Origin of the sequence: Streptomyces sp. NPDC004732 (assembly GCF_040609235.1) — a bacterium.
Taxonomy (GTDB): Bacteria; Actinomycetota; Actinomycetes; order Streptomycetales; family Streptomycetaceae; genus Streptomyces.
This window is the reverse complement of record NZ_JBEXJR010000008.1, coordinates 54862-109663: the sequence shown is the minus strand read 5'-3', so window position 1 is coordinate 109663 and position 54802 is coordinate 54862. Positions and strand designations below refer to the sequence as shown.

Annotated in this window: 59 protein-coding genes and 1 tRNA gene (1 of these 60 cut by a window edge); 32 read left to right on the top strand and 28 right to left on the bottom strand. The window is 71.3% G+C overall.

Translation table 11 applies throughout. The features are described from left to right. Positions 1–22: 22 nt before the first annotated feature. Positions 23–124 (bottom strand) — tRNA-Glu (locus ABZV77_RS24295). A 71-nt stretch (positions 125–195) separates the two neighbouring features. Between ABZV77_RS24295 and ABZV77_RS24290 the strand changes: the two genes are divergently transcribed. Then, the gene (locus ABZV77_RS24290; RefSeq protein WP_356260526.1) at positions 196–1389 is read left to right on the top strand and encodes an alpha/beta fold hydrolase; all 1194 of its coding nucleotides are present in this window, start codon (positions 196–198) and stop codon (positions 1387–1389) included. Here the strand turns inward: ABZV77_RS24290 and ABZV77_RS24285 are convergent. Together ABZV77_RS24285 and ABZV77_RS24280 are read right to left on the bottom strand one after the other, a co-directional pair. Then, positions 1376–1867, bottom strand: coding sequence for a helix-turn-helix domain-containing protein (locus ABZV77_RS24285; RefSeq protein WP_356260524.1), 492 nt, complete (start codon positions 1865–1867; stop codon positions 1376–1378). The genes ABZV77_RS24290 and ABZV77_RS24285 overlap by 14 nt on opposite strands. After that, a complete protein-coding gene (locus ABZV77_RS24280; RefSeq protein ID WP_356260521.1) occupies positions 1864–2460 on the bottom strand; it encodes a type 1 glutamine amidotransferase family protein in 597 nt (198 codons plus the stop codon). The genes ABZV77_RS24285 and ABZV77_RS24280 overlap by 4 nt, the downstream gene beginning before the upstream one ends. Before the next feature lie 147 nt (positions 2461–2607). Between ABZV77_RS24280 and ABZV77_RS24275 the strand changes: the two genes are divergently transcribed. Further along, on the top strand, positions 2608–3255 hold the full coding sequence (locus ABZV77_RS24275) for a DUF4956 domain-containing protein (protein ID WP_356260518.1): 648 nt from the start codon (positions 2608–2610) through the stop codon (positions 3253–3255). Then, on the top strand, positions 3252–4064 hold the full coding sequence (locus ABZV77_RS24270; RefSeq protein ID WP_356260515.1) for a VTC domain-containing protein: 813 nt from the start codon (positions 3252–3254) through the stop codon (positions 4062–4064). Before ABZV77_RS24275 ends, ABZV77_RS24270 begins: the two co-directional genes overlap by 4 nt. On the opposite strand, the gene ABZV77_RS24265 is transcribed toward ABZV77_RS24270, so the two are convergent. Together ABZV77_RS24265 and ABZV77_RS24260 are read right to left on the bottom strand one after the other, a co-directional pair. Next, complete coding sequence (locus ABZV77_RS24265; protein ID WP_356260512.1) at positions 3997–5364, bottom strand: HAMP domain-containing sensor histidine kinase; 1368 nt, start codon at positions 5362–5364, stop codon at positions 3997–3999. The genes ABZV77_RS24270 and ABZV77_RS24265 overlap by 68 nt on opposite strands. After that, a complete protein-coding gene (locus ABZV77_RS24260) occupies positions 5364–6089 on the bottom strand; it encodes a response regulator transcription factor (protein ID WP_356260509.1) in 726 nt (241 codons plus the stop codon). The genes ABZV77_RS24265 and ABZV77_RS24260 overlap by 1 nt, the downstream gene beginning before the upstream one ends. Positions 6090–6172: 83 nt before the next feature. Here ABZV77_RS24260 and ABZV77_RS24255 point away from each other — a divergent pair, with 83 nt between their 5' ends. The 6 genes from ABZV77_RS24255 (at position 6173) to ABZV77_RS24230 (ending at position 13254) form a co-directional block, all read left to right on the top strand. Beyond that, complete coding sequence (locus ABZV77_RS24255) at positions 6173–6682, top strand: hypothetical protein (RefSeq protein WP_356260506.1); 510 nt, start codon at positions 6173–6175, stop codon at positions 6680–6682. 481 nt (positions 6683–7163) lie between these two features. Next, the gene (locus ABZV77_RS24250) at positions 7164–8519 is read left to right on the top strand and encodes an aspartate aminotransferase family protein (protein WP_356260504.1); all 1356 of its coding nucleotides are present in this window, start codon (positions 7164–7166) and stop codon (positions 8517–8519) included. A 91-nt stretch (positions 8520–8610) separates the two neighbouring features. After that, on the top strand, positions 8611–9306 hold the full coding sequence (locus ABZV77_RS24245; protein ID WP_356260502.1) for a GntR family transcriptional regulator: 696 nt from the start codon (positions 8611–8613) through the stop codon (positions 9304–9306). Further along, complete coding sequence (locus ABZV77_RS24240; RefSeq protein WP_356260500.1) at positions 9303–11711, top strand: dolichyl-phosphate beta-glucosyltransferase; 2409 nt, start codon at positions 9303–9305, stop codon at positions 11709–11711. Before ABZV77_RS24245 ends, ABZV77_RS24240 begins: the two co-directional genes overlap by 4 nt. A gap of 141 nt (positions 11712–11852) precedes the next feature. Further along, complete coding sequence (locus tag ABZV77_RS24235; protein ID WP_356260499.1) at positions 11853–12503, top strand: hypothetical protein; 651 nt, start codon at positions 11853–11855, stop codon at positions 12501–12503. A 136-nt stretch (positions 12504–12639) separates the two neighbouring features. Further along, positions 12640–13254 (top strand): dihydrofolate reductase family protein, encoded by a 615-nt coding sequence (locus tag ABZV77_RS24230; protein WP_356261590.1) that lies wholly within the window; start codon positions 12640–12642, stop codon positions 13252–13254. A 23-nt stretch (positions 13255–13277) separates the two neighbouring features. Here ABZV77_RS24230 and ABZV77_RS24225 read toward each other — a convergent pair whose 3' ends face one another. Continuing rightward, entirely contained in the window at positions 13278–14102 is an 825-nt protein-coding gene (locus tag ABZV77_RS24225; protein ID WP_356260497.1) for an SLATT domain-containing protein, read from the bottom strand. Between the two features lie 252 nt (positions 14103–14354). Here ABZV77_RS24225 and ABZV77_RS24220 point away from each other — a divergent pair, with 252 nt between their 5' ends. From ABZV77_RS24220 to aac(6'), 6 genes are all read left to right on the top strand, one after another. Further along, on the top strand, positions 14355–14699 hold the full coding sequence (locus ABZV77_RS24220; protein ID WP_356260495.1) for a YbaB/EbfC family nucleoid-associated protein: 345 nt from the start codon (positions 14355–14357) through the stop codon (positions 14697–14699). A gap of 78 nt (positions 14700–14777) precedes the next feature. Then, the gene (gene recR / locus ABZV77_RS24215; RefSeq protein WP_268772516.1) at positions 14778–15377 is read left to right on the top strand and encodes a recombination mediator RecR; all 600 of its coding nucleotides are present in this window, start codon (positions 14778–14780) and stop codon (positions 15375–15377) included. Continuing rightward, positions 15370–16029, top strand: coding sequence for a DUF5063 domain-containing protein (locus ABZV77_RS24210; RefSeq protein ID WP_356260492.1), 660 nt, complete (start codon positions 15370–15372; stop codon positions 16027–16029). Before recR ends, ABZV77_RS24210 begins: the two co-directional genes overlap by 8 nt. A gap of 330 nt (positions 16030–16359) precedes the next feature. Beyond that, the gene (locus tag ABZV77_RS24205; protein ID WP_356260489.1) at positions 16360–16674 is read left to right on the top strand and encodes a trypco2 family protein; all 315 of its coding nucleotides are present in this window, start codon (positions 16360–16362) and stop codon (positions 16672–16674) included. A gap of 15 nt (positions 16675–16689) precedes the next feature. After that, a complete protein-coding gene (fxsT, locus tag ABZV77_RS24200; RefSeq protein WP_356260486.1) occupies positions 16690–19650 on the top strand; it encodes an FxSxx-COOH system tetratricopeptide repeat protein in 2961 nt (986 codons plus the stop codon). Between the two features lie 110 nt (positions 19651–19760). Continuing rightward, the gene (aac(6'), locus tag ABZV77_RS24195) at positions 19761–20234 is read left to right on the top strand and encodes an aminoglycoside 6'-N-acetyltransferase (protein ID WP_356260483.1); all 474 of its coding nucleotides are present in this window, start codon (positions 19761–19763) and stop codon (positions 20232–20234) included. Here aac(6') and ABZV77_RS24190 read toward each other — a convergent pair. Beyond that, positions 20203–20625: a hypothetical protein gene (locus ABZV77_RS24190; RefSeq protein WP_356260480.1), complete on the bottom strand. Its 423-nt coding sequence runs from the start codon at positions 20623–20625 to the stop codon at positions 20203–20205. The genes aac(6') and ABZV77_RS24190 overlap by 32 nt on opposite strands. 54 nt (positions 20626–20679) lie before the next feature. Between ABZV77_RS24190 and ABZV77_RS24185 the strand changes: the two genes are divergently transcribed. The 8 genes from ABZV77_RS24185 (at position 20680) to ABZV77_RS24150 (ending at position 28454) form a co-directional block, all read left to right on the top strand. After that, positions 20680–21498, top strand: coding sequence for a helix-turn-helix transcriptional regulator (locus ABZV77_RS24185; RefSeq protein WP_356260477.1), 819 nt, complete (start codon positions 20680–20682; stop codon positions 21496–21498). Next, positions 21495–21815: a DUF397 domain-containing protein gene (locus ABZV77_RS24180; RefSeq protein ID WP_356260475.1), complete on the top strand. Its 321-nt coding sequence runs from the start codon at positions 21495–21497 to the stop codon at positions 21813–21815. The genes ABZV77_RS24185 and ABZV77_RS24180 overlap by 4 nt, the downstream gene beginning before the upstream one ends. Positions 21816–22089: 274 nt before the next feature. Further along, the gene (locus ABZV77_RS24175; RefSeq protein ID WP_356260473.1) at positions 22090–23016 is read left to right on the top strand and encodes a hypothetical protein; all 927 of its coding nucleotides are present in this window, start codon (positions 22090–22092) and stop codon (positions 23014–23016) included. A 50-nt stretch (positions 23017–23066) separates the two neighbouring features. Next, positions 23067–23645, top strand: a complete 579-nt coding sequence (locus tag ABZV77_RS24170) for a Uma2 family endonuclease (RefSeq protein WP_356260470.1) — start codon at positions 23067–23069, stop codon at positions 23643–23645. A gap of 236 nt (positions 23646–23881) precedes the next feature. Beyond that, the gene (locus ABZV77_RS24165) at positions 23882–25153 is read left to right on the top strand and encodes an aspartate kinase (RefSeq protein ID WP_356260468.1); all 1272 of its coding nucleotides are present in this window, start codon (positions 23882–23884) and stop codon (positions 25151–25153) included. After that, positions 25150–26205, top strand: a complete 1056-nt coding sequence (locus tag ABZV77_RS24160) for an aspartate-semialdehyde dehydrogenase (RefSeq protein WP_356260466.1) — start codon at positions 25150–25152, stop codon at positions 26203–26205. Before ABZV77_RS24165 ends, ABZV77_RS24160 begins: the two co-directional genes overlap by 4 nt. A 363-nt stretch (positions 26206–26568) precedes the next feature. Continuing rightward, entirely contained in the window at positions 26569–27231 is a 663-nt protein-coding gene (locus tag ABZV77_RS24155) for a SigE family RNA polymerase sigma factor (protein ID WP_356260463.1), read from the top strand. After that, complete coding sequence (locus ABZV77_RS24150; protein ID WP_356260461.1) at positions 27228–28454, top strand: hypothetical protein; 1227 nt, start codon at positions 27228–27230, stop codon at positions 28452–28454. The genes ABZV77_RS24155 and ABZV77_RS24150 overlap by 4 nt, the downstream gene beginning before the upstream one ends. 26 nt (positions 28455–28480) lie before the next feature. Here the strand turns inward: ABZV77_RS24150 and ABZV77_RS24145 are convergent, their stop codons facing one another. Next, positions 28481–29293 (bottom strand): SURF1 family protein, encoded by an 813-nt coding sequence (locus ABZV77_RS24145; protein ID WP_356260458.1) that lies wholly within the window; start codon positions 29291–29293, stop codon positions 28481–28483. A 78-nt stretch (positions 29294–29371) separates the two neighbouring features. Then, positions 29372–31162, bottom strand: a complete 1791-nt coding sequence (locus ABZV77_RS24140) for a prolyl oligopeptidase family serine peptidase (protein ID WP_356261587.1) — start codon at positions 31160–31162, stop codon at positions 29372–29374. Positions 31163–31293: 131 nt separating this feature from the next. Between ABZV77_RS24140 and ABZV77_RS24135 the strand changes: the two genes are divergently transcribed. Next, the gene (locus ABZV77_RS24135; RefSeq protein ID WP_356260455.1) at positions 31294–32127 is read left to right on the top strand and encodes a class I SAM-dependent methyltransferase; all 834 of its coding nucleotides are present in this window, start codon (positions 31294–31296) and stop codon (positions 32125–32127) included. A 32-nt stretch (positions 32128–32159) separates the two neighbouring features. Here the strand turns inward: ABZV77_RS24135 and ABZV77_RS24130 are convergent, their stop codons facing one another. Next, complete coding sequence (locus tag ABZV77_RS24130; protein ID WP_356260452.1) at positions 32160–32768, bottom strand: hypothetical protein; 609 nt, start codon at positions 32766–32768, stop codon at positions 32160–32162. Positions 32769–33050: 282 nt separating this feature from the next. Here ABZV77_RS24130 and ABZV77_RS24125 point away from each other — a divergent pair, with 282 nt between their 5' ends. Continuing rightward, positions 33051–33866, top strand: coding sequence for an RNA polymerase sigma factor SigF (locus tag ABZV77_RS24125; RefSeq protein ID WP_356260449.1), 816 nt, complete (start codon positions 33051–33053; stop codon positions 33864–33866). Positions 33867–33894: 28 nt separating this feature from the next. Here the strand turns inward: ABZV77_RS24125 and ABZV77_RS24120 are convergent, their stop codons facing one another. From ABZV77_RS24120 to ABZV77_RS24100, 5 genes are all read right to left on the bottom strand, one after another. Beyond that, the gene (locus ABZV77_RS24120) at positions 33895–34821 is read right to left on the bottom strand and encodes a hypothetical protein (protein ID WP_356260446.1); all 927 of its coding nucleotides are present in this window, start codon (positions 34819–34821) and stop codon (positions 33895–33897) included. Positions 34822–35037: 216 nt separating this feature from the next. Then, positions 35038–35655, bottom strand: a complete 618-nt coding sequence (locus ABZV77_RS24115; RefSeq protein ID WP_356260443.1) for a hypothetical protein — start codon at positions 35653–35655, stop codon at positions 35038–35040. Beyond that, a complete protein-coding gene (locus ABZV77_RS24110; RefSeq protein ID WP_356260440.1) occupies positions 35652–36599 on the bottom strand; it encodes a DUF6286 domain-containing protein in 948 nt (315 codons plus the stop codon). Before ABZV77_RS24110 ends, ABZV77_RS24115 begins: the two co-directional genes overlap by 4 nt. Next, entirely contained in the window at positions 36596–36781 is a 186-nt protein-coding gene (locus tag ABZV77_RS24105; RefSeq protein WP_356260437.1) for a hypothetical protein, read from the bottom strand. Before ABZV77_RS24105 ends, ABZV77_RS24110 begins: the two co-directional genes overlap by 4 nt. Before the next feature lie 3 nt (positions 36782–36784). Continuing rightward, the gene (locus ABZV77_RS24100; RefSeq protein ID WP_356260434.1) at positions 36785–37309 is read right to left on the bottom strand and encodes an Asp23/Gls24 family envelope stress response protein; all 525 of its coding nucleotides are present in this window, start codon (positions 37307–37309) and stop codon (positions 36785–36787) included. A 181-nt stretch (positions 37310–37490) separates the two neighbouring features. Here ABZV77_RS24100 and ABZV77_RS24095 point away from each other — a divergent pair, with 181 nt between their 5' ends. The 3 genes from ABZV77_RS24095 to ABZV77_RS24085 are packed head-to-tail and all read left to right on the top strand — an operon-like array spanning position 37491 to position 39108. Further along, positions 37491–38078 carry a sigma-70 family RNA polymerase sigma factor gene (locus ABZV77_RS24095; RefSeq protein ID WP_356260431.1) on the top strand — a complete coding sequence of 196 codons (588 nt, stop codon included), beginning with the start codon at positions 37491–37493 and terminating at the stop codon, positions 38076–38078. Beyond that, positions 38069–38773, top strand: coding sequence for a hypothetical protein (locus ABZV77_RS24090; protein WP_356260428.1), 705 nt, complete (start codon positions 38069–38071; stop codon positions 38771–38773). The genes ABZV77_RS24095 and ABZV77_RS24090 overlap by 10 nt, the downstream gene beginning before the upstream one ends. Further along, complete coding sequence (locus ABZV77_RS24085) at positions 38770–39108, top strand: Asp23/Gls24 family envelope stress response protein (RefSeq protein WP_356260425.1); 339 nt, start codon at positions 38770–38772, stop codon at positions 39106–39108. Before ABZV77_RS24090 ends, ABZV77_RS24085 begins: the two co-directional genes overlap by 4 nt. Before the next feature lie 29 nt (positions 39109–39137). On the opposite strand, the gene ABZV77_RS24080 is transcribed toward ABZV77_RS24085, so the two are convergent. From ABZV77_RS24080 to ABZV77_RS24060, 5 genes are all read right to left on the bottom strand, one after another. Further along, a complete protein-coding gene (locus tag ABZV77_RS24080) occupies positions 39138–39632 on the bottom strand; it encodes a hypothetical protein (RefSeq protein WP_356260422.1) in 495 nt (164 codons plus the stop codon). A 126-nt stretch (positions 39633–39758) separates the two neighbouring features. Further along, the gene (locus ABZV77_RS24075; RefSeq protein ID WP_356260419.1) at positions 39759–40157 is read right to left on the bottom strand and encodes an ATP-binding protein; all 399 of its coding nucleotides are present in this window, start codon (positions 40155–40157) and stop codon (positions 39759–39761) included. Between the two features lie 176 nt (positions 40158–40333). Further along, positions 40334–40741, bottom strand: coding sequence for a rodlin (locus ABZV77_RS24070; protein ID WP_356260416.1), 408 nt, complete (start codon positions 40739–40741; stop codon positions 40334–40336). 138 nt (positions 40742–40879) lie between these two features. Then, positions 40880–41974 (bottom strand): LCP family protein, encoded by a 1095-nt coding sequence (locus ABZV77_RS24065; protein ID WP_356260413.1) that lies wholly within the window; start codon positions 41972–41974, stop codon positions 40880–40882. 464 nt (positions 41975–42438) lie between these two features. Next, positions 42439–42849, bottom strand: a complete 411-nt coding sequence (locus ABZV77_RS24060) for a rodlin (protein ID WP_356260411.1) — start codon at positions 42847–42849, stop codon at positions 42439–42441. Positions 42850–43085: 236 nt separating this feature from the next. On the opposite strand from ABZV77_RS24060, the gene ABZV77_RS24055 reads away from it, so the two are divergent. The 3 genes from ABZV77_RS24055 to ABZV77_RS24045 all read left to right on the top strand — a co-directional run bounded on the left by ABZV77_RS24055 (position 43086) and on the right by ABZV77_RS24045 (position 44855). Further along, complete coding sequence (locus ABZV77_RS24055; RefSeq protein ID WP_356260408.1) at positions 43086–43496, top strand: rodlin; 411 nt, start codon at positions 43086–43088, stop codon at positions 43494–43496. Positions 43497–43692: 196 nt separating this feature from the next. Continuing rightward, complete coding sequence (locus ABZV77_RS24050; RefSeq protein WP_356260405.1) at positions 43693–43926, top strand: chaplin; 234 nt, start codon at positions 43693–43695, stop codon at positions 43924–43926. Between the two features lie 98 nt (positions 43927–44024). Next, positions 44025–44855: a chaplin family protein gene (locus tag ABZV77_RS24045; protein WP_356260402.1), complete on the top strand. Its 831-nt coding sequence runs from the start codon at positions 44025–44027 to the stop codon at positions 44853–44855. Positions 44856–45243: 388 nt separating this feature from the next. Here the strand turns inward: ABZV77_RS24045 and ABZV77_RS24040 are convergent, their stop codons facing one another. Then, positions 45244–46509 carry an FAD-dependent oxidoreductase gene (locus tag ABZV77_RS24040; RefSeq protein WP_356260399.1) on the bottom strand — a complete coding sequence of 422 codons (1266 nt, stop codon included), beginning with the start codon at positions 46507–46509 and terminating at the stop codon, positions 45244–45246. Continuing rightward, a complete protein-coding gene (locus ABZV77_RS24035) occupies positions 46502–47803 on the bottom strand; it encodes an ATP-grasp domain-containing protein (RefSeq protein ID WP_356261584.1) in 1302 nt (433 codons plus the stop codon). Before ABZV77_RS24035 ends, ABZV77_RS24040 begins: the two co-directional genes overlap by 8 nt. Positions 47804–47939: 136 nt before the next feature. Between ABZV77_RS24035 and ABZV77_RS24030 the strand changes: the two genes are divergently transcribed. After that, on the top strand, positions 47940–49268 hold the full coding sequence (locus ABZV77_RS24030) for a glycosyl hydrolase (protein ID WP_356260397.1): 1329 nt from the start codon (positions 47940–47942) through the stop codon (positions 49266–49268). Between the two features lie 30 nt (positions 49269–49298). Here the strand turns inward: ABZV77_RS24030 and ABZV77_RS24025 are convergent, their stop codons facing one another. The 6 genes in view from ABZV77_RS24025 to ABZV77_RS24000 are tightly spaced (each overlapping or abutting the next) and all read right to left on the bottom strand, a layout consistent with a single transcriptional unit that may run on beyond the window. Then, a complete protein-coding gene (locus tag ABZV77_RS24025) occupies positions 49299–50462 on the bottom strand; it encodes a GNAT family N-acetyltransferase (RefSeq protein ID WP_356260394.1) in 1164 nt (387 codons plus the stop codon). Continuing rightward, positions 50459–51109 carry a Wzz/FepE/Etk N-terminal domain-containing protein gene (locus tag ABZV77_RS24020; protein ID WP_356260391.1) on the bottom strand — a complete coding sequence of 217 codons (651 nt, stop codon included), beginning with the start codon at positions 51107–51109 and terminating at the stop codon, positions 50459–50461. Before ABZV77_RS24020 ends, ABZV77_RS24025 begins: the two co-directional genes overlap by 4 nt. Beyond that, positions 51106–52278 (bottom strand): glycosyltransferase, encoded by a 1173-nt coding sequence (locus ABZV77_RS24015; protein ID WP_356260388.1) that lies wholly within the window; start codon positions 52276–52278, stop codon positions 51106–51108. The genes ABZV77_RS24020 and ABZV77_RS24015 overlap by 4 nt, the downstream gene beginning before the upstream one ends. After that, positions 52275–53063 carry a polysaccharide deacetylase family protein gene (locus ABZV77_RS24010; protein ID WP_356260385.1) on the bottom strand — a complete coding sequence of 263 codons (789 nt, stop codon included), beginning with the start codon at positions 53061–53063 and terminating at the stop codon, positions 52275–52277. Before ABZV77_RS24010 ends, ABZV77_RS24015 begins: the two co-directional genes overlap by 4 nt. Further along, a complete protein-coding gene (locus ABZV77_RS24005) occupies positions 53053–54792 on the bottom strand; it encodes a lipid II flippase MurJ (RefSeq protein WP_356260382.1) in 1740 nt (579 codons plus the stop codon). The genes ABZV77_RS24010 and ABZV77_RS24005 overlap by 11 nt, the downstream gene beginning before the upstream one ends. Continuing rightward, a protein-coding gene (locus tag ABZV77_RS24000; RefSeq protein ID WP_356261581.1) for an O-antigen ligase family protein crosses the window boundary here: on the bottom strand, positions 54789–54802 show its end. Its footprint extends 1345 nt past the window's final position; 14 of the gene's 1359 nt are visible here — the last part of the coding sequence; its start codon lies off the right edge, out of view — the gene reads right to left on this strand; it ends in the stop codon at positions 54789–54791. The genes ABZV77_RS24005 and ABZV77_RS24000 overlap by 4 nt, the downstream gene beginning before the upstream one ends.

Below are 54802 nucleotides of genomic sequence, written 5' to 3'. Positions count from 1 at the left end.
CCGCTGGACGACACCGACCGGAGTCGGCGACGGGATTCGAACCCGCGTTGCTCTCTTGAGAGGAGAAGTAGCCGCAGCCTCCGCACCTGAACGAGATCCACCGTAGCCGCGGCGCGCCTGCCGGGCACGCGAATTAACGCCCTCCCGGAGCTCCCCGTTTGACTTGGACCGAGGTCCAGGTCCGAGGCTTGCCCCATGAGCGATGAGGAAGAGCGGTTCGGCATCGGGGAGGCCGCCGCGCGTACCGGTCTCGACCCCGACACGTTGCGGTACTTCGAGCGGCAGGGGATCCTGCCCGCCCCCCGGCGCGACACCGCAGGGCGCCGTCAGTACGTCGCCGCCGACGTGGACCTGATCCGCATGCTGGTCCACCTGCGCGAGACGGGGATGCCCCTGGCCGACATCGCGCAGTTCACCGGCGCCGACGCCGATGCCGAGGTCGCCGACCCGTCGCGGCTGCGCCTTGAACTGCTCGCGGCGCACCGCCGTCGCGTCGAGGACCGCCGCGACGCACTGGACCGTGCCCTCGACGTGATCACCCGCAAGATCGCGGACTACACCGATCAAGCAGCCGACTCGCCGCAGTTCCTCAAGCGGCCCGACACGACGATCGCCTACGCCGTCCAGGGGGACGGACCCCTGCTCTTCCTCGTCGGCGCGCCGGTGGGACGAGGCGGATTCGCCGCCCTCGCGGACGAGCTCGCGGGGCAGTTCACCGTCGTCACCCACGACCCCCGCGGCATCGGCGCCAGTCGCCCGACGCACGGAATGGCCGAGCCCACGCCCGAAGTCCTCGCCGAGGACCTGGCCGCCCTGGTCGACACGTTCACCGGCGCGCCCGCCCTGTTCGTCGGTACGAGCGGCGGGGCCGTGACCCTTCTCGAACTGGCCAAGCGGCATCCCGGCCTCGTCGGGACGGCCGTACTGCACGAGCCGCCCCTGATCTCGCTCCTGGACGACGACACCCTCGCGGAGCGCGCCGCGTCCGCGTTCGCCGTCGCGGCGGCCGACCCCCAGCGGGCCGTGCAGGAGTTCGTCGACCTGAGCGGCGCCGCCCACCACACACGCCCGGACCAGGTGCCGCCCGCGCATGTCGAGCTGCCGGAGCTGCCGCCCGCGGAACTCGACAAGAACCGCTACTTCCTCGGCCGCATGGCGGGCCCCAGCGTCTTCTACGAGCCCGACACCGAGGCCCTGCGCCGAGCCGGACTGACCGTGTGCGCCGGGTCGACGAGCCACCACCAGATGGCGCGTCGGGCGGCCCACGCCCTGGCCGCACTGCTGCGCCGGCCCCTGATCGACATGCCCGGCAACCACGTGGGCGCCAGCGCGGAACCGGCGGAGTTCGCCCGCGCCCTCGTACCGCTGCTGCTCCCTACGGCTCCGTGACGCCGTCCGCCACGCCGTCCGTCACGCCGTCCGTCACGTCCGTCATGTCGTCCAGGACCATGGCGAGGCGCTCCAGCACCCGTGCCGTCTCCGCGAACCCGTCCTCGCCGAGCGCCTCTGCCAGCCGCGCCGCCAGCTCCGCATGGCCCGGCTCGATCCGCGCCACGGCCGCCCTGCCCTCCTCCGTCGGCCGGAGCAGCTTGGCGCGGCGGTGGGCCGGGTTCGGCACGTACTCGGCGAGTTCCTTGCGCACCAGGAGGTCCGCCACGCGCTGCACGCTCTGCCGCGTGATGCCCATCGCGCGGGCGATGCCCGCGACCGGCAGCGGTTCGCGCAGCACCGCGCCGAGCACCTGCCACCAGGCCGCGGTGAGCCCCGCGGGTTTCGCCAGTTCCTCGGAGGCGGTGAGGAACTGGCCGTTGAGGCGGAAGACGGTCAGGGCCGTGCGGCTCAGCAGGTCCTGCTGGTCGCGGCTCACGAGTTGAGCGTCTCGTACGCGGCCGGGTCCGAGTCGTGGAAGAGGCGGAACCACGCGTCGAGCTTCTCGTCGTCGAGGACGTCGCCGAGGCGGCCGAAGATCTCGCGGGCGAATGCGACCGGCTCGGTCGGGCCCGCCGTGATCAGGTCGCCGTCGGTGACCGCGTCCGTCTCCACGTACCGCTCGCCGCCCTTGTAGCCCGTGGCCGCCAGGTACATCGACGCCGCGCTGGTGTGCGTGCGGTCGTCGAGGAGCCCCTCGCGGGCGAGGCCCGCCGTGGCGCCGCAGATGGCGCCCACCGGCACGCCCGCGGCCAGGAACGCGCGGGCCGTGCGTGCGAACGGGGCGAGGTCGTCGCCCGTGTCCCACAGGTCGCCGCCCGGCAGGATCAGCAGGGCGCTGTCCTCGGGGCGCAGTTCGGCGAGGGAGAGGTCGGGCTGGACCCGGAGGCCGCCGATGGAGACGACGGGTTCGGCGGTCGGGGCGACCGTGCGGATCTCGTAGCCGAAGCGGGCGAGCCAGGCCGTGGCGTGGCCGGTCTCCCAGTCGGCGAACGTGTCGTAGAGGGCCAGGTGCACGGGCTTGCGGGACATGAGGGCCTCCGTTGTCTGCGTGCGGTACGTGCGGTGCGTACGTAAGCATGCTGTCAAAACGACAGCATGCTGTCAATGAAGATGCCGCGACGTTCCTTAACGCCCACGAGGGGCGGCCTTAACCCCCCGCTCCCTAGCGTCCTCGGCATGGACAGCACACTGACCCTCTGCGCCCACCTGGCGCTCGACCTGGCCGCCGTCGCCCTGCTGACCTTCGGCGTCTTCTATCCGCGGCACCGCAGGCGTGAGCTCGTCCCCGCGTATCTCGCCCTGAACGTGGCGCTGTTCGCGATCGTCGCCGGGCTCGGGACGGTCGGCGGCGACGGCGGGCTCGCCCTCGGCTTCGGGCTCTTCGGGGTGCTCTCGATCGTGCGGCTGCGCTCCGACGCGCTGCAGCACCAGGAGGTCGCGTACTACTTCATCACCCTCGTGCTCGGCCTGCTCTGCGGTCTGCCCGCGCTCGGGCTGCCCGTGGCGGCGCTCCTCGCCGGTGTCCTGCTCGCCGTGATGTACGGCGCCGACCACCCCCGCCTCTTCGCGCGCGACCGGCGGACCGTCGTCACCCTGGACTCCGTCCACCGCGACGAGGAGTCCCTGCGGGCCGAGCTCGCGCGGCGGCTCGGCGAACCGCTCGGATGGACCGTCCAGGAAGTCGATTACGTACGTGACCTCATGGTCCTGGAAGTACGTTTCCGCCAGCCGGAACCTTCTGTTACATCCCGGGAGTTGACGGTACGACGACGCACGACCAGGTCCCGCACGATCGCCCCCGACCACCCGAAGGAGACCGTGTGAACCCCGCCGTACGCGCCATCGGCCGCGCCGCCACCGCCGCGCACCCCATCGCGCTGGACGAGGTCAACGCCAGGGCGGAGCTGCTCGCCCGCTTCGACAACAGCTACCTCGTGCCGGTCGAGATATTCGAGGACCTCGCCGCGCTGCTCACCGACCCCCGCCGGTCCGGCGGCCCCTTCCGGGCGCTCAGCATCGGCGGAAAGCGCTGGTTCCGCTACCACTCGACGTACTACGACACCCCCGACCTCGGCACCTTCCACGACCACCGCCAGGGCCGACGGCTCCGCTACCGCATCCGGGAGCGGATCTACCAGGACAGCGGGGAGCGGCAGTTCGAGATCAAGCTCAAGAGCGGGCGCGGCGAGACCGTCAAGCACCGCCAGCGCCTGGAGGGCGACGACCACGCCCTGGACGCGGTGCGACTCGGCTTCCTCGCCGGTGTGCTGCGGGGGTCGTACGGCATCGAGGCGCCGGACGGGCTCGTCCCCTCCCTCGTCACCGACTACCAGCGGGCCACCTTCGTCGCCGACGGGCAGCGCATCACATGTGACGCGGGGCTCGTCGTGCGGGACACGGTGACGGGGCGCAGCGCCGCCGCCGACAGCGGTCTCGTGCTGGTGGAGACCAAGACCAAGGGCCATCTGACGGAGGCCGACCGGGTGCTGCACCGGTTCGGGGTGCGGGCCGCGGACTTCACCAAGTACTGCGGGGGGTATGCCGCGGTCCGGCCCGAGCTGGGCATCAACAAGTGGGCGCGGGCGGTGCGGACGGCGTTCCCCCGGGCGGCGCGGGCGGGAACGTCAGAGTGATGCGGGAGCCGGTGCCGGTGCCGGAGCAGGTGTCCGTGGCCGGGGCCGTTTCGAAGCGGCCGCCCGCCTCCTCGGCCGTGCGGCGCGCGATGTCCAGGCCCAGGCCCGTGGAGCCCGCGCCGCTCGTGCCGCGGCCGGGGGCGGTCCCCGGGTCGGGGAAGCCGGGCCCCTCGTCGGCGACGGTCAGCTCCGCCTCGCCTCCGGGTGTCCGGCGGACCGTGAGGGAGAAGGCCGTGCCCTGGGGGGTGTGGTCCAGGACGTTGCCGATCAACGTGTCGAGGGCGGCGGTGAGTTCGTCCGCAGGTACGGGTACGTAGATCTCGTCGTCCGGCGTCGTGGTGCGGGCGTCGCGGTTCTGGTCCTCGGCCAACGGGGCCCAGAACGCGGCGCGTTCGCGCGCCACCGCCGCCAGGTCCGCGCGCGGCGCCTCGCGCAGGGGGCGCCGCGCCTTGCGGATCACGTCGTCGACGCTGCGCTCCAGGGCCGTGACGTCGGCGGCGATGCGGTGGGCCTCGTCCGTGTCGCGGAGGGTCTCCGCGTCCAGGCGCAGGGCGGCCACCGGGGTGCGCAGGCGGTGCGCCAGGTCGGCGGCGTTCTCGCGTTCGGCGGTGAGGAGTTCGTCGATGCGGGCGGCCAGGCGGTTCAGCTCGCCCGCGATCAGGCGCAGCTCGGGCGGCCCCTCCGGTTCCGCGCGGGCCGTCAGGTCCCCCGCGGCCAGGCGGTCCGCGGTCCGGGCGAGGCGGCGCGTGGCGCCGACGAGGCGGGCGCCGAGCCGGTCGGCGAGGAGCAGCCCGAGGAGGACGAGGCCCACGCCGATCCCGGCGAGCACGAGCCAGGACGCCAGCGTGCCCGCGTACAACTGCCGCTCGGTGAGCGTCACCTGGACCACCGCCGTGCCGTCCTTGGCGCCCTGCACGGGGACCAGGACCAGTCGGCCGCCGGAGCTGGTCTCGTACGTGAAGGCGCGGCCCGTACGGGCGAGCCGCACCGGGTCCGTGACGGCGGGCCCGTTCCGGGGGCGGGGGTCCGGGCCGATGACGCGGTCGTCCGCGAGGATCAGCTCCGTGCTCGCCAGGCCCTTTCCGTTGACGCTCTCCACCGTCTGCTCGGCCGTCTCCCGCTCGTCCGCGGTCGCCAGGGCCGGGCCGAGGGCGTGGGCCACCCACTGGGCACGGGCGGTGGCCTCGGCGGTGGCGCGGTCCGCGGCGTGGCTGCGGGTCAGCAGGGTGAGGGGGACGAGGAGCGCGGTGAGGACGAGGGCGGTCGTCGCCGCGGTCAGGAGGAGGAGGCTGCGGCGCATCAGGCGGGGCTCTGTTCGCCGGGTGCCGGTTCGCCGGGTGCCTGTTCGCCCGGCGCCGCGAGCTTGACGCCCACGGTGCGGACCGTGTGCAGGTAGCGGGGGCGCTGGGCCGTCTCGCCCAGCTTGCGGCGGAGCCAGGACAGGTGGACGTCGACCGTCTTGTCGGCGCCGCCCAGGGGCTGTTGCCAGACCTCGGCGAGCAGTTCGCGGCGCGAGACGACCTGGCCGGGGCGGCGCGCGAGATAGGCGAGCAGGTCGAACTCGCGGGGCGTGAGGTCGACGGCGGCCTCGTCGAGGGTGACCTCACGGGACGCGGGGTCGATGGAGAGGGCGCCCACCCGCAGCGGCTCCTCGGTCTCGGTCACGCCGAGGCGGCGCAGCACGGCCTTGATCCTGGCGTCCAGTTGGGCGGCGCCGAACGGCTTGACGATGTAGTCGTCCGCCCCGGACTCCAGGACCGTGACCATTTCCGGTTCGTCGTCCCGGGCCGTCGCCACGATGACGGGGACGTCGCTGACCGCGCGCAGCATGCGCAGCACCTGCGCCCCGTCGACGTCGGGCAGTCCCAGATCGAGGACGACCAGGTCGGGGCGGCTGGTCACCGCCGCGTCCAGACCCGCCATGCCGCTCGGCGCGGTCGCCACGGCGTGGCCCCGGTCGCGCAGGGCCCGCACCAGCGCGCCGCGGAGCTGGGGGTCGTCCTCGACGACGAGAAGATGCGCCATACAACCACCGTAGTCAGGGGCGGGGCGGAACCTTAACCGGGGCCTTAACCGGGCGTTAGGAAACGATGCGGCACAGTGGCGGCATGAGGAAGTGGCGAAGCGCGGTCGTCACGGCTGCGTGGGTGGCCGTGGGGACGGCCGCGGGGGCGCTGGGCGCCTGGCAGTTGGCGAGTTCGGACGGTGCGGGTGATGCGGCGCACAGTCGTCCGCTGGACGAGGCGGCGGTACGGAGGGCCTTGGCGGCATCGTCCACGGCCCCGCCTCCGTCTCCGTCCCCACCGACCTCACCCTCACCCCCACCCCCCACATCCCAGGAGCCGCCCTCCGACCCTTCGCCCGAGCGATCCACGGTCCGTTTCACCGGCGGCGCCGCCACGGTGGAGTGCCGTGCCGACGGCACCGTCCGCCTCATCTCCTGGAGCCCGGCCGACGGGTTCCACATCGACGACGACGTGGAGCGCGGCCCCGCGGCGGTGGTCCGCCTGGAGGCGGAGCCCGGCGACGACGACGAGCAGGACGACCTCCCCTACGAGATCCGCTGCACCCCGGACGGCCCCCGGGCAAAGGTCGTCCCCGACACGGACGACGACTGAGCCCTTCCCGTGCGGCCCGGTGGGGGTTGCTCGCGCAGTTCCCCGCGCCCCTGGGTGGACCTCCTGGACGCCCCCGTGCGGGCGCGGGCAGTCCGGAGCCCCTGGCGGATGAGGACCAGGGGTCTTGCCCAGGGGCGCGAGGAACTGCGCGAGAAACCCCCACAGCCCCGCAGCCAACCCCCCCGGCCACCCCCCAGGGGCGCGAGGAACTGCGCGAGCAACCCCCACCGGCCCGCAGCCAAATCCCCTCGACCACCTCCCCAGGGGCGCGGGGAACTGCGCGAGAAACCCCCACCGGCCCGCAGTCAAAACCCCTCGGTCACCCCCCCAGGGGCGCGGGGAACTGCGCGAGAACCCCCCACAGCCCCGCAGACGAACACCCCCCAAGGCCCCCCGGCCAGACAACGTGTCGGGTTCCTCCCCCTACGCAAGACAACACGCCCATGTCCCGTCCACTCCCTGGACATCTACCCTCGGGCCCATGACCCCTCAGCCGAATCCCCAGGTCGGCGCCGCCGTGAAGGCCGCGGACCGCGCACATGTCTTCCACTCCTGGTCCGCACAGGAGCTCATCGACCCGCCGGCCATCGCCGGTGCCGAGGGCGCCTACTTCTGGGACTACGACGGGAACCGCTTCCTCGACTTCACCAGCGGCCTCGTCTACACCAACATCGGGTACCAGCACCCGAAGGTCGTCGCCGCGATCCAGGAGCAGGCGGCGACGATGACGACGTTCGCGCCCGCCTTCGCCGTAGAGGCCCGCTCCGAGGCCGCACGCCTCATCGCCGAGCGGACCCCCGGCGACCTGGACAAGATCTTCTTCACGAACGCGGGCGCCGACGCGGTCGAGCACGCCACCCGGATGGCCCGTCTGCACACGGGCCGCCCCAAGGTGCTCGCCGCCTACCGCGGCTACCACGGCGGCACCCACCAGGCCATCAACCTCACCGGCGACCCGCGCCGCTGGGCCTCCGACACCGGCACGGCGGGCGTCGTCCGCTTCTGGGCGCCGTTCCTCTACCGCTCCCGCTTCTACGCCGAGACCGAGCAGCAGGAGTGCGAGCGCGCCCTCCAGCACCTGGAAGACACCATCGTCTTCGAGGGCCCGCAGACCGTCGCCGCGATCATCCTGGAGACGGTGCCCGGCACGGCCGGAATCATGATCCCCCCGCCCGGCTACCTCGCGGGCGTCCGCGCGCTCTGCGACAAGTACGGCATCGTCTTCATCCTCGACGAGGTCATGGCGGGCTTCGGCCGCACCGGCGAGTGGTTCGCCGCCGACCTCTTCGACGTCACACCGGACCTGCTGACCTTCGCCAAGGGCGTGAACTCCGGATACGTGCCGCTCGGCGGCGTCGCCATCTCCGGAAAGATCGCGGAGACCTTCGCCAAGCGCCCCTACCCGGGCGGCCTCACCTACTCCGGCCACCCGCTGGCCTGCGCCGCCGCCGTCGCCACGATCAACGTCATGGCGGAGGAGGGCATCGTCGAGCACGCGGCGAACCTCGGCGCCCAGGTCATCGAGCCGGGCCTGCGCGAGCTCGCCGAGCGCCACCCCTCGGTCGGCGAGGTGCGGGGCGTCGGCATGTTCTGGGCCCTTGAGCTGGTGAAGGACAGGGAGACGCGCGAGCCGCTGGTGCCCTACAACGCCACCGGCGAGGCGAACGCCCCCATGGCCGCGTTCGGCGCGGCGGCGAAGAAGCACGGCCTGTGGCCCTTCATCAACATGAACCGCACCCACGTGGTCCCCGCGTGCAACATCACGGAGACGGAGGCGAAGGAGGGCCTGGCGGCCCTGGACGCGGCTCTGTCGGTGGCCGACGAGCACACGGCGTAGCCGAGCCACTCCCTCCAGCCGGGGAACCCGACCACGTAGTCTGACGTGCTCATAAGTAAGACGACCACGTCAGACTCCGTGAGGGAAACAGATGCCCGGCACCGACGGCCCCGCCGTCATCCGCAGCACACTGCGCCAGCAGATCGCCGACGCGCTCCGCGACGAGGTCCTGGCCGGTCGGCTGGAGCCCGGGCAGGAGTTCACGGTCAAGGAGATCGCCGAGCAGTACGGCGTCTCCGCGACCCCCGTCCGCGAGGCCCTGGTGAACCTCACCGCCCAGGGCCTCCTGGACGCCGACCAGCACCGCGGCTTCCGCGTCCACGAGCACACCCTGGACGACTACCGCTCCATGCTGGAGGCCCGCGGCCTCGTCGCCGACGGGATCTTCCGCGACCTCGCGGCGCACGGCGCCCGCAGTGACGTTTCGGACGCCCTCTTCTCCGTGCGCCGCCGCGGCGAGGAGGCGGCCCGCGCGGCCTGCGCGGGCGACCTGACCGTCCTGATCGGCTACGACCTCCGCTTCTGGCGCGAGCTCAGCGCCCTCTTCGGCAACCCCTACCTCTCCGACTTCCTGCACCGCCTGCGCGTGAAGTCCTGGGTCTGCGCGGTCACCCACCTCCGCCGCTGGACCGACATCAAGGGCGGTGACCTGCGCGGTCTGCTCTGGTCCCGGCACACGGAGCTCGTCGACGCCCTGGTGCGCCGCGACCCGGAGGCGGCCCACGGAATCGTCATCGAGTACAACGCGCACTCCCTGTCCCTCATCGAGCGGCTGGCCGCTGCATGAGCGTGGACCTGTCCGTCGTCGTTCCCGCCTACAACGAGGAGGAGCGCCTGGGCCCCACGCTCGACGCGCTCCGCGACCACCTCGAAACCACGTACCGGGGCGCCTGGGAGCTGATCGTCGTCGACGACGGCTCCACCGACCGCACCGCGGAGATCGCCGCGGACGCGTCCGCCGCCGACCCCCGCGTCCAGCTCGTGCGCGGCGGCCGCAACCGCGGCAAGGGCCACGCCCTGCGGCTCGGCGTCCTCGCCTCGTACGGCCGCCGTGTCCTGGTCACCGACGCCGACCTCGCCGCGCCCATCGAGGAGCTCGACCACCTCGACAAGGCGCTCACCGACGGCCACGCGGCCGCGATCGGCTCCCGGGCCCGCCCCGGCGCGACCATCGGCGCCCACCAGCACCGCCTGCGCGAGCTGCTGGGACGTACCGGCAACTTCCTCATACGCACGGTCGCCGTCCCCGGCATCCGCGACACCCAGTGCGGATTCAAGCTCTTCGACGGGGACCGGGCCCGTGAGGCGTTCGCCGCGTCCCGGCTGCACGGCTGGGGCATCGACGTCGAGATACTGCAGTACTTCCGGCGGGCGGGCTGGCCCGTCGCCGAGGTGCCCGTGCGCTGGTCGCACCAGGAGGGCTCGAAGGTCAGGCCCCTCGACTACGTGAAGGTCCTCGCCGAGCTGACCACGCTCAAGGCCCGCTCGGTCCGCCGCGCCGACCTCCTGGTCGCGCTCCTCTTCCTGGCCCTCTCGGTCACCCTCTACTCGGGCCGCTGGGTCGCGCCCGCCCACCGCTACATCCCCGACTCCCTCCAGGACCAGAACCAGTGGGAGTGGTTCTTCGCGGTGACGGCGGACAACGTCCGCCACTTCAGCAACCCCCTGTTCACCACCCTCCAGAACGTCCCGGACGGCGTGAACCTCATGGCCAACACGGTCATGCTCGGCCTCTCCGTGCCGCTCGCCCCCGTGACCTGGCTCCTCGGCCCCGCGGTCGCCCTGAACGTCGCGATGACCGGCGGCCTCGCCGCCACGGCCGTCAGCTGGTACGTGCTGATCCGCAGACGCCTCGTCCCGCACCGGGGCGCCGCCGCCGTCGGCGCGGCCCTCGCCGCGTTCGCGCCCCCGATGGTCAGCCACGCCAACGCCCACCCGAACTTCATCGTCCTCTTCATGATCCCGCTGATCATCGAGAGGGCGCTGCGGCTCTGCGAGGGCACCCGGGTCGTCCGCGACGGAGTCGTCCTCGGCCTCTTCACGACGTACCAGATCTTCCTGGGCGAGGAGCCGCTCCTCCTCGCGGCGCTCGGCATGCTGCTCTTCGCCCTCGCCTACGCGGCCGTGCGCAGGGACGTGGCGCGGGCCGCCTGGCGCCCACTCGCCCGCGGCCTCGCCATCGCCCTCGCGGTCACGATCCCGCTGGTCGCCTTCCCCCTCTACTGGCAGTTCTTCGGGCCGCAGAGCTACAAGAGCGTGCTGCACGGCGACAACGCGGGCAACAGCCCGCTCGCCTTCTTCTCCTTCGCGGAGCGCTCGCTCGCGGGCAGCCACGAGACCGCCGACCACCTCGCGATGAACCCCACCGAGCAGAACGCCTTCTACGGCTGGCCGCTCGCCGCCCTGGCCTTCGCGATCGTCGTACGCCTCTGGGAGCGCACGGTGGTCAAGGCGCTGGCGTTCACCGTGCTCGCGGCCGCGCTGCTCTCGCTCGGACCGAAGTTCCGCATTCCGCTGACGGACGTCGTCCTGCCGGGACCGTGGGCCGCGCTCTCCGACCGGCCCCTCTTCGAGTCCGTCATCGAGTCGCGCGTGGCGATGGTGTGCGCCCCGGCGCTCGGCATGCTGCTCGCGCTGGCGCTCGCCCGCCTGCTGCTCGCTCCGCGGCGCGCACACCGGTTCGCGGGGGTGGCGGCCGTGGCCCTCGCGCTGCTGCCGGTCTTCCCGGCGCCGCTGAAGGCCGTGGACCGGGTCGACGTGCCGCCGTTCATCGCGCAGGGCACCTGGCGCACGTACCTGGGCGAGGGCGAGACGCTCGTCCCGGTGCCGGTCCCCGACCCCGCCAACGCGGAGGGCCTGCACTGGCAGGTCGACGCCGATCTGGGCTTCCGCATCCCGGGCGGCTACTTCAACGGCCCCTGGGGCCCGGACCGCATCGGCATCTACGGCCCCTCGCCCCGCAACACCTCGAACCTCCTGCGGGACGTCCGCTCATCGGGCCGCGTCCCCGAGGTCACGCCCGCCTGGCGCGAGGCGGTCCGCCAGGACCTGGAGTACTGGAAGGCGGGCCTCCTCGTGCTGGCCCCGCAGCAGAACGACGGAGAACTGCGCACGACCGTGGACGCACTCCTTGGGCGTCCCGGAAAGTGGGTAGACGGCGTATGGATATGGGACCTGCGCAAGGGCACTTAGGGGACGGGAGGCCCGACTACGCTGCCTGCACGCGAGGCTACGTTCCGTCCCCTGCCGTCGTCAGCACGCCCTTGCAGTCCCGTACATCCCGTACATCCCGTACGTACTTGCCGCCGCCCCACCCGACCCGAGGAGACCTTCTTGGCCTGCGACCTGTGGCTGGTCCCGCTCGTCGACGTGCTGTGCCACAGCGCCGACAATCCGTTCGCGGAAGAGCTCGCCGTCTACGACAAGGCACTGCACGAGGCGGGCCTCCCGCCCGTGCCGGTCTTCGCCTACATGCCGGGCCTGTCCGGCGACGTCGCCCCGGTCGCGGGCTTCGACTACGACGCGCTGCACTTCCTGCGCCGCGCCTACCTCCTCCAGATCTGCGGCCTGGAGGTCACGCCCGTGGACGAACTGGGCGGTGACTACGAACAGCTCCTGGAGATGTTCGACGCCACGGCCCAGCAGTCGCACCTGGTCTGGCACTACGACCACGCGGGCGCGTACGTCCCCGTGGACTTCCCGGCCCCGCTCTCCAACGACGAGCTCCTCGCGGGCGGCGGCCCGCTGGGCTCCTCCCACGCGCTCCTGCGCGAGCTGGAGTACGTCGCCCCGTCGATCGGCATAGACCCGGCGAACCCCCCGCTGGCCCCGGCCCCGCCGTCGGCCCCCACGTCCCTGGAGGAACCGGCGGCCCCGTCCCCGCCGGACCAGAGCCCCTTCGCACGGGAGCGCCACGTCTGGCTGGGCCTGCACGCGGCGGCGACACGGAGCCTGGCGCAGGGCTCGATGATCATCTACAGCTAGAGCCTGTCTTCAAAAGGGACTCAGCGATGAGTTCGGGCGGCCCGCCGGGTCTGAATGTCGTACGCGCGTACACACTCAGGAGGACGACGTGAACCGGAAACAGGAGCGGCAGCAGCTGCTGAAGGTCCAGAACTTCATGCTGTCGCAGGACGGCTTCGGCACCGGTGAGGGCCAGAGCCTGGAGCGGCCGTTCGGCCACGCCGACCCCCGGGAGATGTCCGCGTGGGCGGGCGCGACGGCGAGCTGGCCGAACCGCACGGACCCCGGCGGGACCCGCGGCCTCGACGACTACTTCACCCGCGACTTCTCCCACAACATCGGCGCCGAGATCATGGGCCGCAACAAGTTCGGCCCCCAGCGGGGCCCCTGGCAGGACCACGAGTGGCAGGGCTGGTGGGGCGACGAGCCCCCGTTCCACACGCCCGTCTTCGTCATGACCCACCACGAGCGCCCGTCCTTCACGCTCTCCGACACCACGTTCCACTTCGTCGCGGGCGACCCGGCCACGGTCCTGGAGCAGGCGAAGGAGGCGGCGCAGGGCAAGGACGTCAGGCTCGGCGGCGGTCCCACGATCGTCCGCCAGTTCCTGGAGGCGGGCCTGGTGGACACGCTGCACGTGGCGGTGGTGCCGCTGAAGCTCGGGTCGGGGGTGCGGCTCTGGAACTCACCCGAGGACCTGGTCGACCGCTACCACCTGGAGGTCGTGCCGAGCCCGAGCGGAGTGACGCACCACTTGTTCTGGCGCAGGTAGGCGCAGGTAGGCGCACTTCTGGTTCACCGGGGCTCGGGCGGCCGCTGCCGGGGCATGTTCGGCCGGGCCCCGGGCGGCAGCGGAAACCGCCCGGGGGAGGCCGGTGCCTCCCGGGGCGACCCGCTCGGCACCATCGCCTGCATGGCGAGCGGCACGGGCCCGGCCCGGAACTCCACCATCCAGTCCGAGGTCTCCGCCCGGACGAGCTCCGTCACGTCGTCGGTGAACTTCCGCAGCACCCCGAGGCACCGCTCGGCGGCCTCCCCCGCGGTGCCCTCCGTGGGCCCGAGGACCTCCCGCACGCTCTCCGAGGCCCAGTCGAACTGCAGCACCTGCAGCCGCCGCTGCACGGCCTGCGCGGTCGCCACGTCCCGCATCCACCCGGACGTGAGCCCGAAGAACCGGTCGCACCCCACGCACGCGACCCCGACGAGCAGCGAAACGAACCCCCACCCGGCGACACCTCCCGTGGCTCCCGCCCCCGCCCCCACTCCCACTCCCGCTCCCACTCCCGCCAGATCGAGCAGCGGCAGCGCCCCGGCGCCCACGGCGCCCAGCGCGGCGCCCACCCGCAGCAGCCGCGCCGCACGCCGCTTCCTGCCGCGGTCGGCGAGATACCACTCGGCGGTGTTCAGGGCGCCCCGCTCCACCCAGCGGTAGAGCTCGTCGAGCCGCCCGGCGGGATCGCCCCAGTCGCCGAGGGGAAAGGCACGCCCGGTCAGATCCCCGACCCGAGCCCCCGACCCCGGAGCGGCCCCCGACTCCTTACCCGGCCCCGGCCCCGCCCCGGTCCCCGCCCCCTGTCCCTCGGGGGGCACCCCCTCGGGCTGCATCTCCGGCTGGCTCACCCGGCACTCCTCTGACGAGATCACGCGTATCGACACTAAGTCCTACCGCCCAATGGGTGGCCATGAGCCCGGATTCACGGCTTTTCCGCCTGGAAGGGCCGCTTGATCAGGTATAGGAGGTCGCTTGATCTCCCTTGATCTCACTCGAAAGAGTGCTGGGGCGACGCGCCCGCCGACCACGTAGGCTCGTTCTTGGCGGCAACCCCGCCAGATGGACCTGTACAAACGGACCCGTACGAAACGGAGCTGATCGTGATCCCCGGTGGTGGCCAGCCCAACATGCAGCAGCTGCTCCAGCAGGCCCAGAAGATGCAGCAGGACCTCGCCGCGGCGCAGGAGGAACTGGCGCGCACGGAGGTGGAAGGCCAGGCGGGCGGCGGCCTCGTCAGGGCGACGGTCAACGGCTCGGGCGAGCTGCGCGGCCTGGTGATCGACCCGAAGGCGGTCGACCCCGAGGACACGGAGACGCTGGCGGACCTGGTCGTCGCGGCGGTCCAGGCGGCCAACGAGAACGCGCAGGCGTTGCAGCAGCAGAAGCTGGGCCCGCTGGCCCAGGGCCTGGGCGGCGGTGGCGGCATCCCGGGGCTTCCCTTCTAAGAAACCCCCCGGCCAACTACGGTACGTAGAAGCCGGACATCCTCGGCAGCACTGACGGAACTACAGGAAAGGCGCTCCGTGTACGAAGGCGTGGTTCAGGACCTCATCGACGAGCTGGGCAGGCTGCCCGGCGTCGGTCCCAAGAGCGCGCAGCGGATCGCCTTCCACATCCTCCAGACGGAGCCGACGGACGTACGCCGCCTCGCGCACGCCCTCCTTGAGGTGAAGGACAAGGTCCGCTTCTGCGCGACCTGCGGGAACGTCGCGCAGGAGGAGCTCTGCAACATCTGCAGGGACCCGCGCCGCGACCCTTCGGTGATCTGCGTCGTAGAGGAACCGAAGGACGTAGTAGCAATCGAGCGCACCCGCGAGTTCCGGGGCAAGTACCACGTCCTGGGCGGCGCGATCAGCCCGATCGAGGGGGTGGGCCCGGACGACCTGCGCATACGGGAACTCCTCGCGCGCCTGGCAGACGGCACGGTCACGGAACTGATCCTGGCCACGGATCCGAACCTGGAGGGCGAGGCCACGGCGACGTACCTCGCGCGCATGATCAAGCCCATGGGCCTGAAGGTCACCCGCCTGGCCAGCGGACTCCCTGTCGGGGGAGATCTGGAATACGCGGACGAGGTCACCCTGGGCCGCGCCTTCGAGGGGAGACGACTCCTAGATGTCTGACGCCACGCTGAACACCGTGACCGACAACCCGGACGACTTCGCTGTCCAGATCTCCGACCAGATCGAGAGCTTCATCGTCTCGGTAAGGGAGGTAGCGAAGGGCGACGAGCCGGACTCGGCAGTCCCCTTCCTCCTCCTGGAGGTCTCCCAGCTCCTCCTGGCGGGCGGCCGCCTGGGCGCACACGAGGACATCGTCCCCGAGGAGCGCTACGAGCCGGACCTGGGCCCGGAGCAGGACGTGGACGACCTCCGCGAACGCCTGGCATCCCTCCTGGACCCGATCGACGTCTACTCCGAGGTCTTCGACCCGTACGAGCCCCGCAAGGCCCCCGTGGCCTGCCGCATCTCGGACGACCTGGCAGACGTGGTCGCGGACCTCTGCCACGGCCTGGCCCACTACCGCGCGGGCCGCACGACAGAGGCCCTCTGGTGGTGGCAGTTCTCCTACTTCTCCAACTGGGGCTCCACAGCCTCCGGCGCCCTCCGAGCCCTCCAGTCCCTGGTGGCCCACGTCCGCCTGAACCAGCCCCTGGACGACCTGGACGGCCTGGACACGGACGAGGACCTGACGGAGGACGCGTTGGAGGAGGCGGCGGGGAAGGTCATGGCTGAGGAGATTGCGGGGCCGTTGGGGTTGAGGACGGTCAAGTAGGGCGGGGCTCTGCCCTTTCCGGGATGCGTGCCGCGTGCCGCGGTTCGCAGCCGTGACTCCGGGCTCCCGTTCGCCGTTCGCTCGTTGAACCGAGCACGGAAACCGGGGGCGCCGGGTGATGAGTCGATACAGCAGCTGGACGGACGTGAAGCGTCGGATTCGTGAGCGCCAGCTCGGCGTGTCCGACGCCGAGTGGGCGGATCGCCAGCGGGCGGCGCGTAGCGCGACCGAGGCGTATGCACTGGTCCACCAGAAGTCCCCTATAAAGCCGCCCAGTTGACGACCCGGCGCTACGCTGAGTCACACCAACTGCGCTAGGGAGCGGGGGCCATGGCGGACGAGGCATGGGTGGGGCTGGCCGAGGCGATCGGGGCGGTCCGAGGTGAGCTGCAGCGGGCGGCCCGGGAGGGCCGGGACCAAGGCCTCCAATTCCTTACGGGGCCGGTCGAGTTGGAGTTCACGGTCGATGTCCGCAAGGACGGTGAGGCTCGGGCGAAGGTCCTCGTCCTGCCTTTCGGTGCCGAGGCCAAGGCGTCCCGCTCCAAGGTCACGGTGAACCGGCTCAAGGTGACGCTCCAGCCGGTGGACCCGGCGACCGGTGAGGACGCGCGGGTCGGCGACGACGTGGATGGGCGCCCTCGGTAGGGCGGCGGTCACGTCATGGACGTACGTCGGGTCGTAGAGATCTGGAACCCGGGTGCGAGGCGGTCGGGGACCGGCTTCCTGGTTGCGGACCGGATCGTTCTCACGGCGCTGCACAACGCTTTGGGCGCTAGGCAGTTGGAGGTTCGGCGTCTCGATCCGGAGGGTCGGGATGAGGGGTGGGCCGGGGCTGAGCTGTTGTGGCCCGAGCGCGAGCAGGACCCTGAAGTTGATGTCGCGCTGATCCGGGTGACGGACGGCGCGTGGACGGTGCCGGACGAGATGGATCCGGTGCGGTGGGGGCGCATCGATGCCGCTGTGGTCGAGGAGCGGCTGGGGTGCCTGGCCGTTGGGTTTCCGCGGTCGGAGGTGCGGGACGGTGTCCGTGACACCAAGGAGATCCGGGGGCACGTCGAGGCACTGACCGGTCTGAAGTCGGGCGGTGAGCGCATCACGGTGTACGTGGATGGGGTTGCTGCCCCCAGCAAGCCGGGCGACAAGTCGCGCTGGGCGGGGACGTCCGGGGCGGCGGTGTTCGCGCGGGGGCGGCTGGTTGGTGTGGTTACTACTGACCGGGCGCGGGATTACGAGGCCGATCAGCTCACCGCCGTGTCCGTGGCGTCGCTTGCCGCGCGGCCCGGGTTCGCGATGGCGGTGAAGGCGGCGGGCGGGGACCTGGTCCTGGAGGACGTCACGGCGGCGGCTGACGCGGGACCCCCACGCACGGCCTACGACGTCGAGGTACCCCGAGGCATCCACAACCTCCCCGACCTGCCCTCGCGCATCTTCGTCGGCCGTGACGAGGAGCTGGCTGCGCTGGGCCGCGCCCTGTCCGAGGACTCTCAGACGATCACGCAGACCCTGCACGGTCTCGGAGGCGTCGGTAAGACGACGCTGGCGCTGCACTACGCCCACGACCACCAGGGTGAGTACCGGCTGGTGTGGTGGATCCGCGCGGACACGCCCGATCTGATCGACGCAGGCTTGGCGGCGCTCGCGGTGCGCCTCCGCGGAGACCAGGCCCCCGCCCTGCCCACGGCGCAGGCCGCCTCGTGGGCCATCGGCTGGCTGCAGACCCACCCGGGCTGGCTCCTGGTCTTCGACAACGCGGAGCGGCCGGAGGACGTCCGGACAGTCACGGGCCAACTGCGCTCCACAGGCCGCCAGTTGATCACGAGCCGCTGCAAGGGCGGTTGGTCGGGCGACCCCATCCCACTCCCGGTGCTGGACACCGAAGCCTCCCTGGACCTGCTCGCACGCCTGACGGACGGTGGCGACGAGGAGGAGGCCCGCGCTCTGGCCGAGGAACTCGGCCACCTGCCCCTCGCCCTGGAGCAGGCGGGTGCCTTCATCGCGCAGACCTCGATCACGATCGGGGAGTACCGCGAGATGCTCCGCGAGTACGCGAGGCACACCACGGACGCCGCACCGCCGGGCTCGGACCCCGCACGGACGATGGCCCGCATCTGGCGCATCACACTGGACGTCCTGCACGAGCGGGACCCGCGCGCGGTGGACCTCCTGCGTGTCGCGGCCTGGTACGCACCGACGGGCATCCCCCGCGACCTCTTCGCCCCGCTCGCGGAGAATCCCGTAGACCTGGCCGGGCTCCTGGCTCTGCTCGCCAACTACAACATGATCACCCTCGACCGGTCGACGGTCGGTGTTCACCGCCTGGTCCAGACCGTGGCCCGCACACCATCGGAGGACGACCCGCACCGCACCGAATCTCTCATCAAGGAGGCCCGTGATCTGGCTGGGGCTTGGATGGCAGAATCGCTCCCAGGCAGCCCTACGGAAAATTTGGCGGGTTGGCCGAGGTGGAGGGAACTCGTGCCGCATGTCGAGGTGTTGCTGCAGGTGTGGAGGCCTGCCGAGGACACAGCGATCAGTAGCTTTGTCCTCAATCAGGTTGCGTTGTACCTCGAAGAGCAAGGTGAGGTCCGCAAAGCCATCGAGTTCTTCCACCGGGCGCTGACAGCGAATATCCGGATGTGGGGCGCAGACCACTCGGACACGTTGATGTTGCGGAACAACCTGGCCTATGCGTATGAGTCAGCGGGTGATGTGGGGCGTGCAGTCCCCTTGTATGAGGAGACGTTGGCTGACTGTTTGCGGGTGTTGGGTGCGGACCATCCGGACATGTTGACGTCGCGGAACAACCTGGCGGCTGCGTATGAGTCGGCCGGTGATGTGGGGCGTGCGCTCCCCTTGTATGAGGAGACGTTGGCTGACTGTTTGCGGGTGTTGGGTGCGGACCATCCGGATACGTTGATGTCGCGGAACAACCTGGCGGCCGCGTATGAGTCGGCGGGTGATGTGGGGCGTGCGATCTCCTTGTATGAGGAGACGTTGGCTGACTTTTTGCGGGTGCTGGGTGTGGATCATCCGGATACGTTGATGTTGCGGAACAACCTGGCCTATGCGTATGGGGCGGCGGGTGATGTGGGGCGTGCGATCTCCTTGTATGAGGAGACGTTGGCTGACTGTTTGCGGGTGTTGGGTGCGGACCATCCGGATACGTTGATGTCGCGGAACAACCTGGCGGCCGCGTATGAGTCGGCGGGTGATGTGGGGCGTGCGATCTCCTTGTATGAGGAGACGTTGGCTGATCGATTGCGGGTGTTGGGTGCGGACCATCCGGATACGTTGATATCGCGGAACAACCTGGCGGCTGCGTATGAGTCGGCGGGTGATGTGGGGCGTGCGATCTCCTTGTATGAGGAGACGTTGGCTGACTTTTTGCGGGTGCTGGGTATGGATCATCCGGATACGTTGATGTTGCGGAACAACCTGGCGGCTGCGTATGAATCGGCGGGTGATGTGAGGCGTGCAATCCCCTTGTACCGGCAGGTGTTGGCTGACTGTTTGCGGGTGTTGGGTGCGGATCACCCAATGACGAAGGTGGTGCGCAGAAACCTGCGATCTACACGGATGAGGGCCCGGGGAGCCTGGAAGTTCAGGAAGCTTAGGGGCTGACCAGGTCAGGATCGCGAGCAGTTGGCTCGGGGCCACTCGGCCTCAGTGCGGAGCCAGTAGGTCTGTCCTGATTTTGAGGGTGTCTCCGGCGCAGGGGGACAATGGAGGGCATGGAGCTGAGCGGGGACAAGGTCGTGTTGCGGCCCGTGGCGGGCGGCGAGGGTGAGGTTCTGGACAGGATCGTCCGGGAGCCGGAGGTTGCGGCTTGGTGGTCGCCGCCGGATGACTACGACGGCATGCTCGCCGTCGTCTTCGAGGGCGAAGTCATCGGAGCGGTCCAGTTCGAGGAAGAGACCGACCCGGAGTTCCGTCACGCGGGCATGGACATCTTCCTGACGGCCCGGCACCACGGAAAGGGCCTCGGTACCGACGCGGTCCGCACGCTGTCGAGGTGGCTCGTGCACGAGTGCGGGCATCACCGGCTCACCATCGACCCCGCGGCCGCCAACGCCGCGGCGATCCACAGCTACCGCAAGGTCGGCTTCAAGCCCGTCGGGATCATGCGGTCGTACGCGCGCGACCACCAGACCGGCACCTGGCAGGACGCCCTGCTCATGGACCTCCTTGCGGAGGAGCTGACCTGACCGCCGTGAGCAGCCGGGCCGGGTCGACGTAGGGCGCCGTCGGCGTCGGCTCCGAGTACCACTGGAGCGGCCACGTGTTCCCGGCCAGCGCGGGGATGCCGATGTACGTCACCGTGCGGCATCCCGACCCGCCGAACCGCTGCACGCCCAACGGCCAGCTGTGGTCCCTCGCCGTGCCCGGCGCCACCAGGAAGTACATCCACCGGAACCCCGTCGCCTCGCAGATGACGGGCCCGGCGTCCCCCTCCGCCTCGGCGATCAGCCGTGCGGCGACCTGTTCTCCTCGTACGCCCTGGATGCGCAGGGCGTCGAAGTGGACTCCCGACACCCGGAGTTGGTGGCCCGCCACGGGGACCCACTCGGGCCAGTGAATTGCGTTGGTCATGGTCACACCTTGCGTAGTGCGGGGTTACGCTCGGTAGTGACTGAGGGGATACACGCCTCCGTGTATCCGACGGAGGTGGTCGCTGTGTCCGTTCAGTACAACCCGACCTGGCGGTACAGCGGGAACCAGCTGAAGCGATGGCGCATGAAGGCGAACGTCACGCGCGAGGAGCTGGGCGCCGCCGCCAATTACGCGCCGGACACCATCAAGGCCATGGAACAGGGCGTTCGGATGCCGACGGCTCGGGTGTTGGACGTGGCCGATGGGATGTGTGGGGCGGACGGGCTGCTGAGTTCGGCTAAGGACTACGTGAAGGCGGAGAAGTTTCCGCCGCGAGCTCAGGACTTCATGGAGTACGAGCAGCGGGCAGTGAGCTTGTGGTGGTACGAGGTGGTGCTGATCCCTGGGCTGTTGCAGACGGAGACGTATGCCCGCAGGCTGATCAGCTCCTTCGTGCCGCCGCTGGACGACGAGACCATCGAGGAACGCGTCGCGGGCCGACTGGAGCGCACGGAACTCCTGAACCAGAAGCCCCTGACTGCGTTCAGCTTCGCTCTGTACGAGCCGGTGCTGCATGGTCCACACGTGGACAAGGAGCAGCTGATGCACCTGTTGGAGATGGGACGCCGCAACAACGTCTCCATTCAGGTCCTGCCCTACGGGCGGGCGATGTCCTCTGCGCTCATGGGGCAGATGGTTCTGCTCGAAACCCAGGACCGCGAGCGGTTCGCCTATGCGGACGGCTCATCCGTGAGTCAGCTCACTTCCGATGTAGAGGTGGTGAGTTCGTACACGGAGCGGCTTAGCGTGATCCGCGCGGAGGCCCTCAGCGGTGAGGGTTCGGTGCGCTTCATAGAGCAGATGGTGGACGAGCTGTGAGCGACGAGCTGGAATGGTTCAAGTCGAGCTACAGCGACGGCGAGGGTGGTGCTTGCCTCGAAGCCGCCCTCGGCTGGTTCAAGTCGAGCTACAGCGGCCCCGAAGGGGACGCCTGCCTTGAGGTCGCCCTCGGCTGGTTCAAGTCCAGCCACAGCGATGACGAGGGTGCCAACTGCCTCGAAGTTGCGCTGGACTCGGGCACGACCACGGCCGTCGCCGTACATATCCGCGACTCAAAAGACGCCGCCAGCCCCGTACTCACCCTCTCCGCCCCCGCCTGGTCCGCCTTCATCGCCGCAGTTCAGCCCGGAGCTTGAGCCCCGGGACCCGAGCTCTTTCCTGGGTCTGGTTCACCGATGAAATGAACCCAACCAACCTGGCCAAAAGGGGAGTTGAGGGTTCCGTCACCCTCAAGAGTGACGTTCCGTAGTCAGCTTGCGTCGGAACGTAAAGCCGCTCTAGGTTCGCGGCAATAGAACGGCCTCGGTCGGTGCGCCAACACCGGCTCCGAGGCCTAGCTCTACGATCGATCGAAGGTCGAACGTGGCTTACGCCAACCCTAATGCCGCCCTCCCCTCCCCGTCCCACCCGATGGCCAAATCGGGCTACGGGAAACGCCTCGCGGGTGACGAAGAACCGGACACCGAGCCCGACTTCGCACACTTGATGCCCCGCGACGCCGAGGTCGCGACGTTCTTCCACCACCTTCCCGAAGGCGCCGCGGTGGGCCACAAAGCCATCGCCGCGGCCCACCCCCGCTACGGCCAGCAGGCAGTCCGTACCTCTCTCAGGCGCCTCACCGAGGCAGGCCACCTCCGCTGGGTCAAGGAACACATCACCGTCGAGGACAACTCGATGCGCTGGGTGACCAGGACGTATTGGTCGCCGGAGCCCAAGTCTCCCGAGTGGTGGGCCGAGTTCGTACGCGAACGGCACGGCCGGGACGTCACGGACGCCTACCAGTCGGGCCTGGCCAGGGCCACCGAGCCGGAGCCGCAGGAAGAGCAGGTGGCGCCCCCGGCGGACGAGCCGAGCACCGCCCACCACACCCTCGCCCAACTCCGCACCGCCGACCGCCGCATGGCCCTCTCCGAGGCGGAGTGCAGACAGCTGGAGCCCAGCGCAGCGGAATGGCTCGCCCGTGGGGCGTCCCCGCAGGACATCACGCGCGCCCTCACCCAAGGGCTGCCGCCCACCGTCACCAACCCGGGCGGCCTCGCCCGAAGCCGACTGGAGACCAAGATGCCCCCCAAACGCCAGGCCCCCGCCAAGGCCCGCGCCCGTGTCACGCGAGCCGTGATGATCTGCCCGTTCTGCGAGGAGCCCGACACCTCAGTGGAGCTGATCAACGGAATCTGCACCGATTGCTGCCCGCCGGAAGAGCGGGACGGGTACGTCCCGGACACGTTCCTCGCGAGGCCGCGCCCCGCAGGGGACGACGCCGTGGTGGACGTGACGGAGAGGGTGGCGGAGTTGCGCCGGGCCGCCGGACTGCCGACGGGGCGGGGCGGCGTATGAGCGTGCAGGACGTGCCGGTCCGGGCACCATGGAGTCAAGGAGGCGACGCCATGACCCCCAGGACCACTGACCGGCCTCAGATGTCCGTCGAGGAATTCGAGGAGCTGGCCAGCCGTGCACCCGAGACGGTGCGGTTGGAGTTCATCAACGGAAAGGTCCAGGTCAAGCCGGTGCCGGACGGTTCTCACGGCCAGATCGTCATGTGGCTGATCAAGTACTGCATGCAGCAGCGCCCTGAGCTGTCCCTCTTTCCCGAGCAGGGGCTCAAGGTCGAGGGCTACCGGAAGGGCCGGGCTCGCCCGGATGGCGTGCTGGCGCCGGACGAGAACTTCGTGGGCCAGGGGCAGTGGGCCGAGCCGACCGGTGTGCTGATGGCCGTGGAGGTCACCTCCTACGACCAGGACGCCGACCTGCGCGACCGGGTCGAGAAGCCCGACGGGTATGCCGCCTCCGGGATTCCGGTGTATCTCCTCGTCGACCGGGACGCGGGTGAGGTCCGGGTGTACGCGGATCCGGACAACGGGAGGTACCGCAGCCTCGTCCTGCGGGCGTTCGGCGACACCGTCGAGCTTCCGGACCCCGTCGGTATCGTCCTGGACACGGCCAAGCTCAAGGATTACTCGGCCTGAGGCCCCGGCCAGAACCTGTGACCCACCCCACTTTCCGGAGTGTCCCGCTCCGAACCGGGCATGTGCCAAGCCGAGCGGTCGGAACGTACGCCCCGGGAAGCGGGCCGTATGCCGGGGTGATCAAGCTGTGAGCGGGACATCTCACGATGTGATATCGCCCTGGCGAATTTCGGCCGCTCGTTAGACTGAGCCGACCGCAGTAGTGCGGTAAGAGACGGACTGAGCGAGGAGCGCACGTGAGCCTTGTCGTGCAGAAGTACGGAGGCTCCTCCGTAGCCGATGCCGAGGGCATCAAGCGGGTCGCCAAGAGAATTGTCGACGCCAAGAAGAACGGCCACCAGGTCGTTGTCGTGGTGTCGGCGATGGGTGACACGACGGATGAGTTGATCGATCTCGCCGGACAGGTATCCCCGATTCCTGCCGGACGCGAATTCGACATGCTGCTGACCGCTGGTGAGCGCATCTCCATGGCCCTGCTGGCCATGGCGATCAAAAACCTGGGCCACGAGGCCCAGTCGTTCACGGGCAGCCAGGCCGGCGTCATCACCGACTCCGTCCACAACAAAGCGCGGATCATCGATGTCACTCCGGGCCGCATCCGGACCTCCGTCGACGAGGGCAACATCGCCATCGTCGCCGGGTTCCAGGGCGTCAGCCAGGAGGGGAAGAACATCACGACCCTCGGGCGTGGTGGTTCGGACACGACCGCCGTCGCCCTCGCCGCCGCGCTCGACGCAGAGGTCTGCGAGATCTACACGGACGTCGACGGTGTCTTCACCGCCGACCCGCGCGTGGTGAAGAAGGCGCGGAAGATCGACTGGATCTCCTTCGAGGACATGCTGGAGCTCGCGAGCTCCGGCTCCAAGGTGCTCCTCCACCGCTGTGTGGAGTACGCCCGTCGTTACAACATCCCGATCCACGTGCGGTCCTCGTTCTCGGGGCTTCAGGGCACGTGGGTCAGCAACGAACCGCAAGGGGACCGCAAGGTGGAGCAGGCCATCATCTCCGGTGTCGCGCACGACACCTCCGAGGCCAAGATCACGGTCGTCGGCGTGCCCGACAAGCCGGGCGAGGCCGCCTCGATCTTCCGCGCCATCGCGGACGCCGAGGTCAACATCGACATGGTCGTGCAGAACGTGTCGGCCGCCTCGACGGGCCTGACCGACATCTCCTTCACGCTTCCCAAGGCCGAGGGCCGCAAGGCCATCGACGCCCTGGAGAAGACCCGCGCGAGCGTCGGTTTCGACTCGCTGCGCTACGACGACCAGATCGCGAAGATCTCGCTCGTCGGCGCCGGTATGAAGACGAACCCGGGCGTCACCGCGACCTTCTTCGAGGCGCTCAGCGACGCGGGCGTCAACATCGAGCTCATCTCGACCTCCGAGATCCGCATCTCGGTCGTCACGCGCGACGACGACGTGACCGAGGCCGTGCGCGCCGTGCACACCGCCTTCGGGCTCGACTCCGACACGGACGAGGCCGTGGTCTATGGAGGCACCGGCCGATGAGCCGCAAGCCGACGCTCGCGGTCGTCGGAGCGACCGGGGCCGTCGGCACCGTCATGCTCCAGATCCTGTCGCAGCACGCCGACATCTGGGGCGAGATCAGACTCGTCGCCTCCCCGCGCTCGGCCGGCAAGAAGCTGGCCGTACGCGGGGAGGAGATCGAGGTCCTGGCCCTGTCCGAGGAAGTCTTCGACGGGGTCGACGTCGCCATGTTCGACGTGCCCGACGAGGTGGCCGCGCAGTGGGCGCCCGTCGCCGCCGCCAAGGGCGTCGTCGTGGTCGACAACTCCGCCGCCTTCCGGATGGACCCGGACGTCCCGCTGGTCGTCCCCGAGGTCAACCCGCACGCCGCGCGCGTGCGGCCGCGCGGCATCGTCGCCAACCCGAACTGCACGACGCTCTCGATGATCGTGGCCGTCGGCGCGCTGCACGCCGAGTTCGGCCTGCGCGAGCTGATCGTCTCCTCGTACCAAGCGGTGAGCGGGGCTGGCCGGGACGGCGTGGACACGCTGCGGCGGCAGCTGAAGCTGGTTGCGGGCAGCGAGCTCGGCACCAGCCCCGGAGACGTACGCAGGGCCGTCGGCGACGACACCGGGCCCTTCCCCGAGCCCGTCGCCCTGAACGTCGTCCCGTGGGCCGGGTCCCTGAGGGACGACGGCTGGTCGTCCGAGGAGATGAAGGTACGGGACGAGTCGCGGAAGATCCTCGGGCTTCCGGGGCTCCGCGTCGCCGCCACGTGCGTGCGCGTGCCCGTCGTGACCACCCACTCCCTGACCGTCCACGCACGCTTCGAGGACGAGGTCACGGTGGACCGGGCGCGCGAGATCCTGGCCACCGCGCCGGGCGTCGTGCTGTTCGACAATCCGGCCGCGGGGGAGTTCCCCACCCCGGCGGACGTGGTGGGCACGGACCCGACCTGGGTCGGCCGGGTGCGGCGGTCGCTTGACGACCCCACCGCGCTGGAGCTGTTCGTCTGCGGCGACAACCTGCGCAAGGGTGCCGCGCTGAACACCGCGCAGATCGCGGAGCTGGTGGCCGGGGAGTTCACGGCCTGAGGCCCTCGCCGAGGGACGGGTCGAGGGCATCTTTGAAGGTATTGGTACATACCACCCCACAGCCGAGAGCTATGTGGGATCTGTGTAAGTTCTGTGTCCAACTTGGTCGTCGTGCGTCCTTGAACTGGATCATCTCCGCGTTCGAAGATTCCCGTCTGATCACTGCAACCGGCGACAGGCGGGGGGACGTCTTTAGCGGTCGCCCTCAGGGGCGGCCTGGGCGCCGGGAAAAATGGGCATAGGGGAAGAGCTGGTACGCATGGGGGCATTTGATGCATCGTCACGAGCGGTGCCCGCGCGACCTGCCGCAAACGCGATCCCGGATGCGTACAACCCTGATGGGGGGAAGCGTGTCCAACAAGCGTGGCAGAGGTACTCGACTTCACAGCGGTACAGGCGAGGGGCGCGGCGACACTGCGCCCCACTCGCCGTCCCCGCGCGACCGGTGGCATGCCGGTGATCGCACCCATGCCCGCAGCGCGACCAACCCGCATCCCGGCGCAGCGCGAGGGCGCTGACGACACGATGACTGCGGGCACAACAGTCGACCATCTCACCGACACCTACCGCGCCCACTACAGGTCGCTGCTCGGCCTCGCCGCGCTGCTCCTGGACGACACGGCGTCTTGTGAGGACGTCGTGCAGGAGGCGTTCATCCGGGTGCACTCGGCGCGCAAGCGGGTGCGGGACCCCGAGAAGACGCTGGCCTATCTGCGGCAGACCGTCGTGAACCTCTCGCGGTCCGCGCTGCGTCGGCGCATTCTCGGGCTGAAGCTGCTCTCGAAGCCGATGCCCGACATGGCGAGCGCGGAGGAGGGTGCGTATGACCTGCTGGAGCGCGACGAGCTGATCAAGGCGATGCGCGGCCTCCAGCGGCGCCAGCGCGAGGTCCTCGTGCTGCGCTACTTCGCCGACATGACCGAGGCCCAGGTCGCCGAGACGCTCGGCATATCGCTGGGCTCGGTGAAGGCGTACGGCTCGCGCGGCATCGCGGCCCTGCGGGTCGCCATGGAGGCGCCGGCATGAGTGAGCGCAAGCGTGACGAGCAGGGCGGATTTGAGCAGCATGGCAGGAACGAAGACGTGAACCACGGTCCCGTAGACGATCCCGAGTCAGGGCCTGAGTCCGAGCCCGAGCCCGAGCCCGAGCACACGCCCGAGTCCGGGGCGAGTGGGGCCGGGTCGCTGGACCGGCTTCGTGCCGTGGTCGGGACCGGCTCCGGCGACACGCAGGGTGACGGGAGCGGGCTCGGCTCCGAGGGCGAATTCGGCTCCGACGAGCTCGCGCTGCGGCGCCTGATGCGGCAGGCCGTGGAGGAGATCGAGCCGGGCGAGCACGCCCTCGACCACCTGCGGAAGGCGGTCCCGGCTCGTCGGGCCCGCAAGCGCCAGGCCGTCGTCGGCCTCGCCGCCGCCGCGCTCTTCATCGGCACCGCCGTCCCCGCCCTGGTGCACGTCACCAACTCCAGCGGCGACTCGGACGACCGCACCTCGATCGCGGGCAACAGCCAGGACGCGCAGGGCGGCTCCAGCCAGGGCAAGGGGCCCGACGGCGGCGAGAAGGGCTCCGGAACGAAGCCCGACAAGGCCAAGGGCAAGGACAAGAAGGACAAGAAGGACAAGAAGGACGACAAGGGGAAGGGCGGCACGGGCGGTGGCGGTACGGGATCGCCCGACCCCTCCACCTCCGAGGTCGCCAGCTCGCCCGTCTGCGACGCCACCCAGCTCGGCGCCACCGGCAGCGCGAACCCCGCGGACGCCAACGGCGCGGTGTACGGCTCCTTCCGCGTCTCCAACATCTCGGACAGCAGCTGCACGGTCGAGGCGGCGGGCGCCGTCGGCGCGGTGGCGCAGGGCGCGGCCGACCCGGCGAAGGTCGGCGTGATCGACCATACGGCCGGGGACGCGGCGAGCGGTCTGCCCGACCCCTCGCAGGAGGCCAGCCCGCTCGTGCTGCAGCCCGGCGCGGCGTACGAGGTGCGGTTCGCCTGGCTGCCGTCGGACAAGTGTCCGTCGGACGGCGGGGAGCCCTCGCCCAACCCGACGCCCTCGGAGGGCGGCACCGGGACTCCGGAGGGCGGGACGCCCGACGGGATGGACGCACAGCTGGAGCGGTCGGACGGCGGCGTGGCCGACGGCAGCGTCGTGGTCTCCCTGACCGCCGAGGCGGGTGCGCCGTCGGCGGGTGCGACGATCACCAACGCGTGCGCGGGGACGGTGTACCGGACCGGGGTGCTGCCCGCTTCCTAGCGGGCCGCTTCCTGGCTGCCCGCTTCCTAGGCGGGCGGCGCGACCGGCTCGCTGTCGGACTCCGGGTCCGGGAGCAGGCCGAGCCGTGCGTCGCGGGCGAACTCCGCCTCGCGGCGGAACAGCCGGAACCACATGAAGACGACGAAGCCCGCGAAGACGAACCACTCGCCGGTGTAGCCGAGGTTCTGGAAGGCCTTCAGGTCCAGGCCGGTGTTGTTCGGTGCGGTCGCAGGGACCGCCTTCATCCCCGAGTCGGCCTTGTCGAGGGTGATCCACGCGTCGTACAGGTCGTCGCGCACGACGTTGACCAGCGACGCCGAGCTGATCGCGCCCAGCTGGCCGTCGGGCAGGCCGCCCGCGGCGCTGACCCCGTTGGAACCCGGGCTCTCCGAAGCCTGCAGAGCGCCCTTCACCGTGACCTCGCCCTTGGGGGCGGCCGGAGCCTTGGCGTCGCTCGCGTCGCCGGGCAGCCAGCCGCGGACCACGGGCAGCGACTTTCCGCTGTCCGTCCGCAGCAGGGTCAGTACGTAGAAGCCGCGCTTCTCGTCCAGCTCCCGGTCCGGTACGAGAAGCTGCTTGCCGTAGCGACCGGTCGCCGTGGCCTGCTCGCCGGAGGTTTCCCTGTCGACGGGGAGCAGTGAGCCAAGGGGTCGGCCCTCGGCGTCGGCCGCGGACTCCGAGGCCTGCTCCTTGACGTGCTCCTTGGCGGACTCATGGTCCTGTACGCGGTCCTCGAAGCGGCCGAGCTGCCAGGAACCCATGAAAATGCAGAAGGGGATGGCCAGCACGACGAAGACGTTGATGCCCCACCAGCGTGGCGTCAGCAGAAACCGGTACACACCCCCACGGTACGGGGCCCCTACGGGGCGCCCGTCCGTGGGGTCCGCCACCCCGGCGGGGCGCCCCGCGAGAGACCTCTAGGCCCTCTCCCCCAGATACCGCTCCGCGAAGTCCAGCTCCAGGGACACCTGCTTGATGCGCTCGTCCACGACCAGCGACCCGTGGCCCGCGTCGTAGCGGTAGACCTCGTGGGGGGCGCCTCGGGCGGCGAGGCGGGTCACGTAGTTGTCGATCTGGCGGATCGGGCAGCGGGGGTCGTTGACGCCCGCGGAGATGTAGACGGGGGCCTGCACGTCGTCCACGTACGTCAGCGGGGACGAGGCGCGGAAGCGGTCGGGGACCTCCTCCGGCGTGCCGCCGAGCAGCGTGCGGTCCATCGCCTTCAGTGCTTCCATCTCGTCGTGGTACGCCGTCACGTAGTCCGCGACGGGGACGGCCGCCAGGCCGACCGCCCAGGACCGGGGCTGGGTGCCGAGGCCGAGCAGCGTGAGATACCCGCCCCAGGAGCCGCCCGCGAGGACCAGCCGGTCGGGGTCGGCCAGACCGGACGTCACCGCCCACTCCCGGACCGCCTCGATGTCCTCCAGCTCGATGAGGCCGACGCGGTGCTTGAGGGCGTCGGTCCACTCCCTGCCGTACCCCGTCGAGCCGCGGTAGTTGACCCGGACGACCGCGTAGCCGTGGTCGACCCAGGCGGCCGGTCCCGCCGCGAAGGAGTCGCTGTCGTGCCAGGTGGGGCCGCCGTGCACCTCGAAGACGGTGGGCAGGGGGCCCGACGAGGCCGCAGAGCCCGCGGGGCGCTGGACGAGTGCGTGGATGCGGCCGCCGGGCCCTTCCACCCACACGTCCTCCACCGGGACGGACTTCGGGGCCTTCATGCCGGGCGGGTCCAGGACCACGCCGCCCGCCGTGGAGCGGACCACCGGCGGCTCGGCCGCCGACGACCACATGTACTCCACGGAGCCGTCGGGACGGGCCGTCGCGCCCGACACGGAGCCCGCGGGCGTCTCGATCCGCGCCAGCTCGGCGGTGGACAGGTCGAACCGGAAGAGCTCGCCGCGGGCCTCGAACTCGTGTGCGACGAGGAGTGCGGAGCCGTCCGGATACCACTCGGCGCTCACATCGCCCGGCAGGCCGAGCACGAGGTCGTTCTCCTCGCCCGACGCGACGTCCCACACCATCGGCTCCCAGCGGCCGCGCCGCTGATGCCCGACGAGCAGCCGCGTGTCGCCGTCGACCGGGGCGAAGCCGAGGACCTCGAGGCCCAGCTCGACCGTGCCGCCCTTGGTGTCGTCGAGCTCGGCGACGGCCGAGCCGTCGGGCCGGATCACCCGGAGGGCGGAGTGCATCGCGTCGCCGTGCTCCGTGTGCTCGACGGCGATCAGCGTGCCGTCGTGCGAGAGGTCGCCGACGCCCGCCGACTCCCGGTGGCGGTACACCTCGACCGGGGCGGTGCCGTCAGGGCGTACGACATGGATCGTGGAGCCCTCGTCGTCCGTGGAGCGGCCGACGACCACCGTCCTGCCGTCCCTGCCCAGGGCGAGACCCGCGGGATAGGAGGCCTCCAGGCCCGGCACCGCGGCCTCGTCGCCGCCCCCGGTGAAGGGCTGGCGCCGCCATACGCCGAACTCGTCGCCGTCCGTGTCGTCGAACCACCAGATCCACTCGCCGTCGGGCGACAGCGCGCCGTCCGTCGTGCCGTTCGCCCGCTCGGTCACCTGGCGCTGGGCGCCGGTCGACCTGTCCCATGCGTACAACTCATAAGTCCCCGTCGCGTTCGACACGAACAAGGAGCGCTGCGGGGCGTCCTCCGCCCAGTCCGGCAGTGACACCCGCGGCGCCCTGAACCGCTTCTCCCAGTCCGGCATGGAGGACTCCGCCCCCGTGATCCCTGCACCCGTCGCGCTCGTCGCACCCGTCTCGCTCATGCCCCCATACTGCCTGCCCCCGCCGACAATCCGCTGGCGGGATTCCCCAGCCTGTGGATAACTTTTCGACCATGTACTCCCGGACGCCCGAGGACTGGCGCGAGACCAACCGGAGGCGCTGGGACGAGCGCGTTCCGCTCCACCTCGCCAGCGACTACTACGACCTCGACGCCTTCCGCGCGGGCAAGGACCCGCTGCGCGACCACGAGCTAGCGGAGGTCGGCGACGTACGCGGAAAGTCCCTGCTGCACCTGCAGTGCCACATCGGCCTCGACACCCTGTCCTGGGCGCGGCACGGCGCGTCCCGCGTGGTCGGGCTCGACTTCTCCGAGCCTGCCGTCGAAGCCGCCCGCGAGCTCGCCGCCGAGCTCGGCCTCACCCCGGAGCAGGCCACTTTCGTCGCAGCCGACGTGTACGACGCGGCCGATGCGGTGCCCGACGCCTCGTACGACATCGTCTACACCGGAGTGGGCGCGCTCGGCTGGCTGCCCGACATCCAGCGCTGGGCCGAGACCGCCGCCTCACTGGTGACGCCCGGCGGCTTCCTCTACCTCTCCGAGTTCCATCCGCTCACCGACGTCCTGGACGACGCCACGGGCTCACGCGTCGAGCACGACTACTTCGCGCGCGACGCCTGGGTCGACGACACACCCGGCGGGTACGCGGACACGACCACCCCCACCGTCCACAACCGCACGGTCGAGTGGCAGCACCCGATCGGCGACGTCGTCTCCGCGCTCGCCGCCGCGGACCTGCGCATCGAGTTCCTGCGCGAGCGCGACCAGACGCTCTTCGAGCGCTTCGGCACGCTCGAACTCCGCGACGGCGCCTACCGCTTCCCCTCCGACCGGCCCCGCATCCCGCTCATGTACTCCCTGCGGGCGAGCAGGCCGGTGGGCCGGTAGGAGGGGCGGCGGTGCCTCACGGCGGCGGTGTCTCACGGCAGCGGGGACGGTGGCCTCAGCCAGCCCTCCTGCCGGGGAGTGAACCCGCCGAGCTGCGTCCAGTCCCACGACTGCAGCACCTTCCGGCCCTGGACGTCGTCCGGGTCGATGACGGCGACGACGACTTCGGACGTGTGCCGGGTGAGGAGCAGCGTCCGCAGCCGGGCCGCGACGCCCGAGCCGCGCTCCGCGGGCACCACCATCAGCTCCCTCAGCAGGAACACCCGCCCCGAAGCGGTCCGTTCCTCGACGTCGGGGGAGAGGACGCTGCGGAGGGACTCCCACCACTCGCCGCCCCGCTCGGCGCGGTAGCCGTAGAGGCAGCCGACCAGGCCCCCGGAGTCGGCCACGACCATGTCGAAGTCGGTCTGCTGCACGTCGTGTTCGAAGCGGCGCAGGAAGTCCTGCCGCAGGCCGTACCTGGATTCGCCGGTACCCGAGCCACTGGCCACGCCGATATTGGCCACGCCACTACCGGTGGCACCCGCCACACCGGCCGTACCGACCGTGCCGCGACCCGCCTCCACATAGAGGTCGGCGACGGCCTCGCGCTGCTGCTCCGCCTGCCAACGGCTCAGCCGCCGCAGGAACATCTCTGGCATGTGCGCCTCCCGCCCCGCCCGCTGAGGGCGACTCCCCCTACACCCTGACTCCGCATGGTGACAGTACGGACCGGCGAGCGGAACGGTGCGTCAGGTCGGACAGGGGCCCTTCGAACTCGCCTCGTACTCGGGGAGCTTAAACCGGGAAGTACTGGGAAGACGGGACTGTGGATGTCCCGCCCGTTGTCCCCGAGCGAAGGTGAACCCGTGAGGCCGCCTACACAGTTGACTGCAGCATCTGCACAAGAGGAAGCGCGCCCGGCGCCTGCTCCCTGGGAAGAGATGTACAGCAGCGAACTGCCGTGGGTCGAGGACGCGGGCAGCGTCGCGCCCAAGGACGCCCGGGACCTGTCGAAGATCTTCTTCGACCGGCTCCAGGTGCTCGAAGAGGGCACGCACGAGTATCAGTACGCGCGCAACACCCTGATCGAGATGAACCTGTCCCTCGTGCACTACGCGGCAGGCCGGTTCCGCGGCGGCAGCACCGACATCGACGACATCGTGCAGGTCGGCACGATCGGCCTGATCAAGGCCATCGACCGCTTCGACCTGTCCCGCGAGGTCGCGTTCAGCACCTTCGCGCTGCCGTACATCACGGGCGAGATCAAGAGGTTCTTCCGCGACACCACCTGGGCCGTGCACGTTCCGCGCCGCCTCCAGGAGCTCCGCGTCGACCTCTCCAAGGCCAAGGAGTCGCTGGGCGCCGAGCTGGACCGCGAACCCACCGTCCGGGAGCTCGCGGACCACCTCGACCTCACCGAGGAGGAGGTCAACGACGGCCTCGTCGCCGCCAACGGCTACACGGCGGGCTCCATCGACGTCCCCGTCGGCCAGGACGACGGCTCGCAGGGCCGTGACTACGCCGACGTGCTCGGCGAGGACGACCCCGCGCTCGACCTCTTCGAGGATCTGCACGCCCTCGCCCCGCTCATCGAGCAGTTGAACGAGCGCGAGCGGCACATCATCGAGATGCGCTTCGGCCAGGAGATGACGCAGGCCCAGATCGGGGAGGTGCTCAGCATCTCGCAGATGCACGTCTCGCGGCTGCTGACGCGCACCCTCGCCAAGCTGCGCTCCGGGCTGCTCACCGAACGCTGAGGTCCGGTCCTCTCACATCTCGGCCCTCTCACATTCCGACGGGATACGCATGCACGTCCCCATAGGGAAGGTGGTAGTCCTCCGGCTGCCCCTGCTGCGCGTACGGAGGATGCTGGCTCAGCGTCTCTTGCGGGAAAAGGCCATGAGGAGACCCGTCGGCTCGGTGGCGCCGGTGGCGCCCGGGTTGTCGCGAGGGAGCCTGCGCGGGCTCCCATGAGTCACCTCCCGTCCGGACATCGGCCTGAGCCGCGGCGGCCGCTGCCTGGGCGGGTGCGCTCTCCGCATAGGAGAGCTCCTGCACCCTGAGCGCCAGTGCCGTCAGATCACAGCCCAGCTGAGTGGCGAGCACGCTGGGGTTCACCCCCTCGTGCCAGCCCTGGACCAGCAGCTGGTCCATCGGCACGGTCCACGCGACGGTGTGGGGCACCGCCGCGGGAGCCGCGACCTGCACGTGCGGGGCGGCGGAGGCGGCCGCGGGAGCGGGGGCAGGGGCAGCGACGGGTCCGGGCGCGGGCTTCGGCGCGGCCGCGGACGCGGGCGCGGACACCGCGACGGTCTCCCGAACGGGTGCGGCCGCGGGCGCGACCACGGGCGTGGGAATCGTCGCCGTCAAGGATTCCGCCGGGTCGGGGGAGGCCCGCTCCGGCACGGCCCGGGGCTCCTGCGCCGGTGTCGGTGCCTGCGCCTGTGTCTCCTGCGGCTCGCACGGCTCCACGGGCGCGGACCGTGGCGCGTACGCCTGGACCGACGCGGCCTCCGCGGCCAGGTCGAGCACGTTGGTCGCCAGGTCGAGCGCTTCCTCGCGGTTCACGGACTTGCGTGCCGTCCGCACGTCGCGTTCCGGCAGACCGAGCACGTGCGCCGCCCCCGTGTCGCTGCCGATGGTGACGGCGAGCGCCGCCAGCACACGGTTTCTGCTCTTTCTCAGCTCCTCCAAGGTCAACTGCGCGTCCACGACACGCTCGTTGGCTTCGCAATACATGTCTGCGAGCACGGCATGTCGCTCAAGCCGGTCCCTGAGTTCCATGACCGACTGAACGGATGAACGTCTTTGAAGGAAATGGCGTTGACCGCCAAGTACTCCAGTCGGCCCTACTTCTCCTATCAGCAGGTGGGTCATTCGTACTGTCCGGAGAACGGGAGAACCGGTGAACCGGTGAACCGGAGAAATTCAGAGCAGACGGCGCGGTCGGCCGACGGACCTGCGACGCGCCGAACCGGCCCGCGGCGACCGCACCGTGAGGTGTACGCCGACGGCCAGCGGGCGGGGTGACACCGCGGCCCGCGCCTCGGTCACCGTCTGCCGGGCGAGGCACCCGAGCACCGCCTCCGGCGAACTGTCCGGCAGCAGGACCAGCGTGATGCGGGCCCGCAGCCGCCGCGGGTTCCCCCGGAGGCGTACGCGCGCGTGGGCCACGCCGTCGATGGCGCGCGCCCGCTCGGTCATCACCGCCGCAAGCGCGGCCCCGGACAGCGTGACGTCGGGCTGCCCGAGGGGCAGTTCGCGCAGCCGCCCGCCGCGCACCTGCGCCACGGCCCAGCCGAGGAACAGGAGTACGCCGACGGAGAGCGCGGCGATCACCAACGGCGTCCACCAGCCCTGGTCCCGCCACCCGCTGAGCTCCTGCCCGTCGAGCCACACCCGGTCGGAGCCGAGCCGCGGCACGTCCGACGGCAGCCGGTCGCGTACGACATCGGTCGCGGACGCCAGCACGGCTCCCGCGCCCAGGAGCGCCACCGCGAGACAGAGCAGGGCGGTGCGGTTGCTGTTGGTACGGAGACGGCTCACTGGCCATCACCTCCTTGCGCCGGAGCGCGCCAGGCGGGTTCGGTGCGCAGCCTGACCCGCAGCCGCGGCGGTCTGGCGGCCCCGCAGGAGGCCAGGGCGCGCTCCGCCGCCTCGGTCAATGCCCGGTGGGCCGGGTCGAGTTCGCCGAAGGCGAGCCCGGCGCGCACGGTGGCCCTGCGCCGCCCGACACGGACCCGCACGCGGGTGATGCCGGGCAGGCCCGACACGGCGTCCCGCAGCAGCGTCGCCACGGCGCTCCGGTCGATGACCGCGCGGACGTCCGGCAGCGGCGGCCGCAGGGGCAGCCGCCCGCGCGCGCCCGGCGTGACGGCGAGGACCAGCAGCCACACGCCGAGGCAGAGCACGGCGAACGCCGCCACCGCGCCGGGCCACGCGCCCGCGTGCGGGCCGTGCGTGGTGAGCCGGTCCATCAGGTCGGACCGCCAGCGCGCGGGCGCACGACCGGCCGCGTGCACGGCCAGCACGTCGTAAAGGAGCACGGCGCAGGCGGCGGCGGCAGCCAGCGCCGCCACCGCCACGGGCGCGCGGCGCGGGGACCACGGGCGCCGGGCCCGCAGCTCGCCGCCCGCCTGCTCCTCGGCCACCGTCTGCGCCACCACGGTCCCCTCGCCCGCCGCCCGTACGCGCAGCTCCCTGACCCGCACCCGCGCCGTGGGCACGGCGAGGCCGGTGAGCCGGGCCGTGCGGTCGGCGACGTGCGACCGGACGCGCTCGCCCGACTCGTCGAGCACCAGGGGATAGGGCAGCGTCACGGTGACGTCGACCCGCGCCCGGCGGCCGCGGACCGATGCCGAACTCCGGCCGGTCCGCACCTCGCCGGGCGCGAGCGCCTCCGTGGCGGCCCGCTCGGCGATGCGGCGCACCGCGCGGTCGGCGACGGTCGTCGTGCCGCGGTCCGCCGCGGGGACGCCGGGGACACTCATCGACGGCCCCGGTCCCGGCCGCTGAGGAAGCCCCGTACGTCCGTGCCGTCATCCACGAGGCGCCCCACCACGAAGCCGACCGCGCCGAGCGCGCCGACCAGGAGGAACGCCCCGAAGCCGCCGAACCACGCGGCGAACCCCAGGGCCATCCCGGCGACCAGGCCCACCAGAGCTGTGTTCACCACTTACTCCACACGCGTGTCGCCGGCGGAGTCCGCGCTGTCGTCGTCGGGCAGCCGTACGTCGTTGACCGCGACGTTGACCTCGACGACCTCGAGCCCGGTGATGCGCTCCACGGCGGCGATGACGTTCTCGCGCACGTCGTGGGCGACGTCGGTGATCGGGACGCCGTACTCGACGACGATGTCCAGGTCGATCGCCGTCTGCCGCTCGCCGACCTCGACCTTCACGCCGCGCCCGACGTTGGGACGCCCGCCGGGGACACGGTCGCGGACGGCCCCGATGGTGCGGGAGAGCCCGCCGCCCATGTCGTGCACGCCGGGGATCTCGCGTGCGGCCGTCCCGGCGATCTTCACCACCACCACGTCGGCGATGGAGGTCTTGCCGCGGGTCGCGGCGGGCTCGCTGGCCCCGGTGCGGCCCGTCACGGTGGTGCTGCCCGGCACGGACTGCACGGTGCCGGTGAGGCCCTGCTCATCTCCACGGGACGCCGTTGCGGACGTCTTCGAAGTGCTCTCCTGAGTCGCCATGAAAGGCATCTCCTCGTTGTCAGGTCGTCAGGGACTGCTCAACTCCTACGACCCGAGTGCCCCGGATCCGTTACGCGCCTCGGAGGAATTTCTTTTTCTGGTGGCCGATCTGCCCGCGTCGCGTAACGCGGGTGGCCCGCCGTGTGTCGTAGGAGTACGACTGGAGTGAGAGGAGCCGCGAGTGCCGGGGGACCGGGGCAGAGCGCAGGACGAGGCGGATGCCTCCTCACCGCGCGATGACGGATTGCTGGCCGTACGGGCTGCCGAAGGCGACGACGAGGCCTTCGAGAAGCTCGTGCGCCGCCATGCGCCCGGTCTGCTGCGGCTCGCCACGCGGCTGCTCGGCAGCCGTACGGAGGCCGAGGACGCGGTGCAGGAGTCCTTTGTGAGCGCCTGGCGCAAGATGCCGGAGTTCCGCAGGGACGCGCGGTTCGGCACGTGGATGCACCGCATCGTCACCAACCGGTGTCTGAACGTGCTGCGTGCCCGCCGCCCCGCCCTGGACCTGGGCGAGGTGCCGGAACCGCAGGCTCCGGAGCACGAGGCATCGCCTGCGAGGGTCGCCGAGGCGCATGCGGCCGTGGCGGACCTCGGCAAGGCGATGGAGGGGCTGTCCCCGGAACAGCGCGTGTGCTGGGTGCTGCGCGAGCTCAACGGCCTTTCCTACGACGCCATCGCCGAGTCGGTCGGCATCAGCCCGGAAGCCGTAAGGGGCCGCGTCTTCCGGGCGCGGCGCCATCTCACGGAAGCGATGGCCGCATGGCGGTGAACGAAGGGCACGGGCCGATGACGGACAACCCGACGACGGATGGACCAGCAGACGCCGACGACTCGAACGAGCTGCTCCCCTGCGGCCGTGCGCTGTGGGACGTGTGGGAGCGCGCGGAGGACGGCGGGAGCGATCCGCACGCCGACGCCTGCCCGCACTGCACCGAGGCGCTGGACGCGCTGCGGAGCTTGGAGGACGTCGTCTCCGCCGCCCGCGAGCGGGACCACGAGAGCGACCGGTGGGAGCGGGAGCCCGACACCGCCGCGCTCGTCGGCCGCGTCATGGACGTGGTGCGCCTCGAACTGCGGCCGGGCCGCACGCTGCCGCTGGGCGACGTGGCGGAGGACACCTGGATCGTGGAGGCCGCCGTGGCAAGAACCGTCCGCGCGGCCGCGGATTCCCTGCCGGGAGTAAGGGCGGGCAGCTGCCGCATCGAGGCGCTCGCCCACGAGGGCGGCACCGGAGCCCCGGCGGGACGGTGGCCGCGCGGGCCCGTGCACATCCGCGCGGAGGTGGAAGTGGCCCTCACCTGGAACCTCCAGGAGGTCGCCGAGCGCGTCCGGTACACGATCCTTGAGGCGGTCGACGACGAGTTGGGCATGCGGGTCGCGACCGTCGACGTGACGGTTGCCGACCTCATCGATGACGCCGACGCCAACGCCGACGACGACACTGCAGAGGGGCGGCACCCGTGACGCAACGACTCGCAACCAGCGCGCTGGCCGAAGCCGTCCAGGAAGCGGTGCTCGGCACGCCGGGCGTCGCCTTCCTGCGCCCCGGCCTCGCCGACCTGCTCCGCGCCGCCAACCTGCTGACGAAGGGCGCCGCCCCGTCCCCGCGCTCCTCGGCGGTCCGGATCACCCGCGGCAAGGGGGCGGCGGGCTGGCACACCGAGGTCTACGTCGTCCTGAGCCGCGGCCACCGGGCCGTGGACGTCACCCGCGAGGTCCGCGCCGCCGTGACGGAGACGCTGGAGCGGCTGACCGGGGAGCCTTCGCGGGTCTCGGTGACGGTGACCGGGCGGGTGTGAGGCGGCGCGGGACCGCCCGCGTGTGCCGCCTAGGAGAACGTCACCTCGCCCGTCGTGTCGGCGAGCTTCTTCACCTCGTCCGTACTGGAGTCCACCGAGGTCATCGCCACGGTGACCGAGCCCTTGGTGCCCTTCCCCGGCACTCCGGCGAAGCCGTGCTGCCAGGGGTGGGCCGTGGCGCTGCCGTCACAGGCGCCGTCGAGGATCTGCTCCTTGGTGGTGCTGCTCGTCGCCGTGTCCGGGACGGGCAGGCCGGGGAGCCCCACCCATTGGTAGAGGCCCTGCACCGCCTGCGCCTCGTCCGCGTCGAGCTCGCGCTCCTGCTGCGTGCGCAGCGTGATCCGCAGCCGTACGGGGCCCTGGAGGCCCTGGCACGTGTACGTACCTGCGACGACCGCCTTCGTGCCGTCCGGGGTGAGCCGGGCCGTGCTGTCCACGGTGACCTCGTACAGGTCGGCGGCGTTCGCCGCACCGGGCAGCACCGCCGTCGCCGCGGCCATCGCTGTCACGAGGACTGTCTTCACGCATCGCTGCAGCACCGTGGGGACCGGCCCTTCCGGAATGAGAGTGGGGTACGGCCCATGGAACCCCGTCCCGACCGGCCTCGCCGGTAGCCACACGGGTACGTGCCCTGCCCGCCGGGGCGCGGTTCACGCGGCCAGCGGAACGCGGGCCACGATGCACTTCCCTCCCTCGGGAAGGCGCGTCACGGACACCTCGTCGGACAGCTGGCACACGGAGGGCCAGCCGTGTCCGCCGCTCATGAGCAGGCTCGTGCGCGTACGGGTCCGCGGGACCGTGTCGCTGCCGTCCTCGACGGCGATCTCGACGAAGCCGGGCCGGACCCGGCACTCGAAGCCGCGCAGCCCGCCGCCGTGCCGGAGGGCGTTGGTGACCAGTTCGGAGGTCACGAGGACCGCGTCGTCGACAGCCATGTCACTGGCGTCGTGGTGCCCCTGGCGCAGCAGTGCGCGTACGACGTCCCGGGCGGCGGCCGGGGTTCGGGGGCGGGTGAGGATGCAGGTGTCCTGCGTGCTGTCGGTTGTCACAGCGCATCACTCCCACCGGTGTTGTGGGGACTGTTCCTTCTTCGGCTGCCCGACGAGTCACTCCCCACACACGTCATTCGGGTGGTTCGCCGGGCCGGTGCCGGAACGCGCCACGGCCGCGCACGGAATCCGTGCGCGGCCGTCGGACGAACCGAGTCGTCGGGGCTCTGCCCGGATCAGCCGTTGTGGGCGCCGTTGCCCGAGAGGACCGGGATGTCCTCCAGGATGTGCGACAGCGGCTCGTCGCCCTTGGCCTGGGTGGAGTTCTCGGTGCACTGCTGGTTCTGCGGCGCCGAGAGGACCGGGATGTCCTGGACGGCGATCGGCACGAGGCCGACCAGGGAGCCGACGTTGGCCTTGGCCGGCAGGCCGATGCAGGGCTTGTTCAGCGAGCCCTGGACCAGGGACATCTGCGGGCTCATGTTGCCGTGCGTGGCGGAGTTGCCGAACACCTGCTCGGCACCGTTGCCGCTGACCGAGGTCGTGCCGGTGTCGTCACCGATGGCCATGGCCTGCGGGGCCGCAATGCCGGAGACACCGGCGACGGAAGCGGCGAGGGCGGCCGTCGCGAACAGCTTCTTCATGGTGATGGGGTTCCCTTCGAAGAGAGGCTCCGCTTCGGAGCCGCATGGTGATCAACTGAGTGGTGGGTCAGCGGTTGCGGCCAGTGCCCCGTTCGGCCGATTAGTGTGCTGAACGTCAGGGGCGGTCGATCTTGTACGTCAGCGGCAGGCGACCTTGTCGCCGCGGAAGGCCGTCTGGCGGAGCAGCCGGGGCGGGTCGGCTGGGGCGGCGGACGCCTTTCTGCGGGTCAGGGCGCGGTCCCGGTTCAGGGCGTCGAAGACCTTGTCGGCCTTGGGCCTGTCCCATTCGAGGGTGGCGCCGATACCTTCCTGCGGGTCGCTGAAGCCGCCGACGGGGACCGTCATGAACTCGGTCGCCGAGGGCGACAGCTTGCGCAGGGCGACGGTGAGTTCGGTGAGCCGGTCGACGGTGAAGCCCTGGTCGACGCGGGTGGAGCCGAGGACGGTCCGGGCCAGCCGCGCGGTCCTGACGGGGTCGGCGAACGAGCGGTCCGCGGAGAGCGTGCGCAACACCCCGACCAGGAAGCGCTGCTGACGCTGCATACGGCCGAAGTCCGCACTGTTGTCCACGTGCCGGGAGCGCACGTACTGCAGGGACCGGCCGCCCGACAGCTTGTGCGTGCCGGGCTTCAGGTTCAGCTTGGTCGCGAAGTCCTTCAGGGGGCGCTTCGTGCACACGCGCACCCCTCCCGCCTCGTTCACACCGTCGATGAACCGCCGGAAGTCGATCTCCAGGTAGTGGTCGATCCTGACGTTCGTCATCTGCTCGATGGTGTGCACCGCGAGCCGGGGTCCGCCCTCGGCATAGGCCGCGTTGAGCTTGGCGGGGTGGGCCGGTGAGCCCTGGCCCGTCGTCTCGTCCCGGCGCTCGGGGATGACGGTGCGGGAGTCCCTGGGCAGGCCGACGACGCTGACCCGGTGGGCCTTCGCCGACACATGGACGAGCATCATCGTGTCGGCGCAGTCGCAGCCCCTTTTACCGGTGGAGAAGCGCCGCCGCTCGGATTTCGTGAGACCGGCGCGGCTGTCCGTCCCGAGCAGCAGGATATTCGTACCGGGTCCGTCGTTCGGACGATTCTTCATGCCGCCGAAGACATCGATGCGTTGGACAGGGAGAGGGGCGGCGGCCGCGGTGATTCCGGTGAGGGCGGCGGCGAGCGCGAGCCCCGTGGTGACGATGCCGAGACGCTTTACGGCTCGCTTCTTGCCAGGCGTACGGGAGGCCGTCCCCATGTTTTTCTCCGCGAATTGAGTGAGGGGGAAGAGGAACCCTGAAACCGTAAACCGGCCGACGTGTCATTCCGTTGCGAAGGGAGTGTGGCGCAAGTGAACAACTCTTTCGCCTCAACGGTGCTGTTTCGTTTCGGACTTCGACAGGAACGAAACCAGAAGGCGCCCCCACACTCGTGACGAGGACATATGGCTGACCGCACAGGGCCGTGGCAGCGGCAAGGTGTCATCCCGGTGAGCAGGCAGTCCCCGGACTGTCTCACGGACCCCATCTACGAATCACTGATCAGGAAATGGCGTGAACAGGGGAGAACGCTCCCGGGGCGCCCCGACCCCGAATGGCAGGCCCTGGTCGACCGCGATCCGTGGCCCCGGCACTGACAGAACAGCCACTGAAGCAACAACCACTGACAAAACAGCGGGCCGCCCAGGAGAGCATGGGCGGCCCGCTGAACTGCGAATGAGCGTCAGTGGTTGCTGTCACCGTTGCCGGACAGCAGCGGGATGTCGCTCAGGATGTGCGAGAGCGGCTCGTCGCCCTTGGCCTGGGTGGAGTTCTCGGTGCACTGCTGGTTCTGCGGCGCCGAGAGGACCGGGATGTCCTGGACCGAGATCGGCACGAGACCGACGAGGGAGCCGACGTTGGCCTTGGCGGGCAGGCCGATGCAGGGCTTGTTGAGCGAGCCCTGGATGAGGGCCATCTGCGGGCTCATGTTGCCGTACGTGGCGGAGTTGCCGAACTCCTGCATGGCGTTGTTGCCGCTCATCGTCTCGGTGCCGCCGTCGTTGCCGATGGCGAGAGCCGTGGGAGCCGCGGCGGCCGACATGCCGACGACGGAAGCCGTGACCGCAGCCGCGGTCATAACCTTCTTGAGCACAGGATTTCCCTTCTGAGGTGAGCCCCCGTCCAAGGAGCACCCTGTAGCAACTACCGGAGCAATGAGGGGTTCCTAGGATTTACCCGGGTTCACTCCAATGGCCTATCGAGCGGGGCCCCCGCGGCAGTACGGCGATTGCCGAAAGATCCGATGGAGTGAACGACCGGAACCAAACGCCGCGGGGCGAGTTGAGCAGCTCGCTGTAACCAGAGCGTCTGCCAGAAAAGGAACATCAAATGCTCAAGAAGGCAATGGCAGCGGCCGCGGTCGCCGTCTCCGTCGTCGGTATTTCGGCCGCCGCTTCGCCTGCCGCGATGGCCATCGGTGACGACGGCGGCACCACGTCGATGAGCGGCAACGACGCCAAGCAGTCGTTCGGCAACTCCGCCACCAAGGGCGACATGAGCCCGCAGCTTTCCCTGGTTCAGGGCTCGCTCAACAAGCCCTGTGTCGGCCTGCCCGTCAAGGGCAACGTCGGTTCGCTCGTCGGCCTCGTGCCGATCGCGGTCCAGGACATCCCGATCCTCTCGGCGCCGCAGAACCAGCAGTGCACCGAGAACTCGACCCAGGCCAAGGGCGACGAGCCGCTGTCGCACATCCTGAGCGACATCCCGGTGCTGGCCGGTAACGGCGAGCACAACGGCTGATCCGTCGTTCGGCAGAGATTGCTCGGGCCACCCGATTTTTCCTCCTCCTCGGGCGGCCCGGGCTTTTTCATGCCCTGCAGTCGCATTCGAGTGAACTTCCGATGGTTGTCAACTTCGCGGTTTCTTCTGGTCCTACCGCTCGTTGAGTAGGACTCAGGTCGCCGTATAGGCGTGACCCGTAAAGAAGGGAAAAGCTATGAAGCTCAAGAAGAGCGCAACGTTCATTGCTGGCGCCGTCATGGCTCTGAGCCTGGGCGCCCCGGCGTTCGCCGACGCCGGTGCCGAGGGTGCGGCCGTGGGCTCCCCGGGCGTCCTGTCCGGCAACTCCGTCCAGATCCCGGTCCACGTTCCCGTCAACGTGTGCGGCAACAGCGTCGACGTCATCGCGCTCCTGAACCCGGCGTTCGGCAACACGTGCGCCAACGACTGACGTAGGCGCCCAGCTTTACCTGCTGCGCCTCAGTCGGCCCCGGCAGCCCTTCCGGCGCCGGGGCCGACTTCCCCCTCGGACAGAGAAAGACCATTAGATTGCGACAGGCCCTCAGCAAAGGAATGCTCTCCGCCGCGGCTGCCACGAGCATCCTGTCCCTGTCCGGCGGCCACGCGTTCGCCGCCGGTGAGGCGAACGGGGAGGCACTGGACTCGCCCGGCTTCTTGTCGGGCAACAGCGTGCAGGCCCCGCTCGAAGTGCCGGTGAACGTCTGCGGCAACAGCGCGAACGTCGCCGCGGTGGGCAACCCCGCCACCGGCAACTCGTGCGGCTCCAGCTCGCACTCCCACTCCGGCCCGGAGACGGCACCGGAGGTGCGGAGCGCCCCGAAGGCGGCACCACCCGTCGCCGAGGACGACGCCACGGACTCGACGGACTCGTCAGGACCCGCGACCGGCGCCTCCGCGGTCGGCGACGCGTCCCACTCGCCCGGCGTGCTGGCGGGCAACAACGCCAAGGCACCGGTCGACGCACCGGTGAACGCGTGCGGCAACGCCGTGGGCGTCGTGGCCCTCCTCTCCGGCACCACCGGCAACCACTGCGACTCCGACGCCCCGCACCAGGCGCCGCCGGTCACCACCGCGCCGCCCACCGACCCGGCACCGCAGGGACCCGACCCGCGCCCCCGGGCCATGCCCCCGGCGCACCCCGACGGCCCGCGGCACGCCAAGGTGCCGTCGCAGGCTGCACCGCACCACGGGCCGCACGGCTCGCGTGCGCCGCGACCGGTCCATGTCGACATGGCACGCGGCGAGTTGGCTGCGACGGGGTCGGACGACAAGCTGCTCGGCGCGGCGGGCGCGAGTGCGGCCCTGCTGCTCGGCGGCGCGATCCTGTACCGGCGCGGGATGGCATCCTCCCGGCGCTGACCGGGGAAGCGCGGAGCCGGACACGCCAGTACGCCGGCAGGGAAGCAGACGGGACCGCTTCCCTGCCGGCGCAAGGGAGGTAGAGACCTGCCTGTTGGTAGGTCGCTCACCCACGGCATAGGAGCCGACGGCTGGCGGAAAGCGACCAGGCCTGTCCCATGAAGCGCATTCAGTGCATCACCGCACGGCCCGCGCGGGAAGGGCTGTTCACCCGTTCGCCCGCGGTGTCACTCATAAGAGCTCGGGGGTTGGTGGCTCGGCTTCGGTGGAGCGATCACGTACACGGAAGCCGAGCCCGGTGGCGTCTGCGCGCCGCCTGAACCGAGGCTAGGGGCACCGGAGTTGGGGCCGGGCGCGCCACGCCCCCGCTTCCCCCGGTGCCACCCGATCAGCGTGCGGACGCCGCCGCGTTCCGGTGCGCGTGCTCCTCGTGCGACTGGCCGGGGAGGGTCGTCCGACGCCCGCGCCGTACGTGCCGTTCGACGCCCCGCACCAGGCGTTCGGCGGTGAACGCGGACCCGTACACGAAGCGCATGGCGGGTCCGAAGCTCGACGCGGTCGTCAGACCTGCGAGGAAGAGCCCGGGGCGCGAGGTCTCGAAGCGGTCGCTCACGTAGGGCGTGCCGTCCGACAGGGAGCGCAGGCCGTCGCGGAGCTCCGGGGGCAGGACGGCGATGCGGTCGGTCGTGGCCTGGAAGCCCGTGGCCGCGATGATGTGGTCCGTGGCGAAGCGCAGGCCCCCGCCGGTGGCGCCGACGGTGCTCACCCGGACGCGGCCGCCGACAACCTCGGCCGACTCGACCTGCTGGCCGACCCGCACCTCGACCCCTGCCTCGACGCGGTCCCTGACCCACCACGCCCCTGCCGGGCCCAGCGCGTCGGCGGCGACGCGGGCGCGGGCCGACTCCGGGAGCAGCCGGAAGAGCCCGGGGGTCTGCGCGTAGAACCTGTTGCGCCAGCCGCAGCCGAGGCCCGTGTGCGGGGCGCGCAGCGACTCCCACCACGGCCGCTGCCAGGCGGGCGGCACGGTGTTCCAGTCCACGCGCGGGGAGCGGGCGAGGACCCGCACCCGGGTGCCCTGCTCGGCGAGCAGGGCGGCGGTCTCCAGGGCGGCCTGCCCGGCCCCGAGCACCGTGACGTCCCGGTCGCGGAAGCGCAGCAGGTCGGCGTGGTGGCTGCTGTGCGAGACGTGCTCGGTGCCCAGGCCACGGACGGCCCGGGGGATCTCGGTGAAGGGCAGCACGCCCACCGCAAGGGCCACCGCCCGCGCGCGGACGGCCTCGCCGTCCTCGGTGCGCGCCTCGTAGCCCTCGGGGCAGCTCCGCACGGAGGCGATGAGGCGCTCGTCGACCGGCGGCGCCGCCTGCCGGGCGAACCAGAGCCCGTAGGACGCGAAGTGCTCGATGGGGAGGGGGCGGCCGTGCTCGGCGGGCAGGCCCTCGCCCGCGCAGAACGCGGCCAGGCCGAAGCGGCCCGCGGGGTCGGACAGGTCGGACGCCCACGGCTCCGACTTCAGGAACATGCCGCGCGGCATGTGGTCCCGCCAGGACGCCATAGTCCTGCCGAAGATCCGCACGTCCAGTCCGGCGGCCGCGGCGTGCGAGGCGACCGAAAGGCCGTAGGGGCCCGCTCCGACAATCAGCAGGTCATGCATCGGTGACTGCTCGCTCTCTGTTCGGCGTGCCGGGAAGTACGGCGGGCGCGTGCTCCCGCGCCCTGATCGACAAGGACGTCAGGACCCCGTGGGACCGGTGCCGCACGCCGTCGCGCAGCCGCCGCACCACGTGGCGGCGCCACATGCGGCGCAGGGCGGCCCCGGGGGCCGGGTCGTCGGCGGCGTGCCAGGCGAGTTCGCCGGACGCCGGTGCGGTGCGCTGTCCGGGCAGGGCGAGGGAGCGCAGCGCGGTCAGCGGGGCGTAGTTCTCCACCAGGAAGGTGCGGCCCGGCAGGGGCTCGGGGGCGGGGACAGGACGGTGGGTCAGGTCCAGGTGCAGGGCGCGCACGACGTCGGTGTCCGTGCCGTCGGCGAAGAGGCGGAACTGGGCGCCGGGGCGCGGGTTGAAGTCGATGAGGTGGAAGGCGCCGGTCGAGGCGTCCCTGCGGAAGTCCAGGTCGAAGATCCCGCGGTACTCCAGGGCGGCCACCACCTGGGCGGCCGCGGACCACAGCGCGGGGTTCGCGGTCCACTCGCCGCTCACCGTCAGGCCCGCCGAGCGCGGCCAGGAGCGGTGCTTCCGTCCCGTACCGCCTCCTCGTACGACACCGTTGCGGCCCGCGCAGCCGTGGACGAACCAGTCCGCGTCGCGGGCGCCGGGCACGAAGGCCTGGAGGAGCAGGCGGCTGCCCGCCTCGGTGCGGCGCTCGAACAGGGCCGCGGCCTCGTGCGGGGAGCCGATCACGGTGGTGCTGCGCAGGCCGGTGTCGCGGGGCAGCAGCCAGGGGCGGCTCCACTTGGCGACGGCGGGGGACCCGAGCCGGTCCACGGCACCGGCGGCCTCGGCGGCGGACTCCGGCGTCAGCGTCGTGGGGTGGGCCACGCCCGCCTGCGCGCAGACCTGGGCGAGGGTCGCCTTGTCGGCCACGCGTTCGGCCACGTTCCCGGCCGTCCGGGGCAGCAGGAAGCAGTCGGTCAGCTCCTCGTACAGGGCGCTGACGGCGAGGGCGCTGGCGTCGTCCAGGGGGATCAGCACGGCGGGCCCGCCGAGGCGGCGCGAGACCCTCCGCAGGACGGCGGTGACCTCGGCGAGCGACGCTCCGGGCACGGGCGGCGCGTGCATCCGGTGCAGATACCGGGAGCGCTGTACGGGGCTCTGCCGGTCGTCGGCGACCAGGTGAACCTCGACTCCGGCCCGCCCCAGCGAGCGGACGGCGCCCAGCGTGCCGTGGTGAAAGGGATTCCTGTCGATCCGCATTAGGACCGCAGGAATGCGTGTATCCAGAGGCTGCAACGTCACCCTCGCTTATCGATCGCCCATGCGGGCGATGTGGTGGAACACAGGATTAGAAGCCCGATTGGCGCAATAGAAATACATATGACGGAGTGTCAGTGAAGTTGGGCCGTTGGCCGGAAAAAGAGGAGCAGATATGGGACCACACACCCCACAGCGTCGGCGGAGCCGTGGCCGTCTCGCTTTCGTCGCCGCGGGAATCGTCTCGTCGCTGGCGCTGGCCGCGGTGCCGGGACACACGGTGGGTGTCGTACGGGACGGTGAACCACCGGGGGGCGGCACGGGGACCCCCGCCTTCGGCGCCTATCTCGACTACGGACCCCGTGGCGTCGAGCGGATGAGTGAACTCAGTGAATGGCTCGGCGGTGCCGAGCTGCGGGTCGGTCACACGTACCTCCCGGGCGACCGGTGGAGCAACATCGAGGGCGCCCCGAATTTCCTGGAGAACTGGGCCGAGTGGCGCAAGGCGAAGGACGACAGGCTCTTCGTGCTCAACGTCCCGATGCTCGAACGCAACGAGGAAGGCGTCGGCGACACCGAGGTGTCCGCGCTGCTGAAGCAGGGCGCCGCGGGAACCTTCGACGAGCACTTCAGGACGCTGGCCAAGCGCCTGGTCGACCTGGGCGTGCCCGACACGGTGGTCGTCCTCGGCTGGGAGATGAACGGCACGACCTACACCCATCGCTGCGGTCCGGACCCGGAGTCCTGGAAGAAGTACTGGAACAGGATCGTCACCACGATGCGTTCGGTACCGGGACAGAAGTTTCAGTTCGACTTCACGCCGAGCAGGGGGCGGGACGCCGTTCCCTGGACGCAGTGCTATCCCGGGGACGACACGGTCGACATCATCGGCATGGACTCGTACGACCAGCCGCGCGGAATGTCATTCGACGAGCAGGTCAAGGAGCCCTACGGCCTCCAGCAGCACGTGGACTTCGCGACCGAGCATAAGAAGCCCATCTCGTATCCGGAATGGGGGCTGTTCCGCAACGGCGACAACGAGGAATACATGCGCCGCATGCTGGAATGGATGGACGAGAAGAAGCCGCTGTACAACACCGTCACCGACTACTGCCCGCACGGCGTGTGGCAGTGCAAGGACAATCCGGAGGCCGCGGAGGTCTACCGCAAGCTGCTCTCGGGCCGCACCGGGAACCCGACCGCTCCGACCACTCCGACCGAGCCCGTGAATCCGCAGGACCCGAACTGTTCGCCGGTGGAGTTCGGCGACTGGGTCGAGTACTGGCTGGGCGGCAAGCTGTGCCTGCGGTTCGACTGGTGGAAGGACCCGCAGAAGCCCGCGGTCCCGGAGAAGCCCGCGACCCCGGAGCCGCCCGCGGCCCAGGAGAAGCCAGCAGCTCCTGAGCTGCCCGCGGCCCCGGAGCAGCCCGCAATCCCGCAGACGTCCGCAGCCCCCGAGCAGCCCGCAGCCCCGCAGCAGCCCGCGGCCGCGCAGACGTCCTGACCCCCCGCCGGTCCGCGGTGGCGTGAGCCGTCACGACGAGGCTCCGCCACCGCGGCCGGATCCATCGCTCCGCCGCTCGTCGCGCTCGCGCAGCCGCCGCTTGGCCCACGCGCGGCCCGACGCGCTCCAGGCCGCCGCGTGCACCAGGGGCGCGGTGCGCCTGCGGGCCAGCAGGAACCGCCGGTTGGCGACCGGCTCGGGTCTCCAGTGGTGTTTGTACGGCTCGTTGCCGCGCAGCAGGCTCAGCGCGCGCGGGTGCTCGCCGCCGGTGTGGCGGGTGCACGCGTCGAGGAGCATCGTCGCCACGTCGACCTTGCGCTCCCGGAGGCTGGGATGCGCCCCGTACAGATAGCCGCCCGCCAGCGTGCCCGACAGCAGTGTCAGGTCCGCCGCCAGCACCTCGCCGTCCAGGCTGAACTCGGTCACCACCGCCTCACCGGCCGCGACCATCGGCCGCATGGAGCGCAGCAGGTGTTCGTGGAACCGCGGCTGGAGGTGCTCGGAGGTCACCTTGCGGCCCTGCCACTGCAGCTGGTGCAGCCGAAGGAGCGTGCGCACCGAGTCCTCGACCTGTTCGGTGGGGACGACACGGCTCTCCACGCCCAGCGCCGACAGCTTGCGCATCTTGGCCCGGGTGCGCTGGGCGCGCGGCGTCGGCAGCCGCTTGAGGAGCTCCTCCATCGGCAGCGCGGGGAGTTCGAGGCATTCGGAACCGGCGAGCGTGCGGCGGGGGCCCGGCCAGCGTGTATAGAGGCTCTCCACGCACGCGCCGGGCCTGACCTCCCCGAAGTCGATCAGCGCGGTCCTGGCCAGCGCGTAGAGCCCCGAGAGGAGCGCTGCCGTCCCCTCCTCCCGGCACGCGCCGTCCACCAGGACGTCCGTGAAGTCGGAGATCGCGCCGCCCAGCGGCTTCAGGGCGGGCAGCGGACGGTCCACCCGCATCAGCGGCGCCGCGGCGATCAGCCGGTCGCCGTCGCGGACCAGGAGCACCCGCAGCCGCCCGGGACGGCCGTAGGACCGCCACCAGGACGACAGCCACGCATGGCTCTGGAAGGGCGTCGCCGCCGGACACGCCCGGTGCAGCCGCCCCCACGGCTCCGCGAGCGCGTCGAACTCCTCCTCGTCCACGCACAGTTCGGCCACGGGCCGCTGATCCGGTGCGGTGTGCGGCGACGCGCTCGCCGTCGTACTCACGGAGCGCTCCGCACCAGGGCGGACGCGGGCCCCGGGACGGACGCGCCCGCCACCGCCTCCGTGCGGGGGCGCGGGCGCACCAGGAGCGCGAGGCCGCCGAGCAGCCCGCCCGCGCACCCGCCGACCAGGGTCGTCACACCGGTGGAGAGGGACGCGGGGGCGTTGGGTGCCAGGGCGCGCGAGAACGGCAGCAGCTTGATCTGCGTGCTGTCCTTGGAGTGGTTGGCGCTCGTGGCGAGCGACCGTGCCACGGCGTTGGCGGTGATCGCCGCGGACGACGGCTTGTCGGTGGTCGCGGAGACCGCGATCATCGGCGCGTCCGGCGACGTGACCACCTGCACCTTCTCCTGCAGCTCCGTGGGCGACATGCCCGCCGCGACCTGCGCGTCGCCCAGCACGGCGAGCTGGGTGGCGACCCGGCCGTACGCCTGCGCGAAGCCCAGTGCCGTCGCCGGGTCCGCCTTCTCCTGCGGGACGGCGACGACGTAACTCGTGGCCGTGTACTGCGGGGTCTGCAGCACGCCGTACCCGGCACCGGCCAGGGCGCCGAGGACCGCGCAGGCGGGCAGGGCCCACCAGCGGGGGAGCCGCGCGGCACGGGATCGCAGGGCGAGGGTGCGCGGGCGCTCGTTCACGGAGTCGCTCATCGAGGGGTCACCTCCAAGGTCGGGCCGGGGGCAACTGAGGCGTAGACGCTCATCAGTTGGTCGGCGCTTCGGCTGATGCTGTAGTGCCGTACCGCGGCCGGTGCCTCGCGGTGCGGCGGGACGTCGCCCCGCAGGCCGTGCAGCGCCTGCGTGAAGGAGTCCGGATCGCTCGGGCAGTACGCGGCGCCGGACCGCTCCGCCGCGTCGAGGCCCTCGACGGCCGGGCACGACGCGTACAGCACGGGAAGACCGCTGGCCAGGCCCTCCACGAGCGCCAGGCCGAAGGCCTCCTCGGGGGAGGGGGATGCCAGGGCGTCCATGGCGGACAGGAGCGAGGGCAGGTCCGGCGCGCCGCCCGTGGCGGCGGCGGTGTTCTCGTGAGCGGACCCGTGAGCGGACTCGTGGGTGGACTCGCCGACGAACCGCACCCGCCCGTCGAGGCCGAGCCGGTGCGCGAGCCGCCGGAGCTCCGGCTCCTGGGGGCCACTGCCCACCAGGACGACCACGACGTCGTCGGGCAGCAGGGCGGCGGCCCGCAGCAGGACGTCGAAGCGCTTGCCCGCGGCCAGCCGCCCCACCCCGCCGACCACGAACGCGTGCTCGGGCAGCTGGAGTTGCTGCCGGGTGTGCGTACGGACCGCCGGGTCGAACCGGAAGCGCTCCACCTCGATGCCGTTCGGCACCACCCGGATGCGCTGCCGCGGCACGCCCCAGCGGTGCAGCCGCGCCCCCACGGCGGGGGAGACCGCGACCGTCACCCGGCCGAGCCGCTCCCCGGCCAGATACAGCGCGCGGACCCCCGCGGTCAGCGGGCGGCCCTCCATCTGCGAGTCGCCCAGGGAGTGTTCGGTGGCCACCACCGCGCGCACCCCCGCCAGCCGGGCCGCGATGCGCCCGTACAGGCAGGCGCGGTAGAGGTGGGTGTGCACCACGTCGTACCGGCCCGCCCGGATGATCCTGACCAGCCGCGGCAGCGCCGCCACGTCCCGGTTGCCGGACATGCCGAGGTCGGTCACGCGGCTCCCGTCGGCCGCGATGCCCTGGGCCACGGTGCCCGCGTTGGTCAGCGCGACGACGTCGCAGGTCGTCGGCAAGTGGCGGAGCATCAGGCGCAGTTGCTGCTCCGCGCCGCCCACGCCGAGGCCGGTGATGATGTGCAGGACCCTCATCCGGTCACCGCCGAGCGGGCCAGCGCGCGGCGCCTGAGCCGGTTGGTGCGCAGCTTCAGGCGCAGCCGCCAGGCGGTGTCGTCCTGGCCGATGTGGACGCGGGGCAGGGCGTACGGGCCGGTGAGCGCGCCGGGCGCGATCGCGCAGGCGTACCGGTATCCGGCCTCGCGCACGGCGGCCACGACGCGCTCGTCGACGGTGCCGTAGGGGTAGCAGAAGCCCTGTACCTCGGCGCCGGTCAGGTCGTGCAGCGCCGCCCGGCTGCCGCCGACCTCGCGGCGCAGGACGCGGTCGTCGGCGGCGGTCAGGTCGACGTGGGTCAGCCCGTGCGAGGCGATCTCCATGCCGGACTCGGCGATGTGCCGGATGCCGTCGGCGCCGAGCAGCGGCTTGCGCGGGCCGAGCGGGTCCCACGCGTTGTCGCCGTCGAGGCGGCCCGGCAGGACGAACACCGTGGCGGAGCAGTCGTACTGGCGCAGCAGCGGCAGCGCGTGGTCGACGAAGTCGCGGTACCCGTCGTCGAAGGTGAGGCCCACCAGGTTGTGCTCCTGGCCCTGCGCACACGCCTCGAACAGATACTTCATCGAGACGCCGCGCAGCCCCTGGCGCCGCATCCAGCGCAGCTGTGCGGCAAGCCGCTCGGGGGCGACGGTGATCTCGTACGGATCGTCGGACGGGTCCGCGACGGAGTGGTACATCGCCACCCACGCCGGGGTGCGGGGCGGCCGCAGCCGCAGGAACGGCTCCGCGCCGGACGGCGCGGGCGGGGTGAGGTCAACGGACATGACGCAGCTTTCTGCTGACGGAGCGGAGGGCGGACGCCCAGGGCTGCGCCCCCAGGAGCAGACCCAGGAGCACGAAGGAGACGGTCACCGCCGTGAAGCTGGTGAGGACCGCCAGGGCGGGCTGCGCCACCCGCTGCGCGCACGCGGCGCCCAGCACCGCCGCGCCCCCCGCGGCCACCGCGAGGCGGCCGAGCTGCCCGACGACGGCCCGCTTCCTGATCGGCACGGTGCGCGGGCCCATGCCGCGCAGCAGGAGCAGCGCGGTGACGCAGATGCCGGTCGCGTTGGCCGCGGCGATCCCGTGCACGCCCCAGGTGCCGACGGTCAGGAAGCCGATCCCCGCGGTGGCGACGACGCCGACAGACATCGCGTACAGCGGCACCCAGGTCTTGCGGGCGACGGAGAAGTGCGCGCGGGCCAGCGCGCCGACCAGCGTGTGGCCGAGCAGGCCGAGGGCGTAGACCCGCATGACCGACGCGGTGGCTGCGGTGTCCTGTGCGGTGAACGCGCCGCGCTGGAAGAGCAGTTCGATGAGCGGGTGCGCCGCCGCGACGACCGCGGCCGCGCCCAGCAGCACCATGCATCCGGCCAGGACGATGTCCCGCTCGACGCGCTTGCGGGCGCGCTCCGTCTCGCCCTTGGCCAGCGCCCGCGCCACCACGGGGAAGGTGACCGTGCACAGCATGAGCGAGAGGACCATCGGCATCTGCGCGACCTTCTGCGCGTAGTTCAGGTGCGAGATGGCCCCGGCGGGCAGCGAGGAGGCGAGGAACCGTTCGATGAGGACCTGCGACTGGCGGCAGAGCGCGAAGAACAGGACGGTCCAGATGATCGCGGTCTGGAGGGTCTTGTCCGATGAGCCCGCTGAGGCCGATGAGCCCGATGAGCCCCCGGCCGGGGACGCGGGCGCGGGCTCCGCCCCGGGCCGGTAGGGACGCCGCAGCTGACGCCAGAGCGAAGGCGCCTGTACGACGACCATGAGGGCCCCGCCCACCGCCACCCCGGCCGCCGCGGCCCGTACCCCCAGCGGCAGCGCGAGCGCGAACAGGGCGGTGATGATGGCCGCGTTGTAGGCGACGTAGACCGTGGCGGGCGCGACGAACCGCTGGTGGGCCCGCAGCGCCGCGCTGCAGTAACCGGCGAGTCCGAAGGTCAGGGCGCAGGTCGCGGTCAGCCGGGTGCAGTCGACGGCCAGCTGCGGATCGGGCAGCCCGGGGGCGAGGACCGCGACCAGGTGCGGCGCCGCCGCGACGAGCAGGACGGCCGTGCCCGCGAAGCACAGGGTCATCCGCGGCAGCGAGGCCCGGACGAGCTCGCGGACCGGGTCGACGAGCGGGCCTTCCGAGCGGCGCGCCAGCGCCAGGCTGAACGCGGGCACCAGGAAGAAGGCGAGCCCGTCCTCGATGAGCAGGGTCGCGGCCAGCTCGGGGACCGTCCAGGCGACGAGGAAGGCGTCGGTGTCGGTGCCCGCGCCGAAGAAGTGCGCAAGCGCCTGGTCGCGTACGAGCCCCAGGAGCGAACCTGCGACGGAGAGCACGGCCGTGACCAGCGCGGCCTTGGCGAGGAACGAGCTCCCGGTCTTCTCCGCGGGTTCCTGCGCGACAGGCGTGGCGGGCGCGGCGGGCGCGGAAGGGGCGACGGGTGCGACGGGTGCGACGGGCGCGGTGGTCACGGCGGCAGGCGGCGCGTCCGGGTCGGGGGCCACCTCCGGCGGCGGCACGGTCGTCATCGCGGGCCCG

Coding starts and splice junctions, on each gene's coding strand:
- ABZV77_RS24040 (WP_356260399.1), bottom strand. CDS start 46,509: ATGCATGACCTGCTGATTGTCGGAGCGGGCCCCTACGGCCTTTCGGTC.
- ABZV77_RS24030 (WP_356260397.1), top strand. CDS start 47,940: ATGGGACCACACACCCCACAGCGTCGGCGGAGCCGTGGCCGTCTCGCT.
- ABZV77_RS24050 (WP_356260405.1), top strand. CDS start 43,693: ATGAAGCTCAAGAAGAGCGCAACGTTCATTGCTGGCGCCGTCATGGCT.
- ABZV77_RS24110 (WP_356260440.1), bottom strand. CDS start 36,599: ATGAGTGTCCCCGGCGTCCCCGCGGCGGACCGCGGCACGACGACCGTC.
- ABZV77_RS24005 (WP_356260382.1), bottom strand. CDS start 54,792: ATGACGACCGTGCCGCCGCCGGAGGTGGCCCCCGACCCGGACGCGCCG.
- ABZV77_RS24205 (WP_356260489.1), top strand. CDS start 16,360: ATGGCGGACGAGGCATGGGTGGGGCTGGCCGAGGCGATCGGGGCGGTC.
- ABZV77_RS24125 (WP_356260449.1), top strand. CDS start 33,051: ATGTACAGCAGCGAACTGCCGTGGGTCGAGGACGCGGGCAGCGTCGCG.
- ABZV77_RS24250 (WP_356260504.1), top strand. CDS start 7,164: ATGACCCCTCAGCCGAATCCCCAGGTCGGCGCCGCCGTGAAGGCCGCG.
- ABZV77_RS24015 (WP_356260388.1), bottom strand. CDS start 52,278: ATGAGGGTCCTGCACATCATCACCGGCCTCGGCGTGGGCGGCGCGGAG.
- ABZV77_RS24210 (WP_356260492.1), top strand. CDS start 15,370: ATGTCTGACGCCACGCTGAACACCGTGACCGACAACCCGGACGACTTC.
- ABZV77_RS24230 (WP_356261590.1), top strand. CDS start 12,640: ATGCTGTCGCAGGACGGCTTCGGCACCGGTGAGGGCCAGAGCCTGGAG.
- fxsT (WP_356260486.1), top strand. CDS start 16,690: ATGGACGTACGTCGGGTCGTAGAGATCTGGAACCCGGGTGCGAGGCGG.
- ABZV77_RS24240 (WP_356260500.1), top strand. CDS start 9,303: ATGAGCGTGGACCTGTCCGTCGTCGTTCCCGCCTACAACGAGGAGGAG.
- ABZV77_RS24020 (WP_356260391.1), bottom strand. CDS start 51,109: ATGAGCGACTCCGTGAACGAGCGCCCGCGCACCCTCGCCCTGCGATCC.
- ABZV77_RS24100 (WP_356260434.1), bottom strand. CDS start 37,309: ATGGCGACTCAGGAGAGCACTTCGAAGACGTCCGCAACGGCGTCCCGT.
- ABZV77_RS24160 (WP_356260466.1), top strand. CDS start 25,150: ATGAGCCGCAAGCCGACGCTCGCGGTCGTCGGAGCGACCGGGGCCGTC.
- ABZV77_RS24065 (WP_356260413.1), bottom strand. CDS start 41,974: ATGGGGACGGCCTCCCGTACGCCTGGCAAGAAGCGAGCCGTAAAGCGT.
- ABZV77_RS24150 (WP_356260461.1), top strand. CDS start 27,228: ATGAGTGAGCGCAAGCGTGACGAGCAGGGCGGATTTGAGCAGCATGGC.
- ABZV77_RS24275 (WP_356260518.1), top strand. CDS start 2,608: ATGGACAGCACACTGACCCTCTGCGCCCACCTGGCGCTCGACCTGGCC.
- ABZV77_RS24130 (WP_356260452.1), bottom strand. CDS start 32,768: ATGCCAGAGATGTTCCTGCGGCGGCTGAGCCGTTGGCAGGCGGAGCAG.
- ABZV77_RS24090 (WP_356260428.1), top strand. CDS start 38,069: ATGGCGGTGAACGAAGGGCACGGGCCGATGACGGACAACCCGACGACG.
- ABZV77_RS24070 (WP_356260416.1), bottom strand. CDS start 40,741: ATGAAGAAGCTGTTCGCGACGGCCGCCCTCGCCGCTTCCGTCGCCGGT.
- ABZV77_RS24140 (WP_356261587.1), bottom strand. CDS start 31,162: ATGCCGGACTGGGAGAAGCGGTTCAGGGCGCCGCGGGTGTCACTGCCG.
- ABZV77_RS24175 (WP_356260473.1), top strand. CDS start 22,090: ATGGCCAAATCGGGCTACGGGAAACGCCTCGCGGGTGACGAAGAACCG.
- ABZV77_RS24255 (WP_356260506.1), top strand. CDS start 6,173: ATGAGGAAGTGGCGAAGCGCGGTCGTCACGGCTGCGTGGGTGGCCGTG.
- ABZV77_RS24290 (WP_356260526.1), top strand. CDS start 196: ATGAGCGATGAGGAAGAGCGGTTCGGCATCGGGGAGGCCGCCGCGCGT.
- ABZV77_RS24245 (WP_356260502.1), top strand. CDS start 8,611: ATGCCCGGCACCGACGGCCCCGCCGTCATCCGCAGCACACTGCGCCAG.
- ABZV77_RS24135 (WP_356260455.1), top strand. CDS start 31,294: ATGTACTCCCGGACGCCCGAGGACTGGCGCGAGACCAACCGGAGGCGC.
- ABZV77_RS24055 (WP_356260408.1), top strand. CDS start 43,086: ATGCTCAAGAAGGCAATGGCAGCGGCCGCGGTCGCCGTCTCCGTCGTC.
- ABZV77_RS24010 (WP_356260385.1), bottom strand. CDS start 53,063: ATGTCCGTTGACCTCACCCCGCCCGCGCCGTCCGGCGCGGAGCCGTTC.
- ABZV77_RS24170 (WP_356260470.1), top strand. CDS start 23,067: ATGACCCCCAGGACCACTGACCGGCCTCAGATGTCCGTCGAGGAATTC.
- ABZV77_RS24265 (WP_356260512.1), bottom strand. CDS start 5,364: ATGCGCCGCAGCCTCCTCCTCCTGACCGCGGCGACGACCGCCCTCGTC.
- ABZV77_RS24280 (WP_356260521.1), bottom strand. CDS start 2,460: ATGTCCCGCAAGCCCGTGCACCTGGCCCTCTACGACACGTTCGCCGAC.
- ABZV77_RS24260 (WP_356260509.1), bottom strand. CDS start 6,089: ATGGCGCATCTTCTCGTCGTCGAGGACGACCCCCAGCTCCGCGGCGCG.